Annotated in this window: 62 protein-coding genes and 2 pseudogenes (2 of these 64 only partly in view); 10 read left to right on the top strand and 54 right to left on the bottom strand. The window is 57.6% G+C overall.

Annotated elements, in window-relative coordinates; all coding sequences use genetic code 11:
- Positions 1-349, top strand: partial view of a LysE family translocator gene (locus BFC21_RS02210; RefSeq protein ID WP_120265627.1) — the 3' portion only. 239 nt of this gene lie to the left of the window's left edge; 349 of the gene's 588 nt are visible here — the last part of the coding sequence; its start codon lies off the left edge, out of view; it ends in the stop codon at positions 347-349.
- On the opposite strand, the gene BFC21_RS02205 is transcribed toward BFC21_RS02210, so the two are convergent.
- The 9 genes and pseudogenes from BFC21_RS02205 to bcsQ all read right to left on the bottom strand — a co-directional run bounded on the left by BFC21_RS02205 (position 346) and on the right by bcsQ (position 14,962).
- The gene (locus tag BFC21_RS02205) at positions 346-1,176 is read right to left on the bottom strand and encodes an AraC family transcriptional regulator (protein ID WP_162939276.1); all 831 of its coding nucleotides are present in this window, start codon (positions 1,174-1,176) and stop codon (positions 346-348) included. The genes BFC21_RS02210 and BFC21_RS02205 overlap by 4 nt on opposite strands.
- Before the next feature lie 209 nt (positions 1,177-1,385).
- Positions 1,386-2,525: a cell division protein FtsQ gene (locus BFC21_RS02200; RefSeq protein ID WP_120265625.1), complete on the bottom strand. Its 1,140-nt coding sequence runs from the start codon at positions 2,523-2,525 to the stop codon at positions 1,386-1,388.
- A gap of 11 nt (positions 2,526-2,536) precedes the next feature.
- Positions 2,537-3,952 carry an MBOAT family protein gene (locus tag BFC21_RS02195; RefSeq protein ID WP_088377039.1) on the bottom strand — a complete coding sequence of 472 codons (1,416 nt, stop codon included), beginning with the start codon at positions 3,950-3,952 and terminating at the stop codon, positions 2,537-2,539.
- Between the two features lie 18 nt (positions 3,953-3,970).
- The gene (locus BFC21_RS02190; RefSeq protein ID WP_120265624.1) at positions 3,971-4,639 is read right to left on the bottom strand and encodes an alginate O-acetyltransferase AlgF; all 669 of its coding nucleotides are present in this window, start codon (positions 4,637-4,639) and stop codon (positions 3,971-3,973) included.
- The gene (locus BFC21_RS02185) at positions 4,636-5,259 is read right to left on the bottom strand and encodes an SGNH/GDSL hydrolase family protein (protein ID WP_088379459.1); all 624 of its coding nucleotides are present in this window, start codon (positions 5,257-5,259) and stop codon (positions 4,636-4,638) included. Before BFC21_RS02185 ends, BFC21_RS02190 begins: the two co-directional genes overlap by 4 nt.
- Before the next feature lie 54 nt (positions 5,260-5,313).
- Positions 5,314-9,291, bottom strand: coding sequence for a cellulose biosynthesis protein BcsC (locus BFC21_RS02180; protein WP_088377037.1), 3,978 nt, complete (start codon positions 9,289-9,291; stop codon positions 5,314-5,316).
- Between the two features lie 66 nt (positions 9,292-9,357).
- A complete protein-coding gene (gene bcsB, locus BFC21_RS02175; protein ID WP_088377036.1) occupies positions 9,358-11,664 on the bottom strand; it encodes a cellulose biosynthesis cyclic di-GMP-binding regulatory protein BcsB in 2,307 nt (768 codons plus the stop codon).
- Positions 11,664-13,886 (bottom strand): annotated as a pseudogene (bcsA, locus tag BFC21_RS02170) (UDP-forming cellulose synthase catalytic subunit). The gene bcsB and the pseudogene bcsA overlap by 1 nt, the downstream one beginning before the upstream one ends.
- Positions 13,883-14,962, bottom strand: coding sequence for a cellulose biosynthesis protein BcsQ (bcsQ, locus tag BFC21_RS02165; protein WP_120265623.1), 1,080 nt, complete (start codon positions 14,960-14,962; stop codon positions 13,883-13,885). Before bcsQ ends, bcsA begins: the two are co-directional and overlap by 4 nt.
- Positions 14,963-15,306: 344 nt before the next feature.
- Between bcsQ and BFC21_RS02160 the strand changes: the two genes are divergently transcribed.
- Entirely contained in the window at positions 15,307-15,513 is a 207-nt protein-coding gene (locus tag BFC21_RS02160; protein ID WP_016780385.1) for a hypothetical protein, read from the top strand.
- A gap of 72 nt (positions 15,514-15,585) precedes the next feature.
- Here the strand turns inward: BFC21_RS02160 and BFC21_RS02155 are convergent, their stop codons facing one another.
- The 3 genes from BFC21_RS02155 to BFC21_RS02145 form a co-directional block, all read right to left on the bottom strand.
- Complete coding sequence (locus BFC21_RS02155; RefSeq protein WP_088377034.1) at positions 15,586-16,254, bottom strand: DUF3313 domain-containing protein; 669 nt, start codon at positions 16,252-16,254, stop codon at positions 15,586-15,588.
- Positions 16,255-16,480: 226 nt separating this feature from the next.
- Positions 16,481-16,708, bottom strand: a complete 228-nt coding sequence (locus BFC21_RS02150) for a hypothetical protein (RefSeq protein WP_081481032.1) — start codon at positions 16,706-16,708, stop codon at positions 16,481-16,483.
- Between the two features lie 383 nt (positions 16,709-17,091).
- Positions 17,092-17,607: an AAA family ATPase gene (locus BFC21_RS02145; RefSeq protein ID WP_088377033.1), complete on the bottom strand. Its 516-nt coding sequence runs from the start codon at positions 17,605-17,607 to the stop codon at positions 17,092-17,094.
- 368 nt (positions 17,608-17,975) lie between these two features.
- On the opposite strand from BFC21_RS02145, the gene BFC21_RS02140 reads away from it, so the two are divergent.
- Positions 17,976-18,524 carry a hypothetical protein gene (locus BFC21_RS02140; RefSeq protein ID WP_120265622.1) on the top strand — a complete coding sequence of 183 codons (549 nt, stop codon included), beginning with the start codon at positions 17,976-17,978 and terminating at the stop codon, positions 18,522-18,524.
- A gap of 679 nt (positions 18,525-19,203) precedes the next feature.
- Positions 19,204-20,202, top strand: a complete 999-nt coding sequence (locus BFC21_RS27490) for a fimbrial protein (protein ID WP_256557622.1) — start codon at positions 19,204-19,206, stop codon at positions 20,200-20,202.
- Positions 20,203-20,422: 220 nt separating this feature from the next.
- Here the strand turns inward: BFC21_RS27490 and BFC21_RS02130 are convergent, their stop codons facing one another.
- From BFC21_RS02130 to BFC21_RS02070, 13 genes are all read right to left on the bottom strand, one after another.
- Complete coding sequence (locus BFC21_RS02130) at positions 20,423-21,220, bottom strand: DNA adenine methylase (protein WP_120265621.1); 798 nt, start codon at positions 21,218-21,220, stop codon at positions 20,423-20,425.
- Positions 21,221-21,370: 150 nt separating this feature from the next.
- Complete coding sequence (locus BFC21_RS02125) at positions 21,371-21,898, bottom strand: lysis system i-spanin subunit Rz (RefSeq protein ID WP_120265620.1); 528 nt, start codon at positions 21,896-21,898, stop codon at positions 21,371-21,373.
- Complete coding sequence (locus tag BFC21_RS02120) at positions 21,895-22,428, bottom strand: glycoside hydrolase family 19 protein (RefSeq protein WP_120265619.1); 534 nt, start codon at positions 22,426-22,428, stop codon at positions 21,895-21,897. The genes BFC21_RS02125 and BFC21_RS02120 overlap by 4 nt, the downstream gene beginning before the upstream one ends.
- A gap of 70 nt (positions 22,429-22,498) precedes the next feature.
- On the bottom strand, positions 22,499-22,813 hold the full coding sequence (locus tag BFC21_RS02115) for a type II toxin-antitoxin system RelE/ParE family toxin (protein ID WP_120265618.1): 315 nt from the start codon (positions 22,811-22,813) through the stop codon (positions 22,499-22,501).
- The gene (locus BFC21_RS02110; protein ID WP_120265617.1) at positions 22,810-23,064 is read right to left on the bottom strand and encodes an antitoxin; all 255 of its coding nucleotides are present in this window, start codon (positions 23,062-23,064) and stop codon (positions 22,810-22,812) included. The genes BFC21_RS02115 and BFC21_RS02110 overlap by 4 nt, the downstream gene beginning before the upstream one ends.
- An 89-nt stretch (positions 23,065-23,153) precedes the next feature.
- Entirely contained in the window at positions 23,154-23,426 is a 273-nt protein-coding gene (locus BFC21_RS02105) for a hypothetical protein (RefSeq protein ID WP_120265616.1), read from the bottom strand.
- A complete protein-coding gene (locus BFC21_RS02100) occupies positions 23,413-23,778 on the bottom strand; it encodes a hypothetical protein (RefSeq protein ID WP_120265615.1) in 366 nt (121 codons plus the stop codon). Before BFC21_RS02100 ends, BFC21_RS02105 begins: the two co-directional genes overlap by 14 nt.
- Positions 23,778-24,605 (bottom strand): hypothetical protein, encoded by an 828-nt coding sequence (locus tag BFC21_RS02095; protein ID WP_120265614.1) that lies wholly within the window; start codon positions 24,603-24,605, stop codon positions 23,778-23,780. Before BFC21_RS02095 ends, BFC21_RS02100 begins: the two co-directional genes overlap by 1 nt.
- A 78-nt stretch (positions 24,606-24,683) precedes the next feature.
- A complete protein-coding gene (locus tag BFC21_RS02090) occupies positions 24,684-25,379 on the bottom strand; it encodes a hypothetical protein (RefSeq protein ID WP_120265613.1) in 696 nt (231 codons plus the stop codon).
- Positions 25,376-25,708, bottom strand: coding sequence for a hypothetical protein (locus tag BFC21_RS02085; RefSeq protein ID WP_120265612.1), 333 nt, complete (start codon positions 25,706-25,708; stop codon positions 25,376-25,378). The genes BFC21_RS02090 and BFC21_RS02085 overlap by 4 nt, the downstream gene beginning before the upstream one ends.
- On the bottom strand, positions 25,705-29,346 hold the full coding sequence (locus BFC21_RS02080; RefSeq protein WP_120265611.1) for a phage tail protein: 3,642 nt from the start codon (positions 29,344-29,346) through the stop codon (positions 25,705-25,707). Before BFC21_RS02080 ends, BFC21_RS02085 begins: the two co-directional genes overlap by 4 nt.
- Before the next feature lie 60 nt (positions 29,347-29,406).
- A complete protein-coding gene (locus tag BFC21_RS02075) occupies positions 29,407-29,988 on the bottom strand; it encodes a tail assembly protein (RefSeq protein ID WP_120265610.1) in 582 nt (193 codons plus the stop codon).
- A gap of 55 nt (positions 29,989-30,043) precedes the next feature.
- A complete protein-coding gene (locus tag BFC21_RS02070) occupies positions 30,044-30,466 on the bottom strand; it encodes a hypothetical protein (protein ID WP_120265609.1) in 423 nt (140 codons plus the stop codon).
- Positions 30,467-30,552: 86 nt separating this feature from the next.
- On the opposite strand from BFC21_RS02070, the gene BFC21_RS02065 reads away from it, so the two are divergent.
- Entirely contained in the window at positions 30,553-31,014 is a 462-nt protein-coding gene (locus BFC21_RS02065; protein ID WP_120265608.1) for a hypothetical protein, read from the top strand.
- A 323-nt stretch (positions 31,015-31,337) separates the two neighbouring features.
- On the opposite strand, the gene BFC21_RS02060 is transcribed toward BFC21_RS02065, so the two are convergent.
- Positions 31,338-31,850: a hypothetical protein gene (locus BFC21_RS02060; RefSeq protein ID WP_162939275.1), complete on the bottom strand. Its 513-nt coding sequence runs from the start codon at positions 31,848-31,850 to the stop codon at positions 31,338-31,340.
- A gap of 171 nt (positions 31,851-32,021) precedes the next feature.
- On the bottom strand, positions 32,022-32,891 hold the full coding sequence (locus BFC21_RS02055; RefSeq protein ID WP_120265606.1) for a hypothetical protein: 870 nt from the start codon (positions 32,889-32,891) through the stop codon (positions 32,022-32,024).
- A 222-nt stretch (positions 32,892-33,113) separates the two neighbouring features.
- Here BFC21_RS02055 and BFC21_RS02050 point away from each other — a divergent pair, with 222 nt between their 5' ends.
- Both BFC21_RS02050 and BFC21_RS02045 read left to right on the top strand, forming a co-directional pair.
- On the top strand, positions 33,114-33,371 hold the full coding sequence (locus tag BFC21_RS02050; RefSeq protein ID WP_120265605.1) for a hypothetical protein: 258 nt from the start codon (positions 33,114-33,116) through the stop codon (positions 33,369-33,371).
- 96 nt (positions 33,372-33,467) lie between these two features.
- Entirely contained in the window at positions 33,468-34,055 is a 588-nt protein-coding gene (locus BFC21_RS02045; protein ID WP_120265604.1) for a hypothetical protein, read from the top strand.
- 129 nt (positions 34,056-34,184) lie between these two features.
- Here the strand turns inward: BFC21_RS02045 and BFC21_RS02040 are convergent, their stop codons facing one another.
- From BFC21_RS02040 to BFC21_RS02010, 7 genes are all read right to left on the bottom strand, one after another.
- The gene (locus tag BFC21_RS02040; RefSeq protein WP_120265603.1) at positions 34,185-34,970 is read right to left on the bottom strand and encodes a C40 family peptidase; all 786 of its coding nucleotides are present in this window, start codon (positions 34,968-34,970) and stop codon (positions 34,185-34,187) included.
- Between the two features lie 749 nt (positions 34,971-35,719).
- Positions 35,720-36,472 carry a phage minor tail protein L gene (locus tag BFC21_RS02035; protein ID WP_120265602.1) on the bottom strand — a complete coding sequence of 251 codons (753 nt, stop codon included), beginning with the start codon at positions 36,470-36,472 and terminating at the stop codon, positions 35,720-35,722.
- An 11-nt stretch (positions 36,473-36,483) separates the two neighbouring features.
- Complete coding sequence (locus BFC21_RS02030) at positions 36,484-36,819, bottom strand: phage tail protein (RefSeq protein ID WP_120265601.1); 336 nt, start codon at positions 36,817-36,819, stop codon at positions 36,484-36,486.
- Between the two features lie 3 nt (positions 36,820-36,822).
- Positions 36,823-39,909, bottom strand: coding sequence for a phage tail tape measure protein (locus BFC21_RS02025; protein ID WP_256557621.1), 3,087 nt, complete (start codon positions 39,907-39,909; stop codon positions 36,823-36,825).
- A gap of 301 nt (positions 39,910-40,210) precedes the next feature.
- Entirely contained in the window at positions 40,211-40,474 is a 264-nt protein-coding gene (locus BFC21_RS02020) for a DUF1799 domain-containing protein (protein WP_120265599.1), read from the bottom strand.
- A gap of 53 nt (positions 40,475-40,527) precedes the next feature.
- Positions 40,528-40,917: a phage tail assembly chaperone gene (locus BFC21_RS02015; protein ID WP_120265598.1), complete on the bottom strand. Its 390-nt coding sequence runs from the start codon at positions 40,915-40,917 to the stop codon at positions 40,528-40,530.
- Between the two features lie 10 nt (positions 40,918-40,927).
- Positions 40,928-41,575, bottom strand: coding sequence for a phage tail protein (locus tag BFC21_RS02010; protein WP_120265597.1), 648 nt, complete (start codon positions 41,573-41,575; stop codon positions 40,928-40,930).
- A gap of 174 nt (positions 41,576-41,749) precedes the next feature.
- On the opposite strand from BFC21_RS02010, the gene BFC21_RS02005 reads away from it, so the two are divergent.
- Positions 41,750-41,986: a hypothetical protein gene (locus tag BFC21_RS02005; RefSeq protein WP_120265596.1), complete on the top strand. Its 237-nt coding sequence runs from the start codon at positions 41,750-41,752 to the stop codon at positions 41,984-41,986.
- 7 nt (positions 41,987-41,993) lie between these two features.
- Here the strand turns inward: BFC21_RS02005 and BFC21_RS02000 are convergent, their stop codons facing one another.
- From BFC21_RS02000 to BFC21_RS01915, 18 genes and pseudogenes are all read right to left on the bottom strand, one after another.
- Positions 41,994-42,410: a phage tail terminator-like protein gene (locus BFC21_RS02000; RefSeq protein WP_120265595.1), complete on the bottom strand. Its 417-nt coding sequence runs from the start codon at positions 42,408-42,410 to the stop codon at positions 41,994-41,996.
- Entirely contained in the window at positions 42,407-43,003 is a 597-nt protein-coding gene (locus BFC21_RS01995) for a hypothetical protein (protein ID WP_120265594.1), read from the bottom strand. Before BFC21_RS01995 ends, BFC21_RS02000 begins: the two co-directional genes overlap by 4 nt.
- The gene (locus BFC21_RS01990; protein WP_120265593.1) at positions 43,000-43,368 is read right to left on the bottom strand and encodes a hypothetical protein; all 369 of its coding nucleotides are present in this window, start codon (positions 43,366-43,368) and stop codon (positions 43,000-43,002) included. The genes BFC21_RS01995 and BFC21_RS01990 overlap by 4 nt, the downstream gene beginning before the upstream one ends.
- A 48-nt stretch (positions 43,369-43,416) precedes the next feature.
- Entirely contained in the window at positions 43,417-43,608 is a 192-nt protein-coding gene (locus BFC21_RS01985) for a hypothetical protein (RefSeq protein WP_120265592.1), read from the bottom strand.
- A gap of 38 nt (positions 43,609-43,646) precedes the next feature.
- The gene (locus tag BFC21_RS01980) at positions 43,647-44,150 is read right to left on the bottom strand and encodes a DnaT-like ssDNA-binding protein (RefSeq protein WP_120265591.1); all 504 of its coding nucleotides are present in this window, start codon (positions 44,148-44,150) and stop codon (positions 43,647-43,649) included.
- Positions 44,151-44,208: 58 nt separating this feature from the next.
- Positions 44,209-44,799 (bottom strand): hypothetical protein, encoded by a 591-nt coding sequence (locus BFC21_RS01975; protein ID WP_120265590.1) that lies wholly within the window; start codon positions 44,797-44,799, stop codon positions 44,209-44,211.
- 46 nt (positions 44,800-44,845) lie between these two features.
- Positions 44,846-45,808, bottom strand: a complete 963-nt coding sequence (locus BFC21_RS01970) for a major capsid protein (protein ID WP_120265589.1) — start codon at positions 45,806-45,808, stop codon at positions 44,846-44,848.
- A gap of 12 nt (positions 45,809-45,820) precedes the next feature.
- Positions 45,821-46,549, bottom strand: a complete 729-nt coding sequence (locus BFC21_RS01965; protein ID WP_120265588.1) for a hypothetical protein — start codon at positions 46,547-46,549, stop codon at positions 45,821-45,823.
- A 106-nt stretch (positions 46,550-46,655) separates the two neighbouring features.
- Positions 46,656-47,258, bottom strand: a complete 603-nt coding sequence (locus BFC21_RS01960) for a hypothetical protein (protein WP_120265587.1) — start codon at positions 47,256-47,258, stop codon at positions 46,656-46,658.
- Positions 47,259-47,282: 24 nt separating this feature from the next.
- Positions 47,283-48,371 (bottom strand): minor capsid protein, encoded by a 1,089-nt coding sequence (locus tag BFC21_RS01955; RefSeq protein ID WP_120265586.1) that lies wholly within the window; start codon positions 48,369-48,371, stop codon positions 47,283-47,285.
- Entirely contained in the window at positions 48,346-49,764 is a 1,419-nt protein-coding gene (locus BFC21_RS01950) for a DUF4055 domain-containing protein (protein ID WP_120265585.1), read from the bottom strand. The genes BFC21_RS01955 and BFC21_RS01950 overlap by 26 nt, the downstream gene beginning before the upstream one ends.
- A complete protein-coding gene (locus BFC21_RS01945; protein ID WP_120265584.1) occupies positions 49,761-51,248 on the bottom strand; it encodes a terminase in 1,488 nt (495 codons plus the stop codon). Before BFC21_RS01945 ends, BFC21_RS01950 begins: the two co-directional genes overlap by 4 nt.
- 1 nt (position 51,249) lies before the next feature.
- Positions 51,250-51,768 carry a hypothetical protein gene (locus BFC21_RS01940; protein ID WP_120265583.1) on the bottom strand — a complete coding sequence of 173 codons (519 nt, stop codon included), beginning with the start codon at positions 51,766-51,768 and terminating at the stop codon, positions 51,250-51,252.
- Positions 51,746-52,297, bottom strand: a complete 552-nt coding sequence (locus BFC21_RS01935) for a hypothetical protein (RefSeq protein WP_120265582.1) — start codon at positions 52,295-52,297, stop codon at positions 51,746-51,748. Before BFC21_RS01935 ends, BFC21_RS01940 begins: the two co-directional genes overlap by 23 nt.
- A 22-nt stretch (positions 52,298-52,319) precedes the next feature.
- Positions 52,320-52,718: a hypothetical protein gene (locus BFC21_RS01930; protein ID WP_162939274.1), complete on the bottom strand. Its 399-nt coding sequence runs from the start codon at positions 52,716-52,718 to the stop codon at positions 52,320-52,322.
- 94 nt (positions 52,719-52,812) lie between these two features.
- A pseudogene (locus BFC21_RS27485) lies at positions 52,813-53,058 on the bottom strand (hypothetical protein); the annotation flags it as partial.
- 341 nt (positions 53,059-53,399) lie between these two features.
- Positions 53,400-53,744 (bottom strand): hypothetical protein, encoded by a 345-nt coding sequence (locus BFC21_RS01920; protein ID WP_120265580.1) that lies wholly within the window; start codon positions 53,742-53,744, stop codon positions 53,400-53,402.
- Positions 53,741-54,067, bottom strand: coding sequence for an MFS transporter (locus BFC21_RS01915; protein WP_120265579.1), 327 nt, complete (start codon positions 54,065-54,067; stop codon positions 53,741-53,743). The genes BFC21_RS01920 and BFC21_RS01915 overlap by 4 nt, the downstream gene beginning before the upstream one ends.
- A 106-nt stretch (positions 54,068-54,173) precedes the next feature.
- On the opposite strand from BFC21_RS01915, the gene BFC21_RS01910 reads away from it, so the two are divergent.
- A complete protein-coding gene (locus tag BFC21_RS01910) occupies positions 54,174-54,470 on the top strand; it encodes a hypothetical protein (protein ID WP_120265578.1) in 297 nt (98 codons plus the stop codon).
- Here BFC21_RS01910 and BFC21_RS01905 read toward each other — a convergent pair.
- The gene (locus tag BFC21_RS01905; protein ID WP_120265577.1) at positions 54,467-54,652 is read right to left on the bottom strand and encodes a hypothetical protein; all 186 of its coding nucleotides are present in this window, start codon (positions 54,650-54,652) and stop codon (positions 54,467-54,469) included. The genes BFC21_RS01910 and BFC21_RS01905 overlap by 4 nt on opposite strands.
- A gap of 42 nt (positions 54,653-54,694) precedes the next feature.
- On the opposite strand from BFC21_RS01905, the gene BFC21_RS27100 reads away from it, so the two are divergent.
- A complete protein-coding gene (locus BFC21_RS27100; RefSeq protein WP_162939273.1) occupies positions 54,695-54,925 on the top strand; it encodes a hypothetical protein in 231 nt (76 codons plus the stop codon).
- 154 nt (positions 54,926-55,079) lie between these two features.
- On the opposite strand, the gene BFC21_RS01900 is transcribed toward BFC21_RS27100, so the two are convergent.
- Positions 55,080-55,484 carry the 3' portion of a hypothetical protein gene (locus tag BFC21_RS01900; RefSeq protein WP_120265576.1) on the bottom strand. Its footprint extends 141 nt past the window's final position, so 405 of the gene's 546 nt are visible here — the last part of the coding sequence; the start codon falls outside the window, past its right edge; the stop codon is at positions 55,080-55,082.

The following is a 55,484-nucleotide window of genomic DNA, read 5'->3' as shown; positions in this document are numbered from 1 at the left end:
TTTGCTGTATCTGGCCTGGAAACTGGCGATGGACAACGGCCGCATCGCGTTCGATGGAGACGCGCGGCAGCCGTCGTTTTTTACCGGCGCCGCCATGCAGTGGCTCAACCCCAAGGCCTGGCTGGCCGCAGTTGCAGGGATGGGAGCGTTTGTTTCCGGAGGCGAAGCCACGCTGATCTGGGCATTTGCGCTGATCTATTTTGTGGTCTGCTACCTGTCAGTGGCCTGCTGGGCCTACACCGGTGCCTTTCTGAGCCGCTACCTGCACAGCACCCGGCGCATCCGCCTGTTCAATCGCGCCATGGCGGCCATGCTGGCGGGCTGCGCGGTGTCCTTGCTGTGGTTTTAGGCCTTGTATTGGCCGGGCGTGGCTGCGAGGTGCTTCTTGAACACCCGCTGGAAATGCGCCTGATCGGCAAAACCGGTTTGCTGGGCGATATCGGCGATCAATGCTCCTTCGCGCAGTTGGGCCTGGGCAAGCTGGATACGCCGGTTGATCAGATAGGCGTGGGGCGTCATATGGTAACGCTGCTCGAAGGCACGAATCAGGTAAGCCTCTGACAGGCTGGCGGCCTCACAGATATCCTGCAGGCGAAGGGTGCGCAGGAAATGCTCGTCGATATATTCAGCGGCGCGCTCCACCCGCGCATTGGCGGGCTTGCGCAGCGTGACCGAACCGCCCAGCTCCTGCTGCATCGCCGAAAAAAACTTGATCGCTGCTTCGTGCCTGGCCAGCACCTCAAGCTCAGGATCGATCAGTTGCGCATACAGCCCGGTGAGCCCGTTGAACAGTGCGGGCGATTGCGTGTAAGTGGCCGCAATCGGCTGGAACAACCCGTCGGAACCCTCACCGAACCCCTGTTGAATGCCCGCCAGCCACTGCGCATCGACATACAGCATCACATAAGACCACGGCAGGTCCTCGACCGGATTACAGGCGTGAACATCACCGGGGTTCATCAACACCACCGTGCCTGCGCTGATCCTGTGGCTGGTTTTTTCATGCAGGTAGTTGCAGCAACCGGAGGTGATGGCGCCGATGGAAAAAATCTCATGGGAGTGCCGGGCATAACAGACCTTGCGGCCATCGGCGATGGAGCGCGCCTCGATAAAGGGCAACTGCGCATCCCGCCAGAACCTCGGAGTTGCGCAGTGTGATGGCGAGCTTGCAGGCATGGGATCGGGACCGTGATGGACAGGTGTCTGGTTGCCAGACTAGCACTATCACCCACCGTTCGTAGCAGCTGCCGCAGGAACGAGGCTGCGTCCGGCGACGCAGTCGTCGCAGAATCAGACACTGCGGTGTGCCAGATAAACCCGACTCGCAGGGTTTACGGTCGCTGCGCAACCGGACGCAGCCTCGTTCCTGCGGCAGCTGCTACGGCCTACATGAGCCTGATCGCTTCGCTGTAAGGCGTTTGCAAATCACGCTCGGGGATCTCCCAGATCACCAGCTTGGGCGGTGTCTGCTTGAATGCCGGGTTGCTGAAGTAGCCATTGGCACCACCGGAGAACTCGCCACCGTCCTTGGCAAAGTCACCTATCGGTGCGCCAAGAGCTTGTTGCACAAACCCGACAAAGTTGGAGTTGCGCGAGAACGAGGTGCCGATCAGGGCAACGTTGGGCAGGTTGTCATCGCCCAACAGATCATCCAGGTTGTCAGCATCGCCTTGGGATAAATCGTCTTTCTCACTGAACCGGCTGGCCGCCACCGATTCAGCTGCGGGTTGCAACCCCACTGGCAACCACTCAAGACCGGCCAGTCGCACCAGGTCTCCCGGGCGCCGCGCCGGGTCTTGCCGTGCCGTTTCATAATCCTTGTGTGGCGTGGCGCTGATCCCCATTGCCTGCACTTGCACGGCGATGGCCCTGGCCGCCGCCGAGGCGCCCGCTTCACTCCAGTGGGTATCAGTGCGCAGATAGGCATCGCTGCCCACCGACTGCAGAGCTGGCGCAAGATCCACAGCGCTCACCCCGGCCTTGTTCAATTCCTCAACCCAGGCTGCGGCCCGATGTTGCAACTGCGCCGGGCGGCGCAAATCGCACAGTTGCGCCCCGGCAATCCGGCTCTTGTCCGGCACCACGGCCACCAGCAAGCGGATACCGCGCCCGGCCAGCTGTTGCTGGATATCACGCACCGCTGCTGCCTTGGCTTGAGCATTAACCCGGGCATGACGGTTGATGCGCATTTCATCGGTCAAGAACAGCCAGCCCGCACATCCCGGGCGCACCCGCGCGCCGGTGTCGTGAAACATCAGCCAGCTCGCGCCACGTTCCAGATCCGCCGCCTTTTGCGCCACGCCGGCCTCGGACAATTGCCTGGCAAGCCGGTGCGTGACCTCGCCATGCAGCACTTGCTCGGAGGTCAGGTCAGGCGCCAGCATGGGCACCTGGGTACTGAACAACAGCCAGAGCGACGAAGCAAAGCTGGCAGCCAGAAAACAGGCAAATATCACACCGCCAAATTTGCTGACTCGGGCAGTGAATTCAGTAGCTACAGTCGGTTGGGGCGATGATGAGGACATGGGCGCGACCATCAGAACTGGAAGTACAGAAAGGGCACGGCTTCGCGGCTCGCGATCAACGCGAACGAAAGCATGAAACCCGCCACCGGCCACACGGCCGCCATCGGCGCAAACCAGAATTGTGCAGCGAAGCGCTGCTCATAACGGCTTTTGAACAGCGGCGCGATGATACACACCACACCCAGCAATGCCGCCAGTCCGTGAGCCGAGCGCAAAGTCACGGCCAGCGCGTCGCCCAGGGCAAAGTCGTGCAAGCCCAACTGGCCGGCGTACATGTTCAGGGCAGCGGCAAAATCCGGAGCGCGGAACAGGGTCCAGGCCATAAACACAAACAGCAGCGTCAACGTATGCGACAACCATGACGGAATGCTCGGCAGGCTGGAACGCGACCACAACCGGTCCACGCACAGCGCAACACCGTGGGCTGCGCCCCACAGCAGGTAGTTCCAGCTGTCGCCGCCATGCCACAGCCCCGCGATGGCCATGGTCAGGAACAGGTTGCGATAGGTCTTCCAGGCACCGTTGCGGTTACCGCCCAGGGCGATATACAGGTAGTCGCGCAACCAGCTGGACAACGACATGTGCCAACGCCGCCAAAAATCCTGAATGCTGCTGGCCAGGTACGGCTGGTTGAAGTTTTCCGGGAAATGAAAGCCCAGCATCAAGCCAAGGCCGATGGCCATGGCGCTGTAACCGGCAAAGTCGAAAAACAATTGCAGCGAGTAAGCCAGGCAACCGATCCAGGCGTCGACAAACGAGGGATTGTCGAGATGAAAGGCCACATCCACCAACGGCGACAGCGTGTCTGCCACCAGCACTTTCATGCACATGCCAATCATGAAACGGCGCGCACCCAGCGAGAAATTCTGCCAGTCGAAATAACGTTTGGTGAGCTCGCGACGCACCCAGTCATAGCGAATGATCGGCCCCGCAATCGAGTGGCCGAACATTGAAATATACGTCGCGTAATTGATAAAGCTGCGCTCCACCGGCACGGTGTGGCGGTGTACATCCACCAGATAGGAAATCGCCTGCAGCACGATAAACGACAGCCCGGCGGGCAGCGCCACGCGCTGCCATTCCAGCGGCATCGCGCCCGGATACGTGATCCAGTCAATCCAGGTCGCGGCCAGGATATTGGCGTACTTGTACCAGCACAGCACCGCCGTGTTGAACACGATCAGCGCGATCAACAACCGCACCCTGCCCCTGGCGTCCTCGCGGCTGCGATCGATCAGCAGCCCGCCCACCCAGGCCACGAGGGTCAGCGCCACATGCAACGCAAGGAACATCGGGTTCAGCCAGCCATAGAACAACCAGCTGCCGAGCAACAGAATGACGTTACGCCACTGCGGTTTGCCCAGGGCGTAGACCAGCATGAAGGCCGGCAAGAACAGCGTCAGGAACTCGAGTGAGGCGAAGACCATAGCAGCGGTGCAATCCGATCAGTGGGACAGAGTATCCGTGGTGCTCAACAGACGCGGCCCACTGGCAGAAGGCACCAGCATCACGCTGTAGCGCTCGCCCGCCTTGAGCATGCCCAGATCCAGCGGCGCCCCCACGTTGGTGTTGGCACACACCAGTTGCACTGACAGGTTCACCGGGTTGATCGAACGTCGTTGCAGGCTGGCCGCCGGCACCGCCTTGAACAGGTCAGCGCTGCGCCCGGCAGGCCGCAGGCTCGCGTCGCTGCAGGACTTGTCGACATTGACGAACGCCAGTGAAGCCTTGAGGCCGTTGAAGTCATCCGGGGTTTCGCGCACCGCGACCTGCTCGATGCCTTCACCTTGCGGCACCACCACAATGGTCGCGAACTCACCTGGCTCGACCTTCAGGTCGAGGGCCAGCTTGTGCGTACCGCTGACCAGCGAGCCCTTGATCGCGCTGCTCGAATCCACCGGGAACAACAATGACGCCGGTGCTGCGGTGTCAAGGCGCAACGGCGGCTGCCCTGGCTGGCCCAGCACGTCCAGAGGGGCACTGGTGGCGTTGACGAAGCGGATAAAGGCGGCGTCCTGGTCGGGGCCTGTGGGGTACAGCGCCACCTGCGCGCTCGCCAGGGCACTGAACGCCAACCCATGAATACCTGCGAGCACCGCGATCACTTTATTCATTTTTTGGCATCCTTGAGGGCCGGGGTTTGCAGCAACGCCTTGTTGATCTCGTTGCTCCAGGTCCTGTAGCCCGTGGCGGTCATGTGCTGGCCGTCAATCGTGGCCCACTGCCCGGGTTTGGAGAAAGCCAGCGAGTCGATATAGCTGCACGGTGCAACGTTGGCGGCGAGGAACTTGGACGTCATCTCGACACGGGCAAAGTTCTTGCCGTACTTGCCGCCTTCCGTGCCCCAGTTCGGCCCGACCCACACGCAACGGGTGCCATTGGCGGCGATTGCCTTGGTCAGCCCGGTGGTTTGCTGCCACAGCCAGGCCTTGGGAAAGGCCGGCTTGGTGTAGCTGGCCATAGTGTCGCCCATCACGATCAGCACCAGGTCCGGCTTGTCGGTGGCCAGCAACTGGCTGATCGGCACGGTCGCGGCCTTGCCGCCGAGCACCACGGCCTTTTCGCTGCCACGGCGTTCGGCACCGCCACAGGTGCCCGGCGTCGCCTTGAGCCAGTCACCGGCGTTGGCGCCGCAAACGCCCAGCGTGTGAACGTTTGCACCCTGAGCAACCAGATCGTTGTGCAGAGTGGCGATCAAGTAGTCAGGCGTCGCCAGATGGCTGTCGCCAATCATTAAAATGGTCATGCCGGCGAGAATCGATGCTGCCACGGTGAAAACTCCTGCTGCTTAATTCGAAGAATAAGGGGAAAGATAAGGGCTGACCGGCATCGGCATGCGCCCGGTGAAGTCTTCAAACATGTACCGCAGGTATAAACCGCCGGTCCATTGCTTGTAGTCCTGGGCGTTGTCCATCCCGAAGCTGCCGCCCAGGAAGTAGTTGTTGCCCAGGCGGTACTCCGCCGCCGCACCGAGGTTGTAGCCAATACCGGTTTTGTTCTGGCCCGCATACTGGGTGGCCAGGCTGCTGCCGGACGCGGCAAACACTTGCGAGACCTGCTCCAGCTGGGCCTGCATGGCGCTGTCGTTAGGGAAGTACGGGGTCGAGTCTTGCTCGATATGCTGCAGGCCCACCGACCCCCTGAGGGTGTAGCTCAGGCGGTCGGTGCGCTGCGACCAACTGAACGGCACGCCGATGGAAAAGAAATTCTGCGGGCTAAAGTAGCCGCCGTTGCCATAGGTGAAGTTCCCCTGGTTGTTGTCATAGCGGATGGCTGTGACGCCAAGGCCGGTGGTCAGCTGGCGGGTATCGTCGTTTAGCAGATACCAGTAGATCCCGCTGCCGCCTTCAATCCGGGTGTTGTCTTCGACGTTGTGACCCAGCAGCTTGTACAGGCCTGCGTAGCCATACACGCCGTAGTCGCCGTTGTCGTAGCCCAGTTGCAGGCGCCCGCCATTGGCGGTGACGCCGCCCCACTTGAGACCGCTGCGCGCATCTTCGGCGCCGGCAAAGGACACCAGGCTGTCGTTGACCGCACGCCGCGACAGGCTCGCCCCGTAACGGAAATTGCTGCCCTCGCGAAACGGCCGGTCAATGCTCACGCCGCCCACTGGCGTGCTGTAGAGAAAGCCCATGGGGCTTACACCCAGATCGGCCTTGAGCCCCAGCGCCGGCATTTCCCAGCCCAGCGCCAGGCCCACGCCGCTGTCTTTTTGGCGCCCGGCCGAGCCATTGAGGTCGCCCAGGGCCGTATTCAACGAGTCAGCATCCGGTTGGGTGGCAAGCAAGTCCTGTACGGCGGCCATCTGCACGTCGTTGGGCCCGCCAAAGCGGGTCTTGGCCGAGTCTTTCACCGCGCCGGCATTGAGCGAAACCGGGGTCACGCGCAGGGCGATACGGTTATCCCCCACCGGCAGGCTGATTTCCAGCGGGGTTTCAACATCGGTGATTTTGCTCAGGCCCGATTCGCTGTCATTGGTGCGAATGGTCACGCCCTGAGTGATACGCGGGCTGCGCTCCTGCTTGATCTGGTCGAGCGCGCTCTGCATCGACTTACGCGCCTCTTCTTGTGGATCCAGCGGGCGGGCCACTGTGACACGCCGCTCGTCATCCAGGCCACGACGCCGTGGCTGGACCTCATCGTCGAGCGGCGCGAGCTTGCTGTCGTCAGCCAATGCCGCGATCTGCACCTGGGCCGGTTCCGGGATTTGCGAAAAATCCGCCTCGGACAAGTGCGAGCGACTGCGCTGGCCAGACGTGCCGACAAAGGGGTTGGCAGCAACCGCACCGGCAAACGGATTGGCCTGTACCTTGACCGGCGCCTGCAAGGCCAGGGCACGGGCGTAAAGCTCACCGGCCTTGGCATTCTTGCCCTGGGCACGAAAAATTGCCGCTGCACTGGCCAGCACCTGGGCATCGTTCGGGGCCAGCGCCAGGGCTATTTCGGTGGCCGTTTCAGCACCGCGCCTGTCGCCGGACTTGCTCAGCGCCTGGGCCATGCCGATCTGCAGCTGAGCATCGTCCGGGGCTTTGGCCAGCAGTGGCTTGTACAGTTCGATGGCCTTGGCGCTGTTGCCGTTGGCCAGGTACATGCGCGCCAGGGCCCCCACCGCCACCGGATCATCGGGGCGCTGGGCCAGGGCCGGGGCGAGGGTGTCATAGGCGGCCACCAGGTCGCCCTTCTCCCGCAGCAGGTCGGCCTGACGCACGCTGTACAGATACAGCACTTCATCGTAGCTGCGCTGATCGGCCGGGGTCAGCGGCTGGCGCTGCAACTCATGCAGCAACTGGTTGACCTGTTCATCGTCACCGGTTTTGAGCAGCACCCCGGCATAGGCCAGACGCAAGGCCGGCGGCGGGTTACTGCTTTGCGCGATGGCGTTGCGCAGCATCGACAAGGCATGCTCGGAGTCACCAATATCGACATAGGCCAGCGCCAGCATGCCCAGCGACTGCGGCTTGCCGTTGGCCAGCAATTCGGCGCGACGCAGCAGGGTCAGGGCCTGGGCGCCGTTGCCCTGCCTGGCCAGAGCCGTGGCCTGGCTGACCAGCGCTTGCAGTTGCACCTCGCTGGCCAGTTGTTGCATGGCCGTGGTGCGCTGACTGACCGGTATGCGCTCAAGGGTGCCTTGTGCGTTCGACCACTCGCCCATCTGGCTCGCCAGCAAGGCACTGGCAAACAGGGCCTCGGGGCGCTGCGGGCTGGCCTGGAGCAGTTCATCCATCGTCTGGCGGGCCAACTGCGGGGTTTTGCCCTGCAGGTAATACAGCGCCAGGTCGTAACGGGTCCACACGCCCTGGGGGTCGTTGCGTACCGCTTCTTTCTGCGCAGCTCTCGCACCCTTGAGGTCACCGCTGCGCTCGGCGTTTTTTGCCTGCCCCGCCGCCACTGCCGCGTGCAACGGGCGCAAATCGCCAAGGCGTTGCTGCTGGGCCGGGGTCAACCCCTCGACCATTTTCAAGGCCCGGTTGGCCTGGCCGTTTTGCGCCATCACAGTGATCAGCCCCAGCATTGCGTCCGGGTTGTCAGCGTCCAGGGTCAGGGCCTGACGGTAGCTGGCCTCGGCACTGTCCAGCTGGTTCTGTTCGGCCTGCACACCGGCGAGGGCAATGTAGCCATCGGCCTGACGCGGCTTGCTGGCAATGGCTTGCTGCAGCAAGCTGCGAGCTTTGGACAGATCATTGCCGGCGCGGGCTTTTTCGGACTGGTCGAGCAAGCTCCAGTAGCGGTTGCCGTCCAGCGCCGCTTGCCAGCGCGGGTTGCCGCCGCGGCCGATGGCCCGGCGCAGCAGTTCATTGGCGTCGTCGAAACGCCCCTGGCGCTGGCGCACCACGCCAAGGCCGCCGAGGGCATCGCTGTCGCTGGCCTGTTCCTTGAGCCGCGCCACAAACGCCTGCTCGGCAACCTCCAGTTGATCGTCCTGCAAGGCCTTGAAACCCCGCGCGACCTGGGGGTTCTGCTGCGCCCCCACACCCGCGGTGCCACGGCTGTTCATTTGCGTGCGAATGGCCGTGTCGTCCGGGTTGGCCTTGAGATAAGCCTCGAACAAAGGCTTGTCCACGGGGCGTGGCGAGCCTACCCAGACCAGCCCTTCGCGCCAGCTTTCAGTGGCCTGGCCGCCCAGTTCCGGCACCGTCGACAATTGCGCCAGGCGGCGCAGGCCTTCGGAACGGGTGGTTTCGTTGCGTACCAGCAACTTGGCCAGCGCCAGGCGTACCCGGGCGTTGTCCGGCGTCTGTTGTTGCAAACGCTCCAGGCCCTGACGCGCCTCGCTCCAGCCGCCGGGCGTATAGCCCAGGGCGTTGTAGTACTCCAGCGCCAGATCACCCTGGGGCGCCTTGCCGGCGAAGATCTTGCGGTAGATAGGCACCGCTTTGGCAAGCTCGCCGTTGGTCACCAGCAAGCGCGCCGTGTCCAGTTGCTCGGCGTTGTTGCCCGCCTGCACTGCGATGGCTTGCTCCAGCAGCAAGGTCGGGCGTTCGCCCGGGTGGGCACGGCGCAACTGCCCCAGGTAGTTGCTGGCACCGTCGAGGCGCTTGCCCTTGAGCTCAAGCATGCCAAGGCCATAGAGTGCATCGGCCTGCTTGGGGTCGATCAGCAACAGCTTTTTCCAGACCTCGGTGGCCCGCGCCTGGTCATCCTGGGCTTGCCAGTATTGACCCTGTTGCAGCAACGCCTTGCCCGCGTCGTCAAGGGCGGCAAAGCTGGCGCTGTGTATCAGGCTTGCAAAGATCCCGAACGCGAGGGCGTGGCGGCGAGCTGACATTTAAATTCCCACATCGGTTGTTGCTTCCCCTGTACAGGGAAGTGCTTGTCCATAAAACCCGGCGCATCAGGCGTCAGGTTTCGAGTCATCGATTTCTCGCTCGGGTTCGCCCTGCAAGCGCTGGTTGGCCCGCGCACGCAGCAGCAGATACGCCAGCCCGCTGAGCAGGATCAGGCCCAGGCCGGTGAGCACCAGCGCCAATACCACATGGCGCGAGATCAGCCATTGCAGGTACTTGATCGGCCCCAGGCTGCCGACGTAATACTGCTCATCAGCCACCAGCGGTTCGATATTCTTGCCGCGCACCACCACCAGGCTGCCCTGGATTGACTGGGTATAGTCTTCGCCGCCGATCAGGGCATTGGTCACGTCGGCCAGGCCCTGGGGCTGGCTGCTGGCAAGCACCACCACACTGCGCCCGCTTTTGAGCGGCGACTCGAAACCCGTCAGGTAGGTACTGTTCGCCCCCCCGGAGAACGCCATCGCCATGCGCGCTCTGCGCAGGTTGGCTTCAGGGTCCGGGCTTAACCAGTCACGCACGCGCATCGGCAGATCAGACAGGTGCAAGCTCAGTTGCCCTTCGGCATTGCTGGCCGGCAGCTGATCGGCCCATTGCGCCAGCAATGGCTGATTGCCGCCGGACGCCAGCACCAGCAAGTCCTTGTTGGCCGCACTGGCCACCTGCGCGGCCTGGAGCACCTGCACCCCGGTCGCCGGGTAACCGGTGGCGTGACCAAAGCGGCCGAGTACCGTCAGGTAGGCCGCCAGGTCCGCAGTACCGGCGTTATCGGGCAACACCACGGCCGTCTGCGACAAGTCCGCCAGGCGGGTGAACGGGAAACCGGCATCCTTGAACACACCCAGGTTGGGCATGGCGATAAAGTGGTCGTAGCCACTGACATCAAGGGTCGACTCGGGGTCGATGGCCCCGCGCATATTGTCAATGATGATGTCGTTGCATTCGCCCTGTTTGAGGTAGTCAAACATGTAGCGCAGTTGCAGGCGCGACTGCAGGGCTGCCGAATTCAACGGCAGCAGTAGCGTGGTTTCACGGCCAAGGCTGTCGTCGGACTGCAGGGCACTGAGCACGCCGCTGTCGAGTTTGTCCTGGGACAACAGGTTCTGCGACTGCATCAGGGCATCATTGAAGCTGATGATCAGCGACGAGTTATTGGATCGCTCTTGCGGCGTGTAGCGGTACTTCAGGTGCAGCGGCGCCCCTGCATCGCGCCAGGTAAACAGGTCCGGGGCAAAGTTCAGCGGCACCACAATATCGCCCGGGTTGTAACCCGAAACGCTCAGCTCCTTGGCTGGCAGCAACTCGCCCAGTTTCACCTTGCGATCACTGGGCAGCCAGTTCGGGGCGTCATAGGGTTTGCGTGGCTGCACCACCTCCATCCGCTCAATGACCACACTGTTGCCAGACAAGGCCTGGTTGCCCAGCACCAGGGCCGTCGCAGCGCGCTTGAGTTCGCTGCCATCGCGCCCACTGAGCACCAGCAACTTGCCATTGGCGTCATTGGGGTTGGCCATGACGGTCAGGGTCGGTCCTTTCGCGGGTGGCAGGCTCAGGCTGCCGACCTGCAACGCGTCAGGGCCACTGAGCAATACCACGGCATTGCCGCTGGCCGGGATCTGGTTGAATGCCGAGGTGAATCGAGCACCGCGATAACTGGCCTGGGCGCCAAACCAGGACGACAGCGCCCCAGCCGCTTCCAGCGTGGCATTGTCGGGCGCCGCCGCGAACACAAACGGCAAGTCCAGGGCACGGGCATCGCGACGGTCAAAGAACGGCAGCGGCATGATCGCCAGATCGTCAGGCAAGACCAGGGGGGACACATCAATGCCCAATTCGCTGGCGTTGCTGATCTTGGCCCACAGGCTGGAGTGCTGAGGGTCCTCGCAGCTCATGGTGTAGTGCCCGATAAACTGCAGGCTCAGGCGGTTGAACTCGGTAATCAGATGCGCCGGGATCTGCACCATCTGTTGCTGCAGTTGCCCGGCCTTGTCCTTGGGCAACGCCAGGCTGGCGGCCACTTCATCGTTGACCAGCACGTTGATTTGCGACAGTTCCGCCAGCAGCGCCGGAGAATAGGTGTACTGCAAGTTGAGACGGGCACCGGTGACGATCGAGTCGGCACGCACATCGAAGCTGACGCTGTCGGTGGACTCCACCCCGCGCAGGCTCATCGGGTAATTGCGGCCCAATTGCTTGAGGGTCACGGTGTAGCTTGTGGCGCCGGCTGCCGTGGCTGGCGCAGTACTGTTGGCACTGGCGGCGCCAGCGCACGCAGCCAGCAAGGCGCACGCCAGGCGGGCCAAGGCGCGGCGCGGCTGGCGCACATTGGCGAAGGCTGAAGGAATTGGGATCATCACTTGTCCATGACATTTTCTAGCGTGGATGGGGTGACGCGGCGACGGCGCAGCAGGCTGCGCACTTCCATGGCCGAGGCTTTGAAGAGTTCATGAATACCGCGCAGGCCGATGCGGCTGACTTCGCGCAAGGCCACCATCGGGGTATCGACCTGCCCGCGCCCCCAGGTCGAGGCCCAGGTATCGGCGCGCGAGAATGTCAGGCGCACCAGATCGCTTTGCTGACGCAGGCTCAGGGCATCGAATTGGGCGCCGAGCAATTGGCCGCGGCTAAACACAATCACCGCCGGGAACACGCTCAGGTGCTGGTTGCGAAACAGCGAGATCTGTACCCGCTCGCCCTGGGGCACACTGACCCCCTCGGGCAAGCGCAGGCCCACGCCTTTTTGCGAGAAGTCCTGGGTCATGCCCTCGATCACGCTGCCATCAGCGCGGGTCAAACGCGCTGGCAATTGCGCAGCAACCCGGGGTTCGGCACGAATTTGCCGGGTTTCACTGGCCACCGCCACGGCGGCACTGGTGATGATGACGTTGTACAGCGTCCACACCAGGTTGATCAGCAACGTGGTGGTGGCGCCCTCTTCGCCCAGGGCCAGGCGCAGCAGCCCCCAGGCCAGGCCCGCCATATTCAGGGTCAGCAGCACGATATACGGGCGAGCGAGCTTCCAGTCGAAGAACTTCTCGTCGATGATCCCGCCCTTGTTGGTGACATTGAACCCACCCAACTTTGGGTTGACCAGCGCCACCAGCACCGGGCCCATGATGTACCAGGCCAGTACCGTCTCGTAGACCTCGTTCCAGAATGAATGCCGAAAGCGCCCCTGGATGGTGGAGTTGGTCAGGCTGGCATGGAAAATATGCGGCAAGGCATAGGCCGTGATCATCAACCCGGCAGCGTGGAAGATTTGCGCGTCAAAAAACAAAAAGGCCAGCGGCGCGGTCAAAAACACCAGGCGCGGCAGACCGTAGAAAAAGTGCAGCATCGCGTTGAGGTAGCACAGCCGCTGCCCCAGGTTCAGACCCTTGCCAAACAACGGGTTGTCGGTACGGAAAATCTGCGCCATGCCCCGTGCCCAGCGGATCCGCTGGCTGATATGGCTCGACAGGCTTTCGGTGGCCAGCCCCGCCGCCTGCGGAATCGCCAGGTAGGCGGTGTTATAGCCGGCGCGGTTGAGCTTGAGCGCGGTATGGGCATCTTCGGTCACGGTTTCAACCGCCACCCCGCCGACTTCCATCAGCGGCTTGCGGCGGATCACCGCGCAGGAGCCACAGAAAAACGTGGCGTTTCACAGGTCGTTGCCGTCCTGCACCAGGCCATAGAACAGTTCGCCTTCGTTGGGCACCGAACGAAAGGTGTCGAGGTTCTTTTCGAACGGGTCCGGAGAAAAGAAAAAGTGCGGCGTTTGCAGCATCGCCAGCTTCGGGTCTTTCAGAAACCAGCCAATACTGACCTGCAAAAAGGATCGGGTCGGTACATGGTCGGCATCGAAAAACGCCACGAATTCACCACTGGTGACCTTCAACGCTTCGTTGAGGTTGCCGGCCTTGGCATGCCGGTTGTTGTCGCGGGTGATGTAATTGACATTGATCTGCTCGCAGAACTCGCGAAAGTCTTCGCGCCGGCCGTCATCGAGCACATGCACGCGCAACTTGTCTTTGGGCCAGTCCATCGCCTGGGCGGCAAAGATGGTCAGCTTCACGATATCGAGGGCTTCGTTGTATGACGGGATAAACACGTCAACCACCGGCCAATCGCTTGGCGGGCTCTTGAGCAATACCGGCTGGCGCCGCAGCGGCCAGGCCGTTTGCAGATAGCCGAATACCAGCACCACCAGGGCATAGATTTCGGCCAGCACCAGGCCGTAGCCGAACGCCATGTCGACCCAGTCGTCGAACCCCAGGGTTTCGGTCAGGCGCCAGTACATGTAGCGCAGCGAGGCCGTGAGTGACAGGCCGATCATGATCAGGATGGTCAGGCGCCCGGGAACTCTGCGCAGCACCAATGCGGCAACAAAGCAGCCGCTGGCAAAGAGACACTGCGCATAGAAATCGAACGGTGCGGTAATGATCAGCAAGCCCAAAAGCCCGCAAACTACGGCGGTGCCGGCCAGCAGCGCACGGCGCGCCGCCACTGGCCACTGATCAAGGCGATCAGACAGCGCCTGGGCCCAACGCTGAAAACGGCTTTGCGCCCCCCGGGGGGCGCTGCCTGACTGGCTCATGGGGCGGATATCCCGGCCGCACGGGTGCTTTGCAAGGCGGTTTTGAGTTGCTCGCCAAGCTGCAAAACCCCTTTCCCACCTGCAGACCCGGCTGGCGCTGCCAACGGGTTGCGGCCATACGCCAGAGCCTCGCCAAAGCTATGATCCTGAGCAATCACGGCCATTAACTGAGCACCCAGGCGGCGCTTGAGCACTTGGAGCATGTCACGGGAAAACTCACGGTCGGGCTCAAACCGATTGACCACATAACTGCGTGCAACGTCGGCACCCAGCAGGCGGTCCATAGGCTCCAGGGCAATAAAGCTGGCCGCATCGGCGGCAGTGACCACCAGTACCTGATCGGCCACGTCCAGCGCCTGCTGCAGATACGCCGAGCGGCCGCTGGGCGTATCGACAATCACCAGGTCACGCACGCCCAGCGCCATGCGCTCCAGTTGCCGGGCCAGCCAGTGGCGGTCCTGGCTCATTTCACGCTCCAGGGCACTGCGCTGCTCATCACTCAACACGCCGTAGGGCAACACTTGCACGTCGTTGAAGCCCTGCTGCAGGTGGCTGCTCCAGTCGGTACAACCTATGCCGGCCACGCCTGATGCAATGCCGAGGTGATGATGCAGGGCATTTTGAGGATCAAGGTCAATGGCCAGGGTCTTGCCGCCCTCCAGGCGCAAGGTGCTGGCCAGGCTGGCGGCCAGCGTGGTCTTGCCCACCCCGCCCTTGGCCGAGACCAGCACGACGACACGGGCCTTGCACTGTGGTGTGCGCAATTGCGCCTGCAAAGCCTGAGTCTCGGCCTGACGGGCCAGTGCCACCTCGGCGAGCAAATTACGCAGCGGGGTTGCAACGTCGGCAGAGCTCATCGGCGGCGCCTGCACTTCAGGTTGCACCAACACCTCCTGCGCGGGCGCAACCGGCGGCAGGTCAACCGGTACAGGGGCCGTGGCTTGAGCAGGCAGCGGGGATTTAACCTGGGCCGGGAGTGTATTGGGGTAATCGAACTGACTGTCAAACTCGTGATAGCTGTCCGAAGTGGCGCCGAACCTGCTGAACAAATTCGATATGTCGTCTGTACGACTCATAAGTAGGTTCCTTCCGCACTGAGTATTCACGACGCATGGCCAGCAATTGGGCGCCAAAATAAGCCATCACAATGACATCGTCAATAAATTGAACAAAATTGCATTAATATCGCCATTACAAGGACAAGTAATTGGGTTATTAGCCATTTTATTGACGAAATAGACAATTTTTTATTTGGCGCTACTCGCCTCGTCCTCAGCACTTCCACCCAATCCTTTGTAACGGCAGGGCTTTTACAGGGCGAGATAGACGCGTACAGACGCAGGAAAACTGCCCTAAACTTTAGGGACTACCGGTTGCCGGTAATGGCAGGTTTCGAACCCGCAACGATAAGGAGAGCATCATGTCTGAGCATTTCAAAAACCTCAGGGGCGATACCCCTTTTGGTGCTGCCAGCCCGGAAGGCAAACGAGAACTGGCCGTCGCGGCTGCGTTGACCTTGATCCAGGCCAAGGTCTTGAACTCAGCCAGTTCCGGACAGTTGCAGACGGAGATGAATAATCTGAACAAGTACGCCGATCAGATTCAGGCTGCACTTGAAGTTGTGTGAGGGAAGCACATATATCGCAGGCAAAAAAAAGCCCGCCTGACGGCGAGCCCTGTTGCAACACTTGACCGGCTCTTAATGGCGGCTGGACAAGTATTCGCGGCGCATATCCAGCGCCCAGCCATCGAGCACCCACTTGAAGTCATCCAGTGTCATGACCTGCGAATCATTTTCCAGAGTCAGCCCCGTCCCCTTGCGCACCACTTGCGCGACCACCTGTTGATCGGCGGCATCGATCACGGCTATCTCGGTACTGATTTCGCTGTCCTGGTCGCGTATCCCGGCGGCCGTGCTGACACCTGCGGCGAGCAGGGTCACCGGCAGGTATTCATAAAAGTGCAGGCCCTGGGTGCTTGCCGACAGCGAGACAATCGCGGGCCTGACGATCAGTGTGCCAGGGCCCGGGGCCGCGACAACGGTCATGACCTTACCCAGTTCACGCTTGAGCGCGGCATCGTAATACCCGGTTATAGCTGAAAGGGTGGATTGCGGCCCCCGCCCGGTCGGCAGCACCCACGGGTAAAACTTGCTTGGCTCGATATAGACGCCAGTGTAATGGCTGATATCCAGGTCAGGACTTACCCAGGACAGCACGGCCTGCCCAGACGGCAACTGCTTTTGCGTCAGCTGGCTGTAGTCGGACAGAAAACCCGAATAGTCTTCAGGCGGGATGGTTTTGCTGGCACAGGCCGTAAGCAAAATGGACAAGGCAGCCAGCAACGGCAGTGAACGACTGGTTCGCATGGAGCAGGAATTCCCGGAACGGTGTTTTACAGGAGGGTTCTGATCAGCCCGGGGCGCCTGAACGAGCGCGACGGGGCCAATTGCGCGCAGCTTGCCTGAGCGCAATTGCTGGCAGATGTCCGGTTTATTTCCGGGAAGCAAGGATGTTGCAGGGATGAAACAAATGACGGGGGATAGTCAATCAAGCGCAGCGTGCCTGACACGCTGCGCACAGACAGCCAGTGGATCAGTCGTCCCTGTCGTCACGGTCGCGATTGCGGTCATACCGGTGATCATTGTCGCGACGATCGTAGCCGCGGTCATAACCCCGATCATCGTGCCCCCGGTCGTATCCCCGGCCCGAGTCGTAACCGCGATCATGACCATGCCGGCCGCCGTCGTCCCAGATCGGCACGCAGCCGCCGAGCAAGAAAGCGCCAGAGGCGGCCAGGATCAATAGGGTTGTGCGCTTCATGTGAGCGTCCTGAAAGAAAAGGTCATAAATATGACCGCAAAAACGCCCAATAATTCCTCGTCACCTGCTGCATCCCTGGCAACAAATGCGCCCTGGAACAGAGGTCCTGCCTGGTCCAGTCACTTGCACCGGCGCCCCATTCAGGCTTGGGTCGCGAGATGCCAATCAACGATAAATAAACCAGCAAAAAGCAGTGCAAATTAACCTGATCCAGCTTCAATTACAGGTATAGGCCCATACCGAACAACCAGCGCCAACGACAGCCTGTCGCTAACTGCCCGATCCCTCAAGGGAGGTCGCATCGGAGTGTGATCCGCAGGCAGATCCCACTCCGATGCGGACAAAAACCCGGCGTCAGAAGCACCGGGATGCTCCAACCACTTTCAGCCCAGAGGCGGCCCGGATAAAAGCCGCTCCGCGATCAGCGCCACGGCCTGCGCCTGAGAGGTGCGGGCGGTGTCTATGCAAAATGGCGCACGGCCCCACGCTTCATACTCATGATCGAGAACAGACTGCCAGGTGGGCGGTATCAAACCGGGTATATCACTCACCCTGGTTTCCACCCGGCGCTGATGCTCGTGCCTGTCAGAACAGATCACCTGGATATTGACCAAGGGCACCTCAGCGCATTGAGCGATGTCGGCCCATGCCTTTCGGCTTTCAGCGACCGGGTTTACACAATCAACGATCACCGTGTGACCGAAACCAAGATTGCTCAGGGCAAGCTCATTGGCGACCTTGTAACCGCTCGTGCCCACACCTTTTGCCAGAACGCCGGCGTTACGAATCGCCTGCTCGATGGTATCGACCCGCAGGTACACGGCCCCTGCTCGACTGGCAAGATCCCTTGCAAGAGTAGTTTTGCCGGTGCCTGGAAGGCCGCTGAAGACAATAAGCATGTTATGTCCTTGAATGAGTCTGACGACTGCCCGTTATACACGCGCCAACCGATGGATGCTGGCACAAGCCTGCGCCCCTGGCCGATGGGCAAACGGCGCGGCTCTGCGCCAACGCCCGCAGAGAAAGATCGGCAGGCCACTCAACTGACGGCACTGATTCAGGCTCACCCGGTGCAAGGGCTCGGTAGCTGCATAAAGCCATGCCTCCCCGATACAGAGCCATAAAACCATCAGCTTCTGCCCACCCAACCGAACAGAACAAGCGACAGCACACCGCCGTCTCTGCCGCTTGAAATAATGGCACAATGCCTGTATCCCTAGGCGCCGTATTAACGCTGCTATCCCAGCCACGCGTCCAGAGAACAATCATGAAAAAGCCGCAGGTGGACTTCGAATACGTGAGCGAGCTGCTCGCAAAGTTCTTCAAACAGCGCAGCCTGCAATCGGCCTTCAAGGTTATTGCAGCGCAAGACATCACTGGCTGGGAAATCTGGTTCCAGGTGGAGTTTGCTCGGTTTCTTTCAGAGCATGAATCAGAACCCGAATGGTCGCGCGAGTACCCGTTTGAGTTCGACTATCGGATGGAGAGAGAACGCGCCTTCTTGAGGCCTGATTTCATCATTAGAAAAAAACACTGGGCTGCAGATCGGTATCTTGCGCTTGAAATCAAGCAACACCAGCAGCTAGGTAACTGCATCGCCAATATGATTGGCGACTTGAAGAAAGTTGCAAAAATCAGGAAATCCGAAATAGACCTGCGCTCCTATTGGGCGTTGGGCATTTTTCAGACTGATGATGGAATTGATCTGCCAGAACTGATTGAGTCAAAAATGTCTGGAACGCCACTGTCGTATTACCAATCGCGCACAGCCATCAACCATATTCCCGGCACAATCTACAGCTATGCGCTGTTCTAAACCCCTTGATAAGCCGTGATGCGGCACACGCACGCGAAGGCAAGCAAACACCATCAGGATGGGCACACAGAGAAAGGTATTGAATACCTGGAGGTGGGTGCTGATTTGGCGCTCTGAGGTGGGGGCTTTGCAAAAGTTTTGCAAATCGCAGACAACAAAAAAGGGCCCACCTTTCGGTGAGCCCTTCCAGACCGCCCAGCAGAGCGGATTTTGTTTGGTAGGCGCGATTGGGCTCGAACCAACGACCCCCACCATGTCAAGGTGACCAGATGTAGGTGCTAACCGTATGATTTAAATAGGTTTTATTGGCTTAATCAGTCGACTAAAATCGCTGGATCAGCCTATATAAATCAATAACTTAGCGTTGTATTTTCATACAGTAGTCAGGTTTAACTCTGAGGTATCACAGCTGCCGGCCAGAGACTGATTTATAATCCGGTATGAAATTCAAACAAGCCGTGACCTGTAACTCCTCTCCGAGCGTCCTGCCGACCAAATTGATCCCATCTCTTTCACAAAATCATCTGAATGTTGGCGGCAATCGGCCAAATGCGGGCCCTCAGCCATTTGATCAAGCGCCGCAACAGCAGTGACAGAAAAAATCAGAAATGCCTTATGTTCGCAGCTCTAAGCGGTCGTTAAAGTGGTCTTATATTCATTTATCCTCGTGGTTATGCTCTTGAATTTCTCGATAAACCCCAGCAAACAGAAGTTAACGGGCATACAAATTTATTTATTTCTATTAGCCATTGTTTTTTATTTACAAAGTTCCATCGCAACTGCTGCCTGCATTGCCGACAGGCAAACCCAAACAAGAAGCTTTGGTATAAATCTGACTGAAAATGCTCTATCAATCGCGGCTGACGCACCTATCGGCACGATAATTTATAATGATACTATCAACACATACCCCACTAAAGTCACTTGTGGATCAGGCGGAATCAACAAGGGATTCCATATCAACAGTGATCTCGTTAGCTGGGGCTCAAACGATTATACTTTCGCCTTGGAAAACACAGGCCTATCATTCAAAATTATAGGGCGACAAAGTAACGGCGCAGAGTTTCCTGAGCAGCGTCCACGGCACTTAAGCGTATATCACGAAGACTACACCATGACCTCCACATACCGATTAGTAATATATAAATCGGCAGCATTATCGACTCAGAAATCAGTGCCAGCCGGATTGCTCGGAAGCATAAAATGGGATAATTTTGAATATTTAAAACTATACCTCGCAAATCCCATAACCTTAAACACAGCTTCCTGCCAGACCCCTGAAGTGTCGGTTCAAATGGGGGGCGACTATCGTCTGGAGGAATTCAACAAGACCGGTGATACACCTCGGATGATCAAGTTCAACATTGGCCTCAACCAGTGCCAAAGCGGTATCAACAAGGTCACCTATTCACTCAAAGCCACCACCCAAGTCATCGACTCGCAAAAGGGTATCGTAGCGCTGAACTCCAGTTCAACGGCTAAAGGCATCGGTCTAAAGCTAATGAACGAGGCAGGACAACCTATCGCGCTGGACACTGCCTACCCGCTCAATGAGTTCAACACCACAGGCACAAGCTTCAACATACCGCTGTCCGCAGCCTACTACCGCCTGGCCGACAGCAGACTGGAAGCCGGCACCGCAAACACCGAAGTGACGTTCATCGTGAATTACCTGTAATTAACAAAGAACCGATAACGGCCATTGTTTGATTTTCGCTTTGGGTCGAAAGCAGTCTCCTAGGCCGGATCTACCCACCAGGCTGTGGTAAAATCAAGCTAATCCCCAGCAACCCTAATGATTGCCAATATAAAATTTCTTGATAGACCGCATTCGGCCAAATATGGACATCGGAAACTCTGACAAAGTCAGAACGACTCCCCTTCAAGAAAATATTATCCTAGTTAAAAAGCCCTCCCAGATCACTAGGCACCCAGCTCATCACAATCAACTCCCCCGTCACCTCCGCCTTCCCCTGCCTCTGATTCGTGGTCGTGTAGCGGATCTCGGTCGTCTCAAAATGAAACCCATCAAACACCCGCCGAATGTCCGGGTGGTCGTTGATACTGACCATCACCTTGCCTTTGCAGCGCCGCATAAAGTCGGCCATGCGCTCGTAGTTTTCAAACGGGAAGTCCACGCCGTAGCCAGCGGTCTGCCAGTAGGGTGGGTCCATGTAGTGGAAGGTGTGCGGCCGGTCGTAGCGCTCTGCGCACTCGAGCCAAGGCAGGTTTTCAACGTAGGTGCCGGACAAGCGCTGCCAGGCTGCAGATAGATTCTCTTCGATGCGCAGCAGGTTGATTGCGGGGGCCGTTGTCGCGGTACCGAAGCTCTGCCCCGAAACCTTGCCGCCAAAGGCATGGTGCTGCAGGTAGAAGAATCGAGCGGCGCGCTGGATGTCGGTCAGCGTTTCCGGGCGGGTCATTTTTTGCCACTCGAAAATCTGTCGTGAGCTGAGAGCCCATTTGAACTGACGCACGAACTCTTCCAGGTGATTCTGCACCACACGGTACAGGGTCACCAGATCGCCGTTGATGTCGTTAAGCACTTCGCATGGCGCGGGCTGTGGGCGCAGGAAATAGAGCGCCCCGCCGCCTGCGAAAACTTCGACGTAGCATTCGTGGGGTGGGAACAGGGGGATAAGGCGATCGGCCAGGCGGCGTTTGCCGCCCATCCAAGGGATGATGGGTGAAGACATAATTTGCAAGACCTTTACTGTGTGGATAAACAGGTGCTAGGCTCGCTCGGCTTTGTGCACAGAGCGGGAGCCTTGGCTGGGCTTGCAGGTAGAGACTGCGGGTTCGGTGGTCGGGCTGGATGTTGACGCATCCAGCTTCGGCCGCTCCTTTTACTTTGTGCCTGATACTTCTTTGGCGTAGGCCTGACAGGCCTGCAGCGCGATCAGTCCTTGATCGCCGTCGCTGGTGATTCCGATAATTCGTTGAGCATGCGCTGGGTCAAGTTGGGCTCTACAGGCGCCATGAACCACGCCGCCGGCGCCGGTGGTGGGTTGCACTGCGTCACAACCAGTTGCTGCGGCGGCATCGAGTTGGACTGACAACCGCAGATCAGCAGTAGCAAGGCGATCAAGCAGACGTGCCTGTTTGGTTTTCTCATCGGTAAGGGCTCGGTAATGGGATTGGTCGCTGGCTGCCAGCCATTGCTCCAGGGCGAGGCGCTTGCCCTGCTCTGCCAGAATTTGCGTGGAGTTGGCATTGGCCAGATCGGTACGTTCGGTTTGGTAGGCGGCTTCCTTAGCGGCCAGTTGCTGGCCGTAGGCATTGGCCTGCCACTCCCATGCTGCCCACGCGCTGCCCGCCATCAGGGCCAGGATAATCAGCAGCACCCCGCCCCACTTCACCGCATCGATCTTCACACCAGCACCTTGAGCGCCAGGGCGTACAGCGCCTGCCGATCGGCCGCACCGTTCTGGCCACCGTTGATGCGTCGGGTGATCCTTTCGAACTGGCCCGCGTCGGCCAGGGCGTTGAGGCCCCTGGTCGCCCAGAACCATGCTGCTGACATGCAGGCGTGCTGTGGCTTTTCCAGCAGCTCGGGCTGCTTGATCAGATCAAGGCCCAGCCCTTCGCCGCACGCCATGTAGTTGGCCCGGCCGGTGATTTGGATCAGGCCACGCCCCCGATACTTGGGGCCGTCGCCGGCCACGGTGTTACCCAGGTCTTTGCGGCCTTCGTATTTAGCTTGGGCGGCCGTTGGCCCCCAGATTTCCTTGACGTATTTGAGCTGGCCAGACTCATGGCCAATCTGCGCGATAAATGCGGCCACACGCCTGGTTCCAACAATCTGATACCGGTTCATAGCGGTGTTTAAGACAGGCACAAAAACGCCGGCAACTTGGCCGGCGTTCGGGAGGATCAGCAGCAGTTGCTGCGCGGTGATGGGCATTGCGTTCTCCAGGCAAAAAAAATCCCTCACTTGGCGGGGTTCGGTGCTGCAGTCTCACTTCATTAAGACATCACTTCTTCAGCCGTTCTGCCAGTCGCGTCATCAAATCCATGCGTTCATGCAATATCGCCACGATCAAAGCGGGTGCACCTTCACGGGGCAGGGCAAATGCGTAGTGGTGTTCGCAGTGCGCCATCAGCAACTTCGGGTAGAGGTCGCTCATGTCCCTGTACGCGCCTTGACGGGCTGAAAGGCGCGCAATCCCGCGCTCCAGTCTGCCGATATACACACGCACCTGTTCGTCACTCCACTGTTGGCGCGTGTAGCGGATGATCCCGCGCAAGTCGGCTTCAGCCTCAAGCGTAAGAACGTAGGCGCCGCTCAAACCCGATTTTCCCCGGACAGCTCTTCGTCGAGGATGTCACCAATGCTTCTGGCCGAAACCTTGCCCGCGAGGCCATCGTTGATGCGGGCGGTGAGTACGCCTTTCAGCTCTTGCCATGCCGGATCATTGTCGATATTGCCCGGGAACAGGCGCTCGATGGCGTATTGCTTGATCGTTTTGCCCTGCAAGGCGGCCAACGCTTTCAGGCTCTGATGCTGCTGCTCGGATATGTCGATGGTCAGGCGGCTCATGTGGCAACTCCATACGTGATCTACGCCCTAATATTCGCACAAATGTGGGAATGTGGGTCATCTGCTGGACGACCGGGAGTGCTGTCAGATTAGCTTGGGCGTGTTGGCCGCATGCTTGAATCGGGATAGCCCTCGGCATCCAGCTTCCAGGCTCGCACCTGGGTGCGGTAGTCACGCCACTGGCGCTCCGTACCTGTCACCGGCTCCCCGTCCTCAATGGCCTCCAACTGCTCAGCCACGAACTTGCGCTCCTGCTCGACCCACTGGACTTCGACAGCAATCAAAGGCGCCAAGCGTGCAGCCTCGGCCTCCTCTTTTATGTCGGCGGCCTTGCGCAGTTTCGACCAGTCAATGTTGCTCATTTGTGGGCTCCTCCGCAGTTACAGGCGGCAATGGCTCTGGTTCCAGTGGCCTCGGCAAGGGCTGAGGCAGCGCAATTGGGCCATCGAAGTCAACGTTAATAGGTGCAGGAAAGGCTTGTTCTTCGCTGTAGTTCGCGGGGTATGGAAAGCGAAGGACTAAATGAATCTCTCCTTCAACTCTGGTTACGTCCCCATGAAAATCATCTGAGGCGATTGCGCTTGCGGGCAGTATGTCGCCCTCTTCCACGGGCCTGAAATCAAAGGGCTGGCCGTTGATAAAAATGACATCGCCTTGCCTTACAAACTTGGGTTCTGGCTCGTCAGTGCGTACAGGTGACAGGATGATTAGCATTATTTCCACCGTCCAATAGCTACCAGACTAAAACTCACTCCGTCGAGGTCTGCATGACCAAATGCCCCCTGTGACCATACGGAAGCGAGGCAGGTAAAGGGGGATCGAACTGCGGCGCCGGGACCGTTGAATAGCTTTCTGACTGCAAGTTCGCCCGATGCAAAATTGACCATGATGTTGGGCAGTGCTCCTGCCAGGAACGGCATGGGGAAGTTCCAGGTTGCGCCAATATTTGAGCTGTTGACCAATTCAGGGGCAATGCTCGTGCGCCAACAGATCTGTACGCCGCTCGCAAACCTTGCATAGTCGCCATTGGCATTTGAGCCAAATTCAAGCAATGCGCCGTTAGAGACCAGTCCCAGTGCGTTGTCATTGTTGTAGAACTTTCTCCAGACTTGCGCAGTAGTCGGCGTCGCTTTCGAGATGGTGTGTAGATCCCCCAGCCGCCAGTCGAAATATGTCTGAAAATAGAATTCGTCATTGTAGGTCAGGGTCATCAACGCTCCATCAGTGGAGCTTGGTGGCCGGTCTTGACCTGTCAAATAATCGAACGATACGCCGCAAGCCTTACCAATGGGAAAAGCTCTACTGGTGATAATGCGGCCGGAAAGCGGCAGACCAATGCCATAGTCTCCCGTTTTATTTACACGACCCGGGGTGGGATCGTCTCTGCTTGTGGTCATGTCCGCAGACGCCGCCGTACCAAGCGCTGCATTCTTGTCGTACAGCTCCTGCGTCATGGCGTTGATTTTCATGCTTGCGGTACGCGGCGGATCGCCACCCAATCCCGTAGGCGGCGTACCCAGAATGATTTCTTGCCGTGCCATGCTGTTCTCCAGGCGAAAAAATACCCGCGTCTTGGCGGGCTGATAGTGGGTGATGAGGTCGGTCTCAATAAGCGCTGATTAAGTGCCCGGTAGCCTTGCGAACACTGCCGATGGCTGGCCAATGTTTGTCCAGACACCACCCGGCCTGTTGGTGATGATGAATAGCTGCATTCTGTTTGCCCCGTAATCAAACCTGATTCCGGCAGTGTTCCATCGTGCAAGCCCGGGGCTCAGTTGCCCTCTTGAGAACGGATTGATCATGAAGTACTCGTCTTCCTTCAAGGGCCCCACCGCCCCGTTGACCCAGTAGTAAGCGTTACCCAATGGCGGATGCTGCGTACTGCCTGCATACGCCCAGGCGTGGCTGGCTCTGGTCATGATCACTGGCGCGGCCCCGGAGTCATAGACCAGCGCCCCAGAGGCAGACCACAACCTCAGGCCATACTTAGCCGCCGTGCGCGAGGCGAACACGGCTGCAAACCATTTGCCAGCGGGCCTCCAACCCACGTTGTTGGCCGAAATGCTGAACCCGGTCCAATTGCCTGCCGAGCCGTTGATGGTCATGCCGTCGTAGAGTTCATGGGGTCGATCCGGCGAGTTACGAATAAAGATGCAGGGAGGCTCTTCAGTGGGTATAGGCGCCGGAAAGGCCACCCGCGCAACCCTGTCCCCGGTGGCTGCATAGGTGCCGTTGTAAACCGAGCACAGCCTGGGAGTTTCCGAGTCAATCTGGATAAATGAGTCATTGTTGCGGACTGTCAGACCAAAGCTCAATTTCGGTACCTCATCGCCAGCAGCCTGAAAGCTATGGTGGACCCATAGCCAAACTTGGGATCTTCGTTGGGGTGCAATGATCGAATGCTCACATGCCCGGCCCCAACCGACATATAAGGCATGGCCTCCCAATTGTTTTCGCTGGCTGCCGGGTTTATCGGCAGGATTGAAGCCGAGCACTTTCCTGGATCAAACCCCGCAATGGGGACTGTGATCACAGCCCCCCGGCTCAGCTGATAGCGCTGGTTATGGATCACCTGGTAGGTGAAGTTATCGGTGTCCAATTCGATAACGCCCTTTTCGCTCCACGTCCTTAATCCAAAGCTCATTCGCTCAGATCTCCCAACTGCACGCGCTTGATGTCATTAGCGTCGTACACGCGCAATGACCTGTGCGTCATGATCATCCTGCCTTCACCCGGGACGCTGCCGTTGATTTCAAACGTGCCGGACTTGTCCAGGCGCCAGCCGCTGATACCGGCCACATAGTTGGTCGAGGCGATGTACTCGCCAATTTTTGCGTTGCTGATCGTGCCGTCCTGGATAAACGCCGACGCCATAAACACCTGCCCGTTCTCAACCACAAACGGCGTAAATACCTGCCCGCCGGCCAGCGCACCCACCACGGCAAAGCGATCCGCACTGACCAGAAACTGGCTTTGCAAAACACCTTCAGCGTTGGTTTCAATGCCCAGCCCAATACCCGCAGTGACCAACTGCCCGTTGGAGTTGACCTGCATTTTGACCGACCACATGGCGCTGGCCTTGCCCTCGAATTCAGCCTGGGCCTTGCTCACGACCTCAACTGCGGCAGATGTTTCACCCACTTCAGCCTGAACCCGGTCGGTACGCACGGCCTGGGCAAAGTCGCGTTCGGCAATCACGGACATCAGCGACTCGGCACCAGCCGAAAAACGCTCATCCCCTGCACTGCCGTTTTCATCACCCGCAGAACCTGAGTCGATATACGCATACACGCCATCGACTTTCTCAGCCGTTGCCGTGACCTTGCCGTCAAGGGTTTCCACGGTGCTGGTGAGTGAACTCAAGCCGCTGGCAGTGGCCTCTAACCCTGTTTCAGGGTCAGTGACCTTGGCGTTGATTGCGTTGAGTTGCTCGGCCTGTACCGTGATCTTGCCGTCCTGTTCGATGATGCTGGCCGAGTTCTTTTGTACCTGCAGCACCAGGGCATTGGTGGTTTCGGCCAAGGTGCCCATATCGAGCCAGTAGGTGGCGTCAGGCGGTGGATGGCCGGTGGTGGCTGCGATCGCCTGAAATAGGCGATTCCCAAAGCGCACGACTTCGCCCGATGCATAGGCCTTGGTGTTGTCGTACTCCAGCGCATCTGTGATTTCGTCGATCAGGCCTTCCAGTTCCTTTTTGGCCTGGTTGAGACGGTCATTCACAGAGCCTGAGCCGTCGCCATCAATCAGCTCGATCCGATCCAGCAACTCCTTGCCCAGCTCGGTTTCGCCAATCTGCCCGGCGATCAATTCCAGAATCGGCCCGGCCTCGGCGCTGGACATGCCCATCACCCCATCTTTCACCGGGTAAAACGGCCCGATATTGCCTGTACGGTCGACCAACCGCGCCCAGAAGAAGAACTGCGCGCCAGCAGCCAAGCTTTGCAGGCGGTGATCGTTCTGCGGATAAGCCAGATCCGACAGTTTGGTAGCGCTCTCCAGGCTATTGGCTTGGCTGAACCAGATCTCGGTCCGCTGGGTGTCTTCCGCCCCTTCCGGGAAGCCCCATTTGAGGCCGATTTCAAACAACCGACTTTGGCTGGTCAAGTAGCTGACTGCAGGGGGTAAGCCTTCCTTGCCGTTCAACTGAGTCAGTTCTGAGGACTTCCAAACCGAAGAAATATCAAACGCACTGACCGCCCTCACCCGGGCCAGATAAGCGCCGGCGTAGATGCCGGTGATGTCCACGCTGGACGAGCCGGTGCGCTGCACCTTGATCCAGTTGCCGCTGTCCTTGCGCCACTCCACGTCATAGGCGACAGCGCCGGGCACTGACTCCCAGGCGATGCTCATGGTGGTCACGGCCAGGCCTTGGGCAATCGACGAATTCGATGTCAGCACCACACTGGCCGGCGCCGGCACCACAGTAATCGGGATCACACTGATGGGGCGCTCTTCCAGCCGGGCACCGGTATCGATATGCGCAAACTTGCTCGGGTCGTACTGCACGGCCGAGATTTCGAATACACCGGCCTCCGGCCGCGACACGCTGGTGACCCGGTAAAGCGGTACCGCCAGATCGTCAGCGTCCAGGCACCACACCAGCTCGGGCTCAGGCGCGACGGAGTACGCAGTGGTCACCGTCACCTTGCACCCACTCACCAACTGAATAGTCCGCCCCTCACACTTGCCGTCGGGCAGGTTGAGAATCAGGCGATCGCCCGGCTTGGCCGAGGTATCGCGGTCCAGCGTAATGACCTTGCCGGCAACCGCCGCCACCAGCCCGCCCACTGGTCGCCCTGCGATTAACTCGTCTGCAATCGGGATCACATACCCCGGCAACGGGATTCGCCCGGCCAAACCCGTTCTGAACGTCACAGCCCGATCCTTGGCGTTGGTCAGCAGCGCCCATTTGCCGCGGCGCTGCGCCTCGGACTCTCGGGTGCAACCAATCGCGCTGATCTCCAGCGGGTTGTCGCCATAGCGGCGCTGCAACTTGATGTCGGTCACCGCGGTGACGTCGGTGTCGTAGTTGTTGGCGGGGTTGTCGTAGCTGATCAGTGCCCGGCTGTAACGGGTGCGCTCCGAGGCACTGGTGTAGGTGAACTTGCCGTCGATAACGTTGGCACGGGTGTAGGCAAAGTCAAAGTCAGTGGAGCGCGGCATATCCGATAGCGAAAACACCTGGCCCTGCGCCCAATAGGTCATGCCGCGGTAAATCGCCGAAATATCCCGCAGCAACGTCCAGGCATCCGCCCTACCCTGCAGGTTCAGGTTGCAGATAAAGCGCGGCTCCATGCCGCCCCGACCGTCTGGCACCAGTTGGTCGCAGTACTGGGCGATGCGGTACAGCTCCCACTTGTCGACCTGCCAGGGTTTAATGCGCCGGCCGAGGCCAAAGCGGTCGTTGACCGTGATGTCGTAGGTCATCCATACCGGGTTGTCCGTCCAGGCCTGCTTGAAGGTGCCGTCCCAGATGCCCGTGTACGACCGGCTCCGCGGATCGTAATTGCTGGGCACGGCGATTTTGCGCGCGTCACACTCAACCGTGATCGCGGGGATATTGCGGAACTGCTCAGCAGAGAATTCGATATAAAGCAGCGCGGTGTTCGGATAACGCAGCTTGGCGTCGATGACCTCGGTGTAACCTGCGATCTGCATGGTGTCGGCAATTTTGTTGCTGTTCTGGTTCAGCGTGATCCGAGTGACGCGCAACATCCAGCCACTTGCGGCCTTGGGCAATTCAACGCGCCGAGTGCGCTCGTAGGTGCTGGTGGTCTTGCCGTCCACCGCCTCGCTCAACACCTGCTGATAGGCGCCGCCATCGGTAGCCACCTCGACCTTGTACTCGATCCGGTAGCCGTTGATATTTCCGCTCTCGTCGATCGATTGCAGCATGGGCCAGGCAAAGCGCAGGCGTATGGCGGACAGCTGGGTGTTGTTGATCGACCTCACCCATGGCGTGCCGCTGCGCAGTTCAATGCCCAAGGTGGTTTCGTTTTCGACCGAGGGGATACCGGGAATATAGGGCTGCTCCACGGAGCCGGTGCGCCATTCCCACTTTACGTTCGGAAAGTTGAAGTTGCCCTGTTCGTCCTGCAGCGGGGTATTGTCGAGGTAGATGTTTTTGGCCGTGGGGATGCCGTCGAATTCACCCTCGCCGACAGCGATCAGCATCTTCGCCAAGGCTATCGAGCGCAGGCTGTCCGGGGCTTCGGTTGGGGTTTTCGGCTTGTCGGAACCACCCTTGGCACCGTGGATATCGAGTAACTGCGCTGCGCCCATGATTTTCTCCAGGCCATAAAAAACCGCCTCTCGGGCGGTGTGATGATTTGTGAGGGGGGGTCAGGCTTTGTCTTCGGCGTAAATTGCCGCACTGATGATTGCGCCACCCCAGTGACGGCGCCCGTAACAGAGCGAAACCGGATTGCCGGAGGCCGTGGTGTTTTTGGCACTGCCGAAGGCGTAGCCGGGGGTGTTTTCAGGGGCCGCGCTGGTTTTCAGGCCACCGGCTTGGGGGCTGAGCATTTGGATGACACCCCCGGCGACCAAACCCACGCCCAACTGAACAGCCCAGGGTTGCTGAAAGTAGCTGCCTGCCACTATGAGCACAGCGCCAATGATGGTTTGAAGAAGCCCTGCCCGCTTACTGCCGACTACGACAGGAGCAATGCGTATATCGCCAGCCCCACAGTAGCCAAGCTCATCCTGCCCAATGTTTGTTTTACCCCGGAATACGGCGAATTCAAGCCCTCTGGATTTGGCATTCGACAGGAAACGCTCGAAGCCAGGGACCTGGACGCAGAGAGCCCTGATGGCTTCTGCTGGTGATTTAACAGCCAGTCTGAATGTGCGACCAAATTGGCGTAATGGGCCGTACAACCGGATGGTCGTCACGGGTTGATAGTTGATCGCCGAACCCTGCATTACTTTTCTCCGGACATTAAAAAACCGCCCGGAGGCGGCTTCTTGAGATGTGAGTTCAGTTGTAATCGACATAGGGGCCGATATAGAAGCCGCTCATATCACCACTGATCCTGTAGAGGCTTTCTTTGTTGGCTTGAACACTGGCTGAAATGGTTCGAATCGCCGCGCCAGCACACAGGCCGGAGCCTGCCAATCCAGCCCCCAGATTTATATTGCCGGCAGGCAGATAAAAGCTCGCGCGCTGACTGGTGCCAATCTTGCCGGCTTTGCGCCCATCGACGTACACGACGATATCGCAGCCAGATCCAACCATCCCGGAATCCCGGACGACTGTAATCACGCCACTCTCACCCGCGGGCTTTGACTGGAAAGCATAAAGCTCATCAGATGGAACCGGCTTTGCCTGGCTGACCGGGATGGGTGAAGACGCACATCCCGCCAGCAGCGCTATTGCCAGCGCACCTATCAAAATTCGCATGTCGTTCCCTCAATTGATTTGGCGGGACTTTAGCATCAGTAACACGGTCATGGCAGAATGCCCCGCCAACAATAACGGAGCCTGTGATGAGACCCTTCGCAATAGCTGCACTAATGCTTCTGCTCACAGGATGCGTGTCAAAGGTCGTTGAGTACACTCCGGCCAAAATCAGCCCAGAGCAGGCACGTTCGGTAATCGAACAGGTGCTTATGGAACAACCTCTCAAGACCAGGCCGGAACAGGTCGTATTTACTGATGAGTACATTGGTTATGGCAGCGGCATACTCTCGACCACCAGCGGCTTTGCCAGTGCAGTCCCTCTCGGTGGCGGAGCGATAGCGGCAGGCAGTTCAAGAACATCGTCTAAGGCCGTTCAGACTCGTATTTACTACAACTCCATCGGCAGTGTGGCCCTCTACTCGAAGCGCGGCCGATGGGTTGTACAGACCCGGAGCACTGGCGGGAGCGTCATGAACAGCTCTCTTGTAGATACGCAGAATAAAGCTGAGCGGTTTGTGGATGCGATGGTGTCTCTGAAGCGCGAATAGCAGTTCAGCAAAAGCACAAACTCCAGCACTTAGCTAGGCTTTAAATAAATATAATTCCGCAGGGAGAGTGCCATGTCAGCCCTCACCCTCACCTTCAAACTCCTTGGCCACACCAAACGATATGACGGCTTGATTGGCGCTACCACCTATAGGTCACCGATAATCGTAGTCTTAAGACCGCGACGATCTCTGTCGAGGCCAAGGCACCTTGCCTCGGCCCGAAGCATGAACATAATTCGGATAGATCGGTGATTGTTCTGCTCCGCCATTCTGAAGCAGCACATGAAGGTCCTCAGCGTAGTGTTCGGCGTCTAGCCATAAACCTAGTTTCCTCCAGCCTGTAATGTTGAGTTAAAGGTCGGCAGCGTACTTCTGAGCTCTTTTGTCATAGCTACAAGTACAGCATTTTGCTTGTCCAACGATTTCATCCACCACGGAGAGTTAACGTCGGTTAGCGCTTCTACAGCCTTGGTAGTCTCTGAGCCAAAGTATAACTTAGCCAACATCAGGACATTTTGATATTCAGCATTGTAACTCTCAAGTCTTTGAGAGGACTCTCTAGGTGGAGATCGTTCCGCTTTTGCCCCCTTGAGAAAGCCCTGATATGCACTCCATTCGTCTTGTATGCCAGGCTGTCGAGCAATAAGACGCGTCATTCGTTCCAGCGCGTCTACACGCCGATCAAATATTTTTGATTCCCATTCAAAAACTTTCTGGTACTGATAGGCACTTGTTGAGTACTGCGCCGCTATCATCACGCCAGCCCAAGAACCAAATGCACTCAACATGCAAACTAACAACGGAAGGTGTAAATCCTTACTGAGTTCTATACTCATAGTTTGTGACATTTCCCGTTTTTTCCTCTTAATCCACACCAAGATACGTCCACCCGATTTCGATCACGACCAAAACGAATACCTGTACAAAGTCAGCTAACAGTTGAGCCTCTAGCGCTCGCCCGATGACAAAAACCCAGCGCGGGGCGGGCCTTCTTTGAGCACATGGTGTCAGCTCACCAGAGAATGTATCAACGGAGCGGCGGTCGCCAATAAGTTGCCGGCAGCACCCTCAAATACCCTCTGAACACTCAGCGCTGCTTCTCTGATAATTGATGCCTTAGGCCGTGGTGACTCGGCTTGAGCTTCTAGAGTCTTGAGTTCTGCGCAAAGCTCTGCAGCCACATCACCAGCAATCACGTTTCGAGCTATAACATCTCTAAGCAGGCTGATTAGTGCATTCAAAGCTTCTGAACTATCGCCATGTGCAATGGATTGACTTGACCCATTCGAGCCAATCTGAATTTGAGAGTCTGTAACATCGCCAAAATGATAATGCTGTGCAGCCACGATCTGACGCTCTTGTGTTGTAAACGACATACCCTCACCGATTACACCTTTAGCCTCGAGGTCCAGTGCCCACTGTAGTATTCGGCTGCGCACAAACTCAATCAGGCCAAAAATCTGACTAGCCTGTATTTCAATTGCAGGTCGAGTTGACGGGGTCATCAATGAACGTAAGTAAGCTTCATTCTTTGGCGGAAAAAACACGACCAGATGCCCTCCGTCGATGGTAAGACGCTCTAATTCAGGTACGGACTGGTAAAAAGGTCGCCGAGAAACCATCTCTAGGGTACCGGCATGCTTGACCTCCAAAGGCATCCATCCTCCGAGTTCACGCTCACAGATTGGAGTACCTCGAAGCATCCTATAATCCGGTAGTGAAGCAGTTTTATAGCCATTTAACTCGGAATTCATCCATTCGGCCAAGTCAACAAAACCAAGCCTGCTTGCAGCCACCAGCGCGTACCTCAGTAAACTCCCAACAGATGTTTGTGGATCGAGTGCAGCATTGACCAACTGGGGAATTAGGGCGGGCATAGTCGCTCCATTGACACATAAGCAAATTATTTCGCTAGGACCACATTCGGCCATGAGGCAAGAACAAGGTCAAGCCATCATTGCCGACACAAGACACTCGCCCCCAAAACTCTAACCCTGTATTTCTATCCAGTATGGATGGAATACCAGTAACCGGGGTCGATGCAGCCGTAGTAGCTTTGTGCCGCAATTTGTTTTAGCGAATCGGACCAAGGATTAATTATGCGTGTACCAAACCAACTGCTGTTCCCGATCGTTAACTATATCAAGGGGTACAATGGCTTCGAGAGCGAAAGCCCGCTCCAGTTCGGCACTCATTACGTCGTAAACGGGGTGGTCATTGATATTCACTTCTCGACCAAGAACAAGCCTACGTTCAGTTTGGATATAAAAAATCAAACTGCTGATCCTATTTTTGTACAGCTCTTTGAACAGTACATCGGCGTTATCAGCGTCCCAGCTGACCAAAGCGTCGTCTAAAAATCGTAAAACCTAGAACAACCCCAGTCCTTCGCCTGCAAACCCAAGGACTGGGGTTGCGCTAATTTCGGCGCTGATATGGCCTAGGAGGTCAATGTGAGTAACGATGAATTTGTGCCACGGCCAGGATTTACAATCGACTGGGCACGTCAATTTGACGTCGGACCATCTGACGAGCACCTGCACGCGATTGGCCAATTCATCGTCAATTACTCTGCAGTCGAGTGGCAACTCGCTGAGCTTTTCGCTTTCTTTCTAAATATGTCGGTTCCAGATGCTCAGAAACTATCGGTAGAAGCTAATATCTCGATGGCTGGAATGATCAGATACATTCAAGTACGTATAACCGAGTCAGGAACTAGCGATAATCAGGCAATAGATGACCTGTTACATACGCTTAAAGTATTTGATGCTGTCAGCATGATCAGACATAAAATCGTCCACTGGCAGTGGGGGCTCAACGAGGGGCCAACAGCATCACTGACCAATCTAATCAAGCCGAAGAGCCCAGCAAAATCCAACACAACGCTCAATATCGACGACCTAAGAAACGAGTGCCTTAAACTCATGAAAATTCTTCAGGCAATTGCCTTAAATGGAGAAATAATCAGAGGCACTATGACTCGCGCCCAGATTCTTGAAATCCGCACAGATACATCGCCTGAAAAGCTCTTTCGACCCTGATACGCGACAGGGGTCGCTCATCAATCTCTTCAAGGATTTCCAGTCCAGCGTCGATCATCGCAGCTGACACTGGCACATCCTCAGGCATCAGCTCGCTTGCTCGTTGTTGAGTCATAGAATTCGACACGATTACTCCTGCAGCCACGCTGCACCATGATTGTTTCTTGCGTCTTTGTGCCTGAGGATCAGCCGTGTCCGATCCAGCCAAGGCCCGCCATAAACAATCACCTCAGACGGCCGCCCATACAGGTGATGCAGCAAAAACGGCCCCGGCCCAAACACATCTGACTCTTCACCTGGCAACGCCGAATCATCCCCGAGATAAATCCCCGCATGATTCGGATGAGCTGTTCGCCCGATCGCCATAACGATCAGGTCACCACGACGTGGTTGGTCGACCCGAACAAAACCTGCCGCCTCGTAATTGGCTTCGTACAAACTGGTGTTATCCGCACTCTCCCACCAGCCGTCCTCCCGTTTGAAAGCTTCAAACTCCAGCCCCCACTCACGCTTGTACCAATCCGCACAGAGCTGCCAGCAATCCCAGGCGCCGTGAACAAACGGCCGTCTTAGCAGCGGCGTGTTTCCGGTCGGTGTAATAGTGCGCAAGTCGCCTTCAGGCCAACTCAGAATGTGCCAGGGCAACGCCGTGGCCTCGCACATGGCCAGGTCATGCGGTGACGGCCGACTGGTGGCATCCGGATGCGAGTGAACAATGCCGATCACCTCGCCCAGGTCTTCCGCTGCTGCGTAGTCCTCGGGATCGAGACGAAACTCTTCATTCGGCTCGCTGGCAATGTTCCGACACGGGAAGTACTGCTGTTTGCGCCCAATGGCCAGCAACAGCCCGCAGCACTCTTTCGGGTACTCGGCAGCCGCATGAGCCTGAATCACGCTCAGAATGTGTTTTCGCATTGTTGGCGCCCACTAAAAAGGGCGCCGTAGCGCCCTTGGTTAAGCTGACTTTCTCGATTGGTCTACTGGTGTTGATAGGGCCCTTTCGGGCTCCCACCCACCTCGCAGCCTGCCACGAATTGCATATCGTCCAATTCCAGTCTTTTCCACCCATTCGGCTAGGCTGAGGGTCTGGCCGAAAGCAGTGATCATATGGCTGTTTCGACGATTTCTATTCTGCTGCTCTGCAGTGGCCCAGCGGCAATTTCCCGGATAATACCCGTCATCGTTGTCGCGACGGTCAAGAGTCATACCATCTGGCCTTTCACCCATATCAGAAACGAAAAGGTGAAAATCGGACCACCTGTCGCATACCGAAATACCTCTTGCACCATATTTCGGGTAATCGACATACCCTGGGTCCGAACATCTGTAATGCATGCAAATCCAAGTATGGTAAAGAGGATGATCGCTATAGCCATGCGTTTTGCTGGAAGTTGAAGCAACTTCCTTCTGTAAGCAGCCGCATGACTTTGAGGCTCCCGATGTTAGGCTGTAAAGAAGAACGGAGGTCTCTTTTCCGCAATCGCAACGACAAAGAAAATAGCGTCTCCCGCCCGCACTTTGATTTTCTTGGATGACTGACCAACGATTGAATCGAGTGCCCAAAAAATCTTTACGCCCTCTCATTACTTCCCCCTATAAGCGTGTCCAGCGAAGAATGTGATTTTTCTGTAGCGCCATCCCTAGGAGTTCATTTCACCATTTTATCAGCTACGAGCAATCAGGCTTACACCCGGGAACCCCGTGAACGGCAATTCGTTGTACTCACCAAACCTTGGCTTACAACCAGTCGACAGACACCCATCACATTCATCCTTTGCAGGGTCATCCGTTAAATCACCATTAATGTCCCGATACGGCCCGGTATAACCGCACGTAGAGCCTCTGTATGCCCCTGTCATTGCTTCATTGCAAAACGTCGTCATTTGCCTACCCGGCAACCCGTGATTGTCGATCTCCCCCGGTGAGGACAGGTCCCACTGCACCATCTCCCCGTCTTCGCCGGTCTTCTGGTCGATAAACCAGATTTCCAACGCCTCCTGGGTTGGGTCGGCAGTCGGGTTGCCGTCAGGGAAGTTCTCCGCATCCAGGTACTGCGCCATGGTTTCGCGCACGGTGAGTTTGAACTTGAGCAAGTCTTCAAACGCCAGGCACAGGGCGGTGATCCGGCCATTGACGTTGCCCACTCTCAACGTGGGGCGCGTGGCTGTGCCGTCACTGTCTGCGCCAATGCCTTCTATGCTCACGGGCCACGCGGCGTATTCATTGCCCTGCCAGTAGATCGATTTGGCCGGTAACTCGTCCGCAGAGGCCCCGGCAGCAGCCAGCTCATCCGGGCTGTGCGGAATCAAATGCCCGTGAAAGTGCAGCGTATCGGCACCGTAGTCGCTGCCGTCGATTTCAAACAGGCGCACTTCGCCGCCGGGCTCCAGTTTCTGGATGTCCGTGATTAATGCCATGGGGGATTACCTTAGGGGTGGAACGCTTGCTCGAACGTGGCGGACAGGGAGTAGACCTGGCCGCCGCGGGGTGAGGGTTTGTAGCCGTTGCACTTGTACAGGCCCAGCTCGCCCAGCGGCGGTGTCCACAGAAAGGCTTTGGCCCCTTGATGGCGATCAAGGAACGCCATCAAGGCCTTGATCGTGTCCTTGGGGCCGGTGTGCAAAAACGGCCAGGTCTGGGATTTGTTGTTGATTCCGTCCGAGACCGATTGCGCGTAACCGTCGCCAAACTGCTGGGTACGCACGCGCTGCTTGATTTCGCCCTCGCCTTTTTCGCTTTGCCAGATGAAGGTTTCAATTGCCATAAATTATCCTTTTACGTTGCGGCTGCTGACTCCGCCCTGGCGCCATGATTTGGCGATTTCTTCCCTGGCCACGGTGCGCATCCGTTCCTGCATGTTGCGCTGGAAGGCTTCGGTATCGAGCTCGGCGCCTTCCGGGCGGCCGGACTCTTCATCAGTCATCACCATGATCGGCATGCTGAGGCTGACCGAAGTACCTCCCCCGCCCATTGCTGCGACACCGGGGCCAGCCCCAGTATTCAGCGGTGTCACGCTGCCGCCCGCTGCGCCCGTCATCAAGAACGTCTTGCCGCCCTGACTGAACAGCTCAGGCCCTTTTTCATTCACTTCGTACAGGGTGTCAGGCGCGACATTGCCGCCTGAAGCCCGGCCCCCGCCGTAGTCCACAGCCGTCAGGTTTTCACTGAAGCCATTTATGCCGCTATTTGTGCCGCCTCCGAAGTACGAACCAAAAGCGGAACCGACGATGCTGCTCAACAAGCTAGAAGCCGCCTGCCGCGCCGCAATGCGCGCCATATCCGCCAGTATCGACTTGGTGAAGTCCCCAAACGAAGCCTTGCCGGTTACAGCGAAGTTGACGACGGCGTCCTCCATCGAGCTGAAGGCGTTGCCGAACAGGGCTTTGGTCTGGCCCGCGACATCCCGGGCGCTGTCCAGATAGTTCTGGAACGCCGAAGTAGCGCCGTTGCGCCAGTCGCTTTGAGCGGCGGACATGGCCTCGTAGTTGCTGAGGGTGGTTTCCTTGAGGTCGGATTCGCTCTGGTTGATCGCCGCCAGTTTCTGGTTGTACTCATCCGCGCTCATGTTGCGCGCGGCGTCGGCCTTGTCTCGTGCCAGATCCAGCCGCTGCTGGTTGGCCCGATCCGCGATGCCGTTGAGTTCACCATTGAGCGCGTTCTGCCGGTCTCCCTGACCAACACCCGCCGCCGCACGCTGACCGGCCTGCTGTAGCGCCTGGTTCTGCCGCGCCAGCGCATCGATGTAGCTATTGATCGCCAAGGTCTGCTTTTTAAGGCGCCCTTCCTGATCGATCTCCAGCACCCTGAGTTTGCTGTCAGCGTCCTGCTGGGCCTTGACCATATCGGTGCGGGCATTGGCGATCTTCTTGTCCAGTTCGATCGCCTGGGCAGCCGAGGTGGTCTTGCGGGCTTTCGCCGACTCAAGAACTGCTATCTCGGCCCCATATGCAGCAGTGATTTCGTCCTTTTCGTTGCCGATCAGGCCCGCGCGTTTCCAACTGTACTCTTCCTGCGAAACCAGACCGGCCTTTTGCAGAGCATCCAGCTCTTTTTGCGCGTTGGCATACTCGGCCAGAATGGCCTTGATGGCGTTTTGAGAGGCGTTGAATTCCGTGAGGTCGACCCCGCCCGCAGCCTCTTTGGCGCCCTTTGGGTCTTTGTAGCGGGCATTGATATTTGAAATCTGCTGATCAATTCGCGACTGCTCAAGTCGAGGATCTTTAGGGTCGGCAGCGCGAAACGACGCGAGTTCAAGATCAAGCTTTTTGAGTTCGTCATCACGTTTTTGCTTGTTGGTACGAAATGACTTCTCGCGAGCATCAAAGGCAATTTGCGAGTTAATGGCTTTATCCTGAATGGCTTGAGCCTGTGCCTGCTCTTTTGCCTGCTTTTCCTCGGTATCGCGCAGCTTCGTGAGAACGCTCAGCTCTTTCTCGGCAACAGCGAGCTTTTTGGCCGCATCGATGTCTTCGGGGTCAGCCTTTATCGCGCTTCGCCCATAGGCAACCTGTTGCGTAAGCTCCGCTATCCTTTGCGAGGGTACTGCCTGGCGACCAATGTCGTTAATTGCATCAAGCGACTTCTTGGCCTCATCAGTGATGCCTTTCCATGCCCGCTCGATATAACCCAGATTGTCTGTGATCTGGCTGGAGCGTGTATTGACCGTCTGGGCGTAGGTATCTGTGAGCAGTTTCGCCGCGCCAATTAGATCGCCTTGCTCCTTCAGCGCCACGATTTGGGAGTAAACGGAGGCCGTCAAAAAATGATATTGGTCATTTAGCTCTTTAGCGGCCGCCACAGGGTCCTTGGCGATTTTGACGAACTCGCCAATCGTCGCATCCACCGACCTGCCCGTAGCGTCCTCCATTGCCGCGGCTGCATCAGCGATTTCCTTGAAGCTGCTGCTCGCAATCACGCCACTGCCTGCGAGCTTGGCCAACGTGGCAGCCGCATCGCCGATCGTGCCATTGGTAGCACTGACCTGCCGCGCCAGGTCGGCCAATTGCCCGGCGCTGGTTCCGGCAGAGTTGCCGGTCAGGATCAGGGATTTGTTGTAGGCGTCCGCTTCCTTGCTGCCCTGATAGTAGCCGTAAACCAAAACCCCAACGGCAGCAGCTGCCGCAAGCATCCCAGCTACTAAACCAGCCATCCCAAGCCCGACGGGGCCTGTGCTGGCACTGAGCGCTTCCAGTGCCTTCTTGGCGTTCTCAGTGGACTCGGCCGCCGTATTGGACTTCTCCGCAAGGTCGGAAATGCTCTCGCCGGCTTCACCTGCGTTTTCAGCGACATCCTTGGACTTGTCCGCAATGCTCGCCAGCGACTCGCCCAAAGCCGCAGCGCCAGCACCGCCGGAAAACAGCGAGGAAATGCCAGCCCCCGAGATACCGGCACCGATGCCAAGCCGGGCGATAGCGTGAAGGCCGCTGCTCCAGTTGCCCGCAGACAACGCATTGATCAGTTGCAGCACGTTTTGCTGGGCGCCGCGGGTACTCAAACCGAAGCTGTCGGTGGCGTCCTTGGCTTTGACGGACTCGTCACTGAAGCCTTTGATCTTGCTGCGGGCGGCTTCGATATCCGCCGAGTAGGCCTTGAACCCGTCCTTATCAATATTGCCTGCAGCCCGGTGCTGGTTGAGTTGACGTTGTTGCTCATCGAGGCGCGCCAGTGCGGCCGTAGTCGGGTTGATCTGCCCCAGCAGCTTGACCAGACCGTCAGCCTGCACGCCCGTTGCAGCCGCCGCCAAACGGCTCGCATCAGCTTGCTTGTCGACAGTGCCCACCAGGGCATCAGCGTCGGCCTTGAGCCGGCGGTTGAGCGCGGCATAGTCGGTGGTGGTTGCACGGGCGGCGTCCATTGCCGAGGTGCTGGAGTTGACGCTGGATGCCAGGCTTTTCAGGTATTCACTGGAGTCCAGCGATGCCCTGGCCATGGCCAGCAGGCGGGTTTTGGCCTCTTCAGTGGTTTCCGCCAGTTTGCTTTCGGCACCGGACAAGCCCGTGGCCGCCGTCGAGGCCTTGTCAAAGCTCTGGCCAATCCCTTCAGCGACCTTTTCCGCCTTCTCCCCTGCCTGGACAAACTTGTCGAGTTCGGCACCGGCCTTGGTGACGTCGCCGGTCTGGACTTCAATCCCGAGGCTCGCAATATCGGTCATGCCGTCATCCTTTGTTGATTTGCTCAGACATGGCGAGCATGGCTTCGGCCTCCATGATCCGCAGGTCAGGGAAGAGCTGGAGGGTGGCTTTTCGGGTCAGACCAGAGAGGCTGGCCGTATCGTAGATCGCGGAGTAATCGAGGCCGGTCGCGCCGCATGCGCCGGTGCGCCATTGCGTGGACATGGCTTCAAACAGGCAGAAGCAAGGCCAGTTGTCGGGCCATACCTCGATGGTGTCGTCACAGTCATCCTGGGATAGCCCGAACAGGCTGAGCTGCGCAGCCGATGCGGGCGGCTCGTAGAGGGCGCGGCCGACCTCGATCAGTTTCCCAGGCGGGATGTATCGAAGGCCTGTTGGTAGGCTTTGACAATGGCCTCAGCCGCACCCGCTGAGGTTTCGACCAGAGCGCGGATCGACTCCGGGCTGAGCTTGTCATCGAAGCCCCATCCCGAAACCAACGCCTCAACCTGCTCAACCTGACGCTCGATACCCGCATCCGTCAGATCAACGATGGTCAGGTCTTCCCCCATCGCCTTGAACCGTGCCTCGTCGGCCTTCAAGGTGTGCTGCCAGCCGAGGAACAGCGCTGCCAGCGCCTTGCGGTCGCGGTACTTGAACTCGAACGGGACCTTGATGAACTCGCCACCCACACGCGGAATCTCGACGTCAGCTTTGAAGGTCGGGTTCTGTGCAATTTTGAACTTGGCCATAACTGCCCCCTTACGCCATGTAGCGAGTAGGTTCGGCCTGCAGGGCCAAGTTGACGGTTCGGGTCAGCACGTTGTTGCGCGCCACCGTCGGCTGCTTGGAAAACGAGGTGTAGGCACCATAGAAAATGGTGTCGTTACCTGGGAGGTTGAGGCGAGCGGCTTCGATCCTTCGACCTGCGTCCGCGGCCTCCAGCACCTTCACAAAAGGCTTGCCTGGGTCGTCGGCAATGGTCAACGTCATGCTGGCTGCCGACTTATCGGTAGGCACTTGGCGGCCTTGCTTGTCTTCCAGAAAGACCACATCCGTGTACTGCTGCTCGCCACCGGAAAACGCCACGTCGGAGACTTGCGGAATCTGCACCCATGTTTCGATCTTCTTGAGGGTTCCGCCGCCGGAGCCAGCCGGGAAGCTTTGCGTGTCCGAAGTATCAATATCCTCCAGAGTGATCGACACCGCAGTCGCGGTTTTTACTCGCACTACTCGCCCATTAAGGGTGCTCCAGCCGGACTCGACCAACACGATATCGCCCACTTCAAGATCGGCATCTGCCACGGTGGCCACAGCCTCGGTGGCATTACTGATCGCTGTAAACGCCAGCGCTGCTGCATAGGTGGCGGCGTGCTGGAATGTGCCGCCGTTCGGGAGTTTGTAGCCCATTGGTTTTTCCTCTTTGCAGAAATGACAAAACCCGCTCGATGGCGGGTTCAGGCTGTGCCCTATGGGCGTATTGGGTTGAAGTCAGTGGATTGACAAATAGAGCCATCGACCGGATGACGGCTGGTTGATAGGATCGCGCGCCTTACTTAATGCCACTCCGGGAATCAAACACATATGAATCGAGAGCAAATTCGTAGCGCCATTTGGTTCGCAATAATCACCTCAGTGATTGCACTGCTGTCGGCCTACGCCCAAACCGACCCGAATAGCGCCGAAAGCTGGTTGGTCAAGTCCAGGCTGCTGGGATCGCTGTGGGTAGACTCTCTGCCTCTGGCGGCGATTCTTGTGCTGATTCTGGCGTCGCCTTGGTATTTGGTGAAGTGGTTCAGAAGCCGCCGCGCCAAATCCTAAGTACTCATCAAGCCGTGTCGGCACGGTACTGAAAAGACACAGGCAGCGCATAGCCGGTGTCTTCTTGTTGCTCGGGACCTGGCTCGATCGGGGTCATCACCAGTACCGTGAAGTCACCCCGGCTTAATCGATCATTGAGGGCAAACAAAGCAGACAAGTCCTCTGCCAACCCTTCGCCCGCACCGGAACCAACTCCGGCAGGTGTGACGATGGTGATTTGAAACAGACCGGTATAAACACGATGTTCGCCAGCGAGGTCGTCGCTCCCCGTGCGCGCAGGTATCGAGAAAGCCCGCAGGTAGGTTTCGCCGTCAGCAGGCTTGAACACCACATTTTGATAGGCAATGCGCAACACTGGCTTTTGCAGCTTTGCCCAAGCAGCCAGCCGGGCCTCAAACAGTGAGCGAACAATCTTATGGCTCATACCTGGTTCTTCCTGATGGCTTCTTCAACAATCTTTTGAAAGTTGGCCAGGGTGATCCGAACCATACCGCTCGGTGCCTGAGTTGAATGTCCGTACTCCAAGGGAATGGCATAAGGCAGTGAGTTGGTGATGTACGCCGTCTCCCCTGCATTGAACTCCAGGGCACCATTGACGATACGTGCCATGGAGCGGCTGCCACCGGGGTCTACCTGATCCAACGTCGAGGTGTCGGGTGATCCGATACTGAACATCCAGTTGCCGCGAAAGCGCCCGCCCACATAGCCCTGCGGCGCACGTATGCCCATGCCGTCATTGAGCTTTAAACCGCGCTTGAGATAGCCACGTTTGTCGAAGTTTTGCGGATTTTGGCGCAGGTTTTCGTTGTGTTCCGCGACGGCCTGGTTGTACTCGCGGCTGATCTTGTTGACCTTCCAGACATCAGGATTGCCCACAGGTGACATCGTGATAACGCTGCTGCCTATGTTGATGATGATGTCGCGCATCGTCATATCAATGGCACCTTTCGCTCGATCCGCGAAGGCCCGGATTTGAGCTGAGAAACTGCCGTTCTTGCCTGCGTAAGGATTGCTCATGATCGCACCTGCAACTCGTAGAGTATCGGTGTCCCGGCAGGGTTGATCTCTTTGAGCGGAGGAACGATTGACCAGGTGCGGTCTTGAATTGACACCTTGCTCAGCAGGTCAGGCACCCACTCAAGCCCCTGGGCAGCGATCTTGAGCTTCTTGTCGCCTTGCTTGATGAGGCTGTTGTTCTGGAACTCCAGGCCAGTGAAGTCGAGCAGGATGCCCTTGGCGGTTTGCTCGACGGTAGCGCCTGGTGCTTCGCCGCCCTGCTCCGGATCGTACTCGCCCGGCTCCGTCTTGCTGAGGGTTACGGGTTGGCCGAACTCTGTGATCATCTCCAGGGCCATCACGGCCATTTCGTCGTAAAAGGCCATTGTGGCTCCAGATGTGAAAAGCCCAGCGCGATGGCTGGGCTTAAAATTTCAAGAAATTCGCTTTCTGCGTTCACGCAGTAACGAGTCCGCGAGTAAAGCTGCGTTCTTCGTTATCGTATCGACGGATCTCTCTGGCGAGCCGGCTGTATATTTCGCTGCTTGATCACTGGCAACTTTCAGAGCAGAGAGAGCGAAACGATCCCAGGCGATCATTTCATCATCATCCTTGAACTTTTCCATCTGGATATTCCTAGAATTAATAGTCTCCGACGTTATCACTAAGCTCGAATCGCAAACAACCCACGCCGTATCAAGTAATCAGCAAACTGCGTAGCGCTCGGCCGATCCGGCGCTGCGGGTAGCAGTCGGTTACTGGTACTGGGGATAGCTGCGTACTGTCGCGTTACCGCCCCCTCAACACGATCCAGTAGTACCGCGCCCTTGCGCTTCTCTACTGGATCGATGTCGTCCTGATGGATCTCTGCAGCCAGCGCCATCTGCCCGTACTGGATGCGCGCAGGCAAGTAGTTGGCAGCCTTGTTCTCGCCATCCAGATGCACTTCTCGGCGCGGCCAGGACAAAGCCTGTTCGCTGCTGGTCTTGCGCCCCTTCCAGGTCATGCCATCCATCACCAGGGCCGCGCGGCGAAGCAACGCTTCCTGCTCAGCAGCACCTGCGGGGATGACCGTGCCGAATTTCACGGCATACAGGACCAGATCTGCGGCGCTCGCGTAGCTTTCGGCGTCAGGCTTGCCAGTGCCGTCCTCGATGATGAGTGTCATGCGTCAACTCGCTGGAATGGTTTGAAGGTTGCCGCCGGACAAACGTCAGCCAGCCCTGTCACTCCTTGGACAGCTCAGCGACGAGCCTTTCCAGGGATTCTTTCGATGCATTGGCTCGATACTGAACGTTTGCTCCATCAAGCGCGGCTTTCAGCCTGGCGATTTCATCGGCCTCATCAGCCGGCGTAATTGCAGCTTTCTTGAGCGCTTTGATATCACCATGCAGAGCATCCACGGTAGACCGAAGACTGTCGCGCTCGGATACAAGCTCGCCAACCGAAGTATGGATAGCCTTGAGCGCATCGAACAGCCGAATAGGCAGCTCACCGGCCTCGGGGTGTTCTAGAGGACTCAGGCCCTCAGCAGCCTCGATCAACACTCGAAGAGCATCACTTTCCGCCTGGAGGCGGCCAACTAATTCGTCTACTTGGGATTGATCGCCACCAACCGCAAGCACAGAAACCGGCCGGACCATATCGACCACCTCAACCTCGACGCCTGCTTCTTCATAGGCTTTAACGATATCGGGATAGTCGCCGATCACTGTAACCGCCGTGGCATCACGCTCAACGTTACGGAACAGGCCCGGGACGCGGTAACGCTTGCCCGGCTCAAAACCGTCAAGCTGGTTCGTATAAACGAGTTCCATCGGAGTCTCCATAGCGGCCAACGCTGGCCGCTTCCTGGGGTGATTGTCAGCCGCCGGCTGGTGGCGTGGTGGTGAGGTTGATCATGACGCCGGCAGTGACCTTGTTGCTGTCCGAGTGTTTGACCCAGTTCGCAGCCGAGCCAACGGCTGCCAGGGTTGGGTTGGTGCCACCGGTGGTTTCCTTCCAGCTATAACCCAACACATCGATGTTCACCGTGCCCTCGGCGCGGTAACCGATTGCCAGGTTCTCTTCGTCGTTGACGTTGTAGGAACGGAAGCCGGGGGCCTGAGACTCGGTGATGACCACGGCGTTGGGCAGCAGGCCGAAGATGGCGTCCACTGGCGCCTTGTCGGTCACCAGCACCGGTTTGCCCAAAGTGCCAGGCAGGCCGCCGTAGATCACAACGCCCGCCTCTTCGTAGATTTTGTTGGTGATCGCTTCGTCGACGATGTCGAAGTAGGCGCTGGAGTGCATGACCCACAGTGCAATGCGCCCGAACTTGTCGCCAAATTTGCGCATGCCGCGGGTCAGGGTTTTCTTGCCATCGGTTTCGATATTGGCAGAAACCACCATGGCGGCGTTCGAACCGATGGCAGCCTTGAGCGCACCGGTGGCGTACTCAATAAAGCCTTCGATGGTTGCGTCGGCCACATCGGCGCCGATGATCTGGGAGAACTCTTCTACCGGACGACCGCGACGTTTGAACGCCTCTTCGGTGGTCTGGTACGGGCCGTACTTCCATGGTGCCTTGACGCCTACAGTCTCGCCGGCACCTATTTTCTTGGCAGTGACTTTGCCTTCAGAGTTCACATCACGGTGTTCCAGGCCACCACCGAGCTTGTAGAACGCACGCTTGCGGAAATCGCCCTGGATCAACTCGTTATCGAGAACGATTGCACCGTTGGACGATGAGTTGAATACATCCAGATTGTCCTGAATGCGCTCCAGATATGCGGTTTGCGCCTCATCGTTGTAGATGATCAGGTCGCTGTTTACGGTTGTAGCCATGGGCTTGTCCCCTTACTTGGGCAATGCGAGGTATGCGGTTTGGCCGTGCTTGCGCTGATAGTCGCGCTTTTGCTCAGCCGTCATTTCGGAGCGTTTGAATGCAGCCTGGCCGCCACCCCCGCCCGGGGCTTGCGTGCCTGAAGCCCTTGGCCACAGGTGAGGTGCGCTTTCGCGCAGAGATTCCGCCCACTCGAGCGGGGTCAGAGGGGTCTTGCCGTCTTTGCCCATGATGGTCTGGCCAGACTCATCAACAGCGACCGCTTCGCCCTCTTCATTCAGACAGAACACGCCTTTGGCGCGCAGGATGATGTCGTCGGTTGCTTCCGGCAGAGCCCCAGCCTTCAGTGCTGCGCCGCGCACCGAGTCGCCCAGGACTTTGCCCTGGAACTTGGCGGCGAAGGCCTCAGCCTTCTCGGCGCGGCTGGCGAGAGTCTTCAATTGCTTGTCATGCTCGCCGCGCAGACGCTCGGTGCGCTTATTGAACACTTCGTCCACCTTGCCCTCAGTCAGCAACTTGGTTTCTTCGTCCTGGCCGGCGCGGCTGAGCAGCCCTTTAACGGCGTCGATATCGATGCCTTCAAACTGGGTTTCGAATTGGGTCAACTTGCTGGTGGTGTCCTTCAGCTTGCCCAGTAGTTCCGAGTTCTTGGTTTTCAAACCGGTTACGGAGGCTTCAACGGCAGTCGCGATTGCGGCCTTGATTGCCGGGTTTTCCAGGTCGATTTCGTTTTCTTCTGCCACGTTGATGCACCCCTTGGGTTTGGTAGCCTGCTTTGCAGGTATAAAAAAGCCCCGGCAGTTGCCAGGGCTCTAGTCCAACAAAATCAATCGATGATTAATCTGTAACTTACGGTGCTCTAGCACCGGCAAAAAACATTGGGCCAGCATTGATAATTGCAGCCTTTGTTTCCTCTGGAAGGGCTTGTTTGAAGTCCGTCATGGTCGTCTGAACAATTAGCTCAACGTCAGCGATGTCACCGTTGAAGCTATGTGTTGCAGCCATAGCCAAATCCAGGAGCCTGCCTTGAGCAGTGAAAAGCTCAAGGCTGTCCGAGTAGTCGAGAGTTATCGGAAATTTCGGTTGTCGGTCGTTAAAAATAAAGCTCTTTAACGGGAGAGTTACACCGCTCTTTTTGGAGTAAAGGCCCACGCCAATAACTTTTGAAGGCCTTCTCCCACAGGAAACTATCGATATCGCCCAATTCCCTCTAATCTGGCGCTGATTGATTGAAAGTTTTTCTACATCCTCACGACGCATCTGATGCGTTTGCCAAAGAGCGACACCGACAGCAAAAAAAGCACCGATACCAGCAACCCAATCACCTAAACTACCCCAACTAAGCACATATGTAGTGGTTGATTCGGGGTTCAAATTTATGCCCAGAGTAAATCCCAGCAGTGCACTGACTATGCAAGCGATCAGCACTCCAAACACCACGAAATATTTCATGTCGCCTCCATTTAATTGAAGGCGTTATAACAACCCGGCTCGCTCAAAAGCCAGCGGTTCTAGGTTTTTCATCCTAGCCAGAGTCAGCGGTGCGAAATTGCGATCAAGCTGCAGCTCTGCGAAGCGCTCAACACTCAGCCCACCTTCACGAAAAAGCTTGGCCCTAACTGGTCCGAGAGCTTCGGCTTGGAACGCTGCAGGCTGCTGCTGAAGCCAATGGTAGTAATCAAGATCCGCACTGACCTGCTGACCACCATGGGAACCTACCGAAGCCCGCGTAGCGCCCTTGGCAAACATCTCACTGAGATTGGTCAGCAGAATGAAGGTAGTGCGGCAGTTCGGGTGAAACGGCGGCCTTGGGCCTGAGTCCAACGGAAACCGGCGCTTGTCCATCGAGCGACATAGCTGGCTGGTCTTGCTGTCCAGCGTGGCGATCATCTGTATTTCAAGCACCAGATCAGTATTGGCCTTGGCCACCTCCATGCGCGCCTGGGAGGACACATGCTGAATCGCGGTGTGCACGACTGTGCTGGCATTGCGGTTGGTGGTAGCGAGGATGCCGTCCTTGTACCCGGCCGCCTTGGTGCCGCGAATATTGCGGATAATCTGGAAGTTGGTCTGCCCTTCAAAGAAGCCCTGCCGGATCGTGCCGGTGACTCGCTCCCGCTCTGCATTGGTCCAGCCCTTGATAAAGGCCTTGAGCAGCTTCCCGCCGCCAGTACCGCGCACGCTGAGCGGGTTCGTCAGCACAGCGGTGCGGATTGCAGCAGCCGTCGGCGCGACCACATCCAGCGATATGCCAACCGGTGCCGATCTGGCAAGACTGGTCGCTTCGAACTCCGCCTCATAGGCGGCGATGTCCACCAGGTCGAGGCTCAGTTGCAGGCTGAAGCGGTCGAAGATGCCCAGCAACAGACTATCGACCTCTTTGAGCAGCGCCTCCAGCCGTTTGACGTTGTACTCGGTCAGATCCGACTGGGTGAGTCGTTCGCGGATCGAACGGTCAATTTCCTTGAGGAAGGGAGCGAACTTGCCCACCTCCCCAGCCTTGAGCTTTTCGAGGAAGACCGCGTGCCGGATCGTCGCATCAAGAATCGCTTGGTTTGCCGCCACTTGCTGTGTCCTCATCGTCCAGGCCCAGGCCGTCGCCCTGCTCCTGAAGCTCGCCGTCGATCTGTTGGTCGGTGCGCTCTGGTGCTATTAGCCCCAGTTTGCGCAGATACGCCCGAAGGTCCGCCTTCGCAAAACCGCCGTTCTGCCACAAGCCAACCAGGGCGGTGATCATCTGCGGGTCGGCCGTCAGTTCAACGAACTCCTGATTGACCTGGTAGGCAACCTTCTTGTCGGCAAGGCCCATGTAGGCGCAGCACCACATGAGCGCCCGGGTGTAGGCCTCGCTGACGTTCGCCACGCAGCCAGCCAGCACCGAGGTGGAAGCTGACTGATCGCCGCGGGACTCAGTGGCGGTCTTGGTGGCAAGGGAGGCCACCACCATCCGGGCACCCAGCTCGATCATCATCTGGTTTTTGTCGGCCATCGCCTCTTTAACCAAGGTGTTCGGCAGTGGTTGTGCATAGCCGAAAGCACCGCCGACCGGCAGCATCATCGGTGCCCGGGAGCCGACATAGACGCCATTTTTCTCCATCCAGTCGCGCCAGGACTCATCCAGGCCGGCGATCCACGGCTGCGCCTGCCCACACCAGAAAACACTGTCTTCATAATCAGCGCTGTTTCGGTAGTGGCCCAGGTTGATCATGGCGATGTCGTACAGCGGGGATTCATCGATGCTTGGGTCGTTGTTCTGTGCCCCGACGAAGGTGAAGGGAATCTCTTTCAGCCGTCCACCAGCCCCCGAAGGCCTGAACTCATCTGTAACAGCCAACGGCCCGCCATTTTCGGGACCGGATCGGCGCCAGACCCGGCAAACAAAGCCATCGTCCTCCAGCGCCAGCTCCCGATATTGCTCAACCGTTTTGAAGCCGAAGCCGTCTGGAATTTCTGGAGACTCTCGCAGCACCACCATGGTCAATACGCTATGACCGTTCACCATGCCGGTGCGCCAGTTGATGATGTCCTCGGCGCAGTAGGTCAGGATCACCGCGTGCCCGCCAATGCTGTCGTCTTGGTGGTAGTCGACGTATAGGCCGTGCCGCCCAGCCTCGAGTACTTTCTCAAGCGTGCCCTGAGAATGCTGGTAGATGCTCACCCCCGAGCCGTTTGCATTGTCCTGCAGATACTCCAGCTTCTTCGGCACAGTCAGCGTCGGGTCTTTGTGGAATGCCAGGCCCAGTAGCCCGTTACGGGTGTGGCCGGTTGCGTTCTTGAACACTGCTCGTTCACGGTAAGCCTTGTTGCGGTCGGTGTTCTCTGGCGACTTGTCGTGAGCATTGATATACGGCAACCGGGAGACAACGCGGTGCTGGCCGGCGCAGACGTCGCGGACGGTCGCCCAGCGATCCAGAACTGCTGTGTATTCCGCCCGTTTGAAGGAGACGTCGTTGCTCATCGGGCGTATCCCATTTTGATAGAGGTGACCGGCTTTCTCGCGCTCTTGGCGACAGCGAAATAGCGGAATCCGTCGGAGCCGTGAGAGGTCCAGTCGTGAAGCGGCTTGTCTTTCCAGCAGCCGCGCTTGTCGTCCCATTCCTTGCGGTAGTTCTCAAGGCAGGTGATACCTTCCTCGCACTTCGATTCATCAAACACGCACTTGGGCAGGATCTCGCGAACCTGCTCAATGCCGTCGTTGATCCCAAGCTTTGGCACAACCTGGAACGTCATGCTGTATTTCTGTCCGTCGATCTCGTAGCCCTCGCGGGCCAGTTCCCGGCGAGTCTTGGCATCGCTGCCAAATTCCCGGTTATCAATATCGTGCGGCCCCCAGTGCTCGGAGTAGCTGTAGCCCTTGTCTTTGAGCACCTTCATGTAGTACCGCAGGCCTTCGCCGCTGTTTTCGTAGTAGTCAATGACGTGAAACTCTTCGCCCACCTGACGAACGAACCAGATGGCCGTGGAGTCGCCAACACCGATGTCCCAGAAGGTCATCACCGGCAGGTGGCCGTTGTTCGGTATCACACCGATACGCTGCAGGGCGTAAAGCTTGGTCAGTTGCTGGGCGTAGTAGGCACCCTCTACTGACTGCTGGAAGGCTTCGACAGGTATCGACGGATATTCCCGCTTCATGTCGTCGCCGAGCGTCTTCTCCTTGGCTGCGTACCAGGCACGCTGGCCATCATTGGTGACGATCCCGTGCTTGGCGTGCAGTTCGTTGAAGTAGTCGGTCAGGCGTTGCGGGATGACCACACCGGTCGGGTCAAGCCAATAGGCCTTGTTCTTCCACCAGGAGAAGAAGAAAAACTTCCAGTCCAGCAGGCCCAGGGGCACACCAGCCAGTTGCTGCCGCTCCGCGCTCTGCGAGTAGTCGAAGAAGTAGCCCGCCCTGCCCTCCGCCGTCGACTCAATGGTGACGAAGCAATCCGTGGCGACCGCCTCGAATGCCCCGGTGACAATCTCCCGGGCCTTGTGCGGATACTTGGCGCAAATCTTCCCGAACTCGGATACGTGCAAGAACCGCAGAGTCCCGCCCCGGAAGGATGTGGACACGTAGAGCGACCCGCCTTTGCTGAAGACAAGCTCGCCAGCAGCATCGTTAGAAGCAGGGTTGGCAGCGCGTATCTCGGCAGGCAGGTTGTCATAGGCGTATTTGACCTTCTCCCGGAACAGGCGCTTGGCATCGTTCAGGGTGTGAGCGATCAGGGCACACTTGGCCGACTCGAACAGCGCGGCGTCGAGCTGGATGATGCAGCACTCTGTAGTGAAGCCAAGCTGGCGGGCTTTCAGGATGATGTTGCGAGTGTGCATCCCCTCGAAGTACTCGATCTGCTCGTCCGTCATCCGGAAGCGGACTTTCTTGCCCTGCTTGTCGGTGATGAAGTAGAGGTTGTTGATCCGCCAACGCTTATCCCGGAGCAGCTTCAAGTGCTCGGGCTTCATGTCAGGCTTCCTTCGATAGTTCATCCATCATTGCGGCCAGGTCGCTGACTGTCTTGTCACCCGTCTCAGTGTCGAGGTTATAGGCCTGGCGTTCGCCCTTGATGACCTTCAGCTGTGCGTCAACACCAGCATTCAGGGATCGGGCGAAGTCGCCGGCGTTGTCTGCGGTCACGTCCATGCCGGATAACGCATCGCACAGCTTGTTCGCGATGCCACGCCACTGAGCCAGATCAGTTCGGTGGGACAGGACGAGTTCAGCACGAACATCAGACTCAGACTCAATGATTTCCGCATCAGTGCGCTGCGTACTTTCCGTGCGTACTTTTGTGCGTACCAGTTTCTCTTTAGTCGCGGCCTGGACCTTTCCAGTTAGGTCGCGCTTCCAGTCTTCCTTGCTTGCTCGCTTGCGTATTGCGCCTTCTGTGAGGCCATATTTTTCAGCCAGCGCTCTGACTGACGGGGAGCCCGAGCGGTACGAGGCCTCTATAGATTCCCAGTCAATGGACTTTCTCGTTGCCATTGCTGATGTTCCTTTCGATAAAGCTCATCACTGAATCACGATGAGCTGCTTCACCGCCCATTGGCACGGCGATTACGCCAGCCGACCGGCAAGCATCCATGACAAGCAGCTCTTCCTCTGGTCGCCCCCATGAAGAGAAGACGAGAGCCTTACGTATTTTTGGCACTCCGGCGTTAGCCATACCTATCTGGACTGCGTAGGCAATGCATTGCCCAAGACCAGAAAGGACATGCTGCTTCCCCTTAGCGCCGTCTTTTAGCTCGCAAACGGTGAGTGAGCCATCGGCGTGGATCAGAAGGTAATCAACCCGCCCACGCGGAACGGGAAACTCGGCCTCGGCCCGAATAATTTCAGGGACTTCACCATCGAACAACCTGATGTGCGCCATATCGGCCGACAACAGACCGCGAACAACTCCAGAGAGGAATGCCTCACCCTTCAGGTGGAGGTGGTGATAAATGACGCTTGGCAGTCCGGCCAAGCTGCAGGCTTCGCGGATTGCCTCCCAGTCGGGTTGCTTGGTTGTCATTGGCTATCCAGTGCAAAAGAAATCAAAACAGGTTGTACTTCACCAGTATTTTCACTGAGACAAATGCCAGGAAGCTGAGGAGGATGAATTTGTTTCGGATACCATAATAAAAGCCCGACCGATCACTTTCTTGCTGTACAAACCCCCGCTGCTCCGGGAATGCGTTCCTAGGATAATCAGATAACAGCTGAAGATAAGCCGAGTTCAACTTTATGGTTTGGATGCTGGACTCAATACGTTTGAATCCAAAGAAAGCGGTAAACCCGAGCAATAGTAAGGGTAAAAGCTGGAGCGTTGAAGGGTTCCAATCAAGCTGATCGTAAGTCGCAGTTTGTGCCAGGTATGCGCAAGCTGCGAGTGTTGCTCCCAGCACAAACTGATCGAAACCCATAGTCCCTTTGTAATAGCTATCGTTCAGCATTTGGATTTTCGGGCTAGGCATTGAACGTACTCGAAAGTAATGATGCGTGATTCTCACCAACGCAAATCCAACTGTCCACCGTTAAGCCTACTCCCCCGACATCCAGCAGCACGTCAATCAGCTTCTGCTCACTCAGACGTATATCACCCAAGTACTGCAGGTCGTCGCACTTAGGACCAAGACCAAAGACGGTTACCTCGCCCTTTGGGCCGATAATGGTCAGCACACCCACGGTACGTTCAGGATGCCCGGCGACATCTAGGTCTTAGGCAATCTTGCAAAGCGTCTTGGCAGCGTTTCGCCAGTCCTCCCGTTTGAACTCCAGAACCTCGACGGTCATGCGAAAAATCCAGTGATGATTGCCCCTTGAGTAAATGTAACTAGTTCGGTTGAAATGAATCGCGACATGTAGAGAATGGGATGCGACATCCACTTTTAAGGCGTCGCACATGTTTCGAGTTCCCCTGCTAATCATCGTCTGTTTGCTAATTAGCTTGCTCACATCAGACTCAGCGCCAAGCCACGCAGATACAAATTTAGGAGATCAAAATCACCCCCCAACCACTAATGACGCATACCACGCCAAGCATGATGAAGACGCCAGTGATATCTGATAGTCGACCATGTTGAGTTCCTAAGATTGCGCGCCAGGATCGGGCGCATTCAAACGGTTGCCGTGGATTATTTGTTTCGGCGCTCAATCCCTTCAGGTGCCTCGTCACAGCGCAGGCAGTGCTCGTAGCTCAGCGTATTGCAAATCCAAACCTTAACCCGCGGCCAGTACATGACCATGAACCAATGCCGGGCGCCGGCCAGAGCAAGCGAGACATACAGCGTCGTCCCGGCAATCGTTGGCGAGAAGAACATCCGTTCATTGCGTGCAAGGATCGCGTAGCCACTCAGGGCAATCACCGCGTAGATGAGCTTGCCCACAACTCCGTCGTGAACCTTCCCGCTCAAGATGCACCAGGTAGCCCATAGTGCAATGACGCCAGCGGAATAGGCGTTGATGTATTCCAGGATCATGACCCGCCTCCCCCGAACCGCTGGCGGATCAACGCCCACAGATCAGCAGCTTTGATAGCTCGGGTAATCGCAGCAATCAGCGATCCGCCGAAGGTGCCCAGCAGGAAGCCAACACCGGCCACGCTGCGAGGTTCATCAATTTCGAAGTAAGCACTAACAAGACCGGTCAGGTAATGAGCGCAGACGGCGCCCGAAAAGATGAACACAGCCCATGCCTTGCGGTTAATTAAATCGTCGCGGTGCCACCAAGCGGCAGCTACAGCCCCGAGTAACCCAGCAATTGCCCAGTCGAGTTTGTCGAACAAGCGGTGAAAGAAGTCCATGCGCTCGACTCCGTGGTGGCATGTTTTGAAAAGATTCCCTTCTCAGGGCGAGCAATGGCTACATGCTACTATTGAGAGTCCTACAATCGCGACAAAGGATGGAACCATGGGGCACTTCGTAATCACCTTTCGAATAAAAAGCGACGATGACTACAACAAGCGTTATGCAAGCTTCACTGAAAGAGTTTCTAAAATAGCTTCGAGAAAATGGGAAGAAACATCATCTTTCTATGCTATTGAAGCCACCGGTACAGCCGCGAGTATTTGCACCGATCTTTACGTATCGAGCGATTTCAACGCAAACAAAGACTTGATGGTTGTTATTGATCTCGACCGGAAAGAAAAAGCGGTTAAAGGTACACCCGAATATCCGCACACCCTGGAAGCCTGCCTCGGCTTCTAGAGCGGCAACTCAAGCTCTGCCAGCCTGTCTTCATACTTTTTCAGGCTGGCCTCATTCAACGCTACCCACTTAGCTGTCTTCGCTACACACTCGACAGCTTGAGCGTGGATCTCCTTCACTTCAGCCAATTTGGCTTCTTGAGAAATAACCGACTCAACAGCTTGGCGGTATTCACTTTTCAAAGTCGACCTCCAAAACGGAAAAAGCCCCCGGTACGGCGAGCCTTGAAATTTGAGAACAAAAACCCGGCGCAGTCGACCGTATTGGGTTTACTCAATTCTTTGCAGATCTGCACGCTTCTCTTGAAGGGTAAGCTCCCCCTGCTTGCGCGGATTGCCGCACATCCAACAGGAACAAACTTTTCCATGATTGGCGAACAGCCCGGCATTGCGCGGGTCAGTAGTCCAGCAGGCATGCCCCCGCTGCTTTCTGTAAAAACGCGCCTTGATACGTGAAGTGTCGTGTCGACGTTGTGCTCTTGGCATAAAACCTCCTAGGCCGAATACAACAAAGCCCCGGCAGATTTCTCTGGCGAGGCATTTTCGGCTGACTCCTACACACGCAGGAATGACAGGATGGGTAAATAATGGCTCATTGGTTCATTCGCCGTCAAGCAGCTTGTGTCTCAATGAGTCCCTCTGCATCCAACAGGACTTGGGCGGAGACCAATGCCTCATCCACCTCCCGTTCCAGTGCCTTGCGAATATCACGCCTCCACCGCTCTTGGGTTTTGATCGGATGCGGCTCATTCGACCAGTTGTCCATCTCATACCAGCCTGCAGGCAGGACGTTGGTGGACCGCTTGCCGTCCACACCTAGCAACCGAGGTAGCGCCCACGTCACAACTGCGCAGTGCAGGAACCGTTCCGGTGCCGGCGATCGCGTGACATGCGTCAATTCTGCAATGGCGGCATGTTTGCGCGCGGTATGGGTGGAGAACTTCGCCACCAGAGCCCGCCAGTGCGCCGGCGTTAGCGCCTTGTGCAGCCGACCGAATACCCAGCAGTCCTGGAG

The sequence above is a fragment of the Pseudomonas sp. TMW 2.1634 genome (genome assembly GCF_001703595.1).
Lineage (GTDB): Bacteria > Pseudomonadota > Gammaproteobacteria > Pseudomonadales > Pseudomonadaceae > Aquipseudomonas > Aquipseudomonas fragi.
The sequence above is the reverse complement of the archived record's forward strand: the minus strand, read 5'-3'. Positions and strand labels throughout refer to the sequence as shown.

Coding starts and splice junctions, on each gene's coding strand:
- BFC21_RS02205 (WP_162939276.1), bottom strand. CDS start 1,176: ATGCCTGCAAGCTCGCCATCACACTGCGCAACTCCGAGGTTCTGGCGG.
- BFC21_RS02200 (WP_120265625.1), bottom strand. CDS start 2,525: ATGTCCTCATCATCGCCCCAACCGACTGTAGCTACTGAATTCACTGCC.
- BFC21_RS02195 (WP_088377039.1), bottom strand. CDS start 3,952: ATGGTCTTCGCCTCACTCGAGTTCCTGACGCTGTTCTTGCCGGCCTTC.
- BFC21_RS02190 (WP_120265624.1), bottom strand. CDS start 4,639: ATGAATAAAGTGATCGCGGTGCTCGCAGGTATTCATGGGTTGGCGTTC.
- BFC21_RS02185 (WP_088379459.1), bottom strand. CDS start 5,259: ATGATTGGCGACAGCCATCTGGCGACGCCTGACTACTTGATCGCCACT.
- BFC21_RS02180 (WP_088377037.1), bottom strand. CDS start 9,291: ATGTCAGCTCGCCGCCACGCCCTCGCGTTCGGGATCTTTGCAAGCCTG.
- bcsB (WP_088377036.1), bottom strand. CDS start 11,664: ATGATCCCAATTCCTTCAGCCTTCGCCAATGTGCGCCAGCCGCGCCGC.
- bcsQ (WP_120265623.1), bottom strand. CDS start 14,962: ATGAGTCGTACAGACGACATATCGAATTTGTTCAGCAGGTTCGGCGCC.
- BFC21_RS02160 (WP_016780385.1), top strand. CDS start 15,307: ATGTCTGAGCATTTCAAAAACCTCAGGGGCGATACCCCTTTTGGTGCT.
- BFC21_RS02155 (WP_088377034.1), bottom strand. CDS start 16,254: ATGCGAACCAGTCGTTCACTGCCGTTGCTGGCTGCCTTGTCCATTTTG.
- BFC21_RS02150 (WP_081481032.1), bottom strand. CDS start 16,708: ATGAAGCGCACAACCCTATTGATCCTGGCCGCCTCTGGCGCTTTCTTG.
- BFC21_RS02145 (WP_088377033.1), bottom strand. CDS start 17,607: ATGCTTATTGTCTTCAGCGGCCTTCCAGGCACCGGCAAAACTACTCTT.
- BFC21_RS02140 (WP_120265622.1), top strand. CDS start 17,976: ATGAAAAAGCCGCAGGTGGACTTCGAATACGTGAGCGAGCTGCTCGCA.
- BFC21_RS02130 (WP_120265621.1), bottom strand. CDS start 21,220: ATGTCTTCACCCATCATCCCTTGGATGGGCGGCAAACGCCGCCTGGCC.
- BFC21_RS02120 (WP_120265619.1), bottom strand. CDS start 22,428: ATGCCCATCACCGCGCAGCAACTGCTGCTGATCCTCCCGAACGCCGGC.
- BFC21_RS02110 (WP_120265617.1), bottom strand. CDS start 23,064: ATGAGCCGCCTGACCATCGACATATCCGAGCAGCAGCATCAGAGCCTG.
- BFC21_RS02105 (WP_120265616.1), bottom strand. CDS start 23,426: ATGAGCAACATTGACTGGTCGAAACTGCGCAAGGCCGCCGACATAAAA.
- BFC21_RS02100 (WP_120265615.1), bottom strand. CDS start 23,778: ATGCTAATCATCCTGTCACCTGTACGCACTGACGAGCCAGAACCCAAG.
- BFC21_RS02095 (WP_120265614.1), bottom strand. CDS start 24,605: ATGGCACGGCAAGAAATCATTCTGGGTACGCCGCCTACGGGATTGGGT.
- BFC21_RS02085 (WP_120265612.1), bottom strand. CDS start 25,708: ATGAGCTTTGGATTAAGGACGTGGAGCGAAAAGGGCGTTATCGAATTG.
- BFC21_RS02080 (WP_120265611.1), bottom strand. CDS start 29,346: ATGGGCGCAGCGCAGTTACTCGATATCCACGGTGCCAAGGGTGGTTCC.
- BFC21_RS02075 (WP_120265610.1), bottom strand. CDS start 29,988: ATGCAGGGTTCGGCGATCAACTATCAACCCGTGACGACCATCCGGTTG.
- BFC21_RS02070 (WP_120265609.1), bottom strand. CDS start 30,466: ATGCGAATTTTGATAGGTGCGCTGGCAATAGCGCTGCTGGCGGGATGT.
- BFC21_RS02065 (WP_120265608.1), top strand. CDS start 30,553: ATGAGACCCTTCGCAATAGCTGCACTAATGCTTCTGCTCACAGGATGC.
- BFC21_RS02060 (WP_162939275.1), bottom strand. CDS start 31,850: ATGAGTATAGAACTCAGTAAGGATTTACACCTTCCGTTGTTAGTTTGC.
- BFC21_RS02055 (WP_120265606.1), bottom strand. CDS start 32,891: ATGCCCGCCCTAATTCCCCAGTTGGTCAATGCTGCACTCGATCCACAA.
- BFC21_RS02050 (WP_120265605.1), top strand. CDS start 33,114: ATGCGTGTACCAAACCAACTGCTGTTCCCGATCGTTAACTATATCAAG.
- BFC21_RS02040 (WP_120265603.1), bottom strand. CDS start 34,970: ATGCGAAAACACATTCTGAGCGTGATTCAGGCTCATGCGGCTGCCGAG.
- BFC21_RS02035 (WP_120265602.1), bottom strand. CDS start 36,472: ATGGCATTAATCACGGACATCCAGAAACTGGAGCCCGGCGGCGAAGTG.
- BFC21_RS02030 (WP_120265601.1), bottom strand. CDS start 36,819: ATGGCAATTGAAACCTTCATCTGGCAAAGCGAAAAAGGCGAGGGCGAA.
- BFC21_RS02025 (WP_256557621.1), bottom strand. CDS start 39,909: ATGGACGCCGCCCGTGCAACCACCACCGACTATGCCGCGCTCAACCGC.
- BFC21_RS02015 (WP_120265598.1), bottom strand. CDS start 40,917: ATGGCCAAGTTCAAAATTGCACAGAACCCGACCTTCAAAGCTGACGTC.
- BFC21_RS02010 (WP_120265597.1), bottom strand. CDS start 41,575: ATGGGCTACAAACTCCCGAACGGCGGCACATTCCAGCACGCCGCCACC.
- BFC21_RS02005 (WP_120265596.1), top strand. CDS start 41,750: ATGAATCGAGAGCAAATTCGTAGCGCCATTTGGTTCGCAATAATCACC.
- BFC21_RS02000 (WP_120265595.1), bottom strand. CDS start 42,410: ATGAGCCATAAGATTGTTCGCTCACTGTTTGAGGCCCGGCTGGCTGCT.
- BFC21_RS01995 (WP_120265594.1), bottom strand. CDS start 43,003: ATGAGCAATCCTTACGCAGGCAAGAACGGCAGTTTCTCAGCTCAAATC.
- BFC21_RS01990 (WP_120265593.1), bottom strand. CDS start 43,368: ATGGCCTTTTACGACGAAATGGCCGTGATGGCCCTGGAGATGATCACA.
- BFC21_RS01985 (WP_120265592.1), bottom strand. CDS start 43,608: ATGGAAAAGTTCAAGGATGATGATGAAATGATCGCCTGGGATCGTTTC.
- BFC21_RS01980 (WP_120265591.1), bottom strand. CDS start 44,150: ATGACACTCATCATCGAGGACGGCACTGGCAAGCCTGACGCCGAAAGC.
- BFC21_RS01975 (WP_120265590.1), bottom strand. CDS start 44,799: ATGGAACTCGTTTATACGAACCAGCTTGACGGTTTTGAGCCGGGCAAG.
- BFC21_RS01970 (WP_120265589.1), bottom strand. CDS start 45,808: ATGGCTACAACCGTAAACAGCGACCTGATCATCTACAACGATGAGGCG.
- BFC21_RS01960 (WP_120265587.1), bottom strand. CDS start 47,258: ATGAAATATTTCGTGGTGTTTGGAGTGCTGATCGCTTGCATAGTCAGT.
- BFC21_RS01950 (WP_120265585.1), bottom strand. CDS start 49,764: ATGAGCAACGACGTCTCCTTCAAACGGGCGGAATACACAGCAGTTCTG.
- BFC21_RS01945 (WP_120265584.1), bottom strand. CDS start 51,248: ATGAAGCCCGAGCACTTGAAGCTGCTCCGGGATAAGCGTTGGCGGATC.
- BFC21_RS01940 (WP_120265583.1), bottom strand. CDS start 51,768: ATGGCAACGAGAAAGTCCATTGACTGGGAATCTATAGAGGCCTCGTAC.
- BFC21_RS01935 (WP_120265582.1), bottom strand. CDS start 52,297: ATGACAACCAAGCAACCCGACTGGGAGGCAATCCGCGAAGCCTGCAGC.
- BFC21_RS01930 (WP_162939274.1), bottom strand. CDS start 52,718: ATGCTGAACGATAGCTATTACAAAGGGACTATGGGTTTCGATCAGTTT.
- BFC21_RS01920 (WP_120265580.1), bottom strand. CDS start 53,744: ATGATCCTGGAATACATCAACGCCTATTCCGCTGGCGTCATTGCACTA.
- BFC21_RS01915 (WP_120265579.1), bottom strand. CDS start 54,067: ATGGACTTCTTTCACCGCTTGTTCGACAAACTCGACTGGGCAATTGCT.
- BFC21_RS01910 (WP_120265578.1), top strand. CDS start 54,174: ATGGGGCACTTCGTAATCACCTTTCGAATAAAAAGCGACGATGACTAC.